Here is a 56,469-nt window from a genome sequence, read left to right as displayed (position 1 = left end):
TTAACTAGATTTATCTTAAAAATTACAAATTATAATAGAATGCTAATCATTTTTCAATAGAACTAAAATTTTCCTCTGGCACTATTAATGCCAACGGTTTAGGCTATGGAAAGTTGCGTTTTTGAAAACGTAATTTTCTGATGTTTAAATTTAAGTTTTTTTTGTTTTAGAAACATTCTATTTACTGAATTAAGCAATTTTTTATAGCCATTGTTGTATAAAGTTTATTAATACCAAGCGTCGTCATCTTCATCATCATCTTCTGTTTCAGGTTCAATTGTTATTAAATGATATTCAATATCAAAAAATTCATTATAATCAATCTCTACTTTTACTTTTGGTTGGATTTGATTTGTATTATTATAAAAAGATATATCTAAATCTTTTAGAATTTCGAAATACTCATTATTCATTATAGTTTTATCATCCTCGAAATCAAGCCAGTTTTGTTTTATTGTTTCATATATTAGTAACCAATTATCACCAAAACTACTTACTGTTTTTAGCTCTTCTTTAATTCTTTTTAATTGAGGTTTTCTTCCTTTGTATAAATTTTTATTAATTAAATCAAGACATAAAATTTTAGATATTGAATCTTTACTTTCTAAAACCAATTCTAAAACTTGCTTATCACATTCAATCTCAAATGAAATAAACAGCCATAAAGACCAAGTAACCTCAAAAGAATGGTTGAGTATTATATGTTCTTTGATTATATTAGTTAATACATTTTTTATCTTATATTTTGATTTATTATTTAAGTAGACTTGATATATTAAAATAATTTCAAATATTAAAGCAATTATACTTGTATCAATTATTAAAGTTTGTAATAAAAATGAAAGGAAAATTTCCCATTCACCTTCTTTAATTTCGACTTCTCCTTTTTTAAATCGTTTTAATGCATAATTGATAATCCAAGATGAGTTTTTCTTATTTAAATCAATTGTTCTATGAAGTAGGTTGAAGAAATTTCTTATTTCAAACTTGTCAGATTTTTCAAACTTAAATCTATCTAAATTATCTGACCATAATTCTATGTATTGAAATGGAAGATTTTTAATACTTACTTTACTTTCATTAGTTTCTAATTGAAACTCATAAAGAACCTGCTGTATTATTTTTAATGCATTTTCAGCATCATTTCTTGTGTCAAAGTATAAATAATAATCATCATAATATCTAGTTCCAGAATGATTTATTAAATTTAATCGTTTATTAATTTCAAAATCAATTCTATTACCTATAATCTCTGCTAAAATGAAAGAGGTATCAGGCCCAATACATAAACCGATACTCTGCCGGTCATTACAATTTCTCACAAGGTTATCAATAAAATCAGCCGACTTATATGCTTTAGCATCTTTGTTATTTTGTGCTAATAATTTTTCCCATTTCACTTTATCGGTAGCTGATTTTTTAAAAAGTTTTTTCGCTTTTTCTTTTCCTAAAATAGCCCAAGGAATAGAATGAGTATATATTGTTGGATAAAATTGAGAAATATCTAATCTTAATTCAATTTTTTTATCAAAAGATTTTTCGATTAATTGAAATTTAAAATTACTCCAAGAGTTACTTTTTGTTCTAACAGCTCTATTTGCGCCAGATTCGATAGGTGTACTTTGTGAATATGGGCTTAACTTATATGTGTTTCTTAACAAACTCCAGTTTTCAATGACTGCTTTTGAAAGGTCTAAATACTGTTTAGGATTTGGAATAGCAATTTTTCTTCGAGAATATACTCCTTTAGAAATACTAAATATAGCTAATTGAGAACTTGAATATTTCCCATACTTATCTTGGAACCTCTTTCTTGCTGTTGATTTACTTTCACTAGGTTTTTTCTTTTTTTCTTCCTCAATTATTTTTTTCCATCGAGCATTTATAGTCTGATGTTTGTCAGCGAAAAGTTTAGTTTCAAATGGAGGAGGAAGTTCTTTTGGGAAATATCCTTTTTCTAATAGCTTTTTTAAATTCATTAAGGTTATTTTTCTTTTTGTAGGTCTTTGTTTTAAATTTTATACAACGGTTTTTTATAAGATTTGTGCGACTGGAAAATCGGAGATTTTTCGGACGTAGCAAATTTTTTATTGAATGTTTGTCGTTTGTACTAAATCAAATTTAAGCATAAATTTTATGAGTTGTTGCCTGTAGTACTTTACGCTACTTTGAATTCTCCCTCGTTCATTTCTATACTGAATTTCACATTAGCTTTCAAAGCTTTAAAGACTTTCAAAATTGTCTCAATTGTAACATTTCTCGTATTTCTCTCAAGTTTTGATATTTGAGATTTTTGCACTCCAATTAGTTCTCCTAATTGTTCTTGAGTTAAGTGTCTTTCTTTTCGGACAGATTTTATCATATCTCCAAGAATCTCAATTTTTAAATCAAACTCATATTTATCTCTTTCAATTGTTCCAACTTCTCCAAGATGTTTATCTTTAAGTTGGTCTAAACTCATCATTTTCATTTTTTTAGTAGTTTCCATTTTCTAAAGTTTTTTTTGATTAAAATATTCCTCTCTCAATTTTTCAGCTTTTTCAATATCTCCTTTTGGAACTTTACTCACTTTTTTAATAATTCCGTGAGTTGATATCACTAGCGTTTCAGTTTTCTCTGTTTTGTCCCAAAAAGCAAAAAGTCTAATTTGAATTCCGTTATATTTTGTTCTGAACTCCCAAATTTCATCTTTTAATTTTTTAAAAAGTTTTGGATCATTTATCAATTTAGCTTTATCAATATTGTAGAATATTTTCGTTCTCGTTTTATTGTCTAAATTTTCTACAAACTCAATAGCTTGTTCTAAAAATATTACATCAAATTTAGGTTTCATTCCTTTTCTAACTATTTAGACGACAAAGTTAGTAAAAAGTTTCAATATATGGAAACTATTTTTATTTTACGATTTTCAATCGTATTACAGGCAACTTGTTATATGCAAACTAAATCAACTGTTTATCGCATTAATATTCCGGATAAACGTATGTTTTAGCTTTTTTATTGGTGTTGAATTTTGTTTGCAATTTTTAAATTTCATACTAAAATAGTAAAAAATTAAATGGATAAGTTAAAAACAAACTTAAATTGTGGCTTATTTAAATTCATTTTATATAAATACACATTTAAAGTTTAATAATTTCCAGATAATCTTAAATTATTGCTAGAGCCTTCATTGCTTTTAGCTAAACTTTTTAATGCCATATCTAACGGACTCTTTATTTGAAGTAAATCTTTCTTACTAACATGGGTATAAATCATTGTAGTTTCAGGTTTTGCATGTCCTAATAATTCTTGTATATATCTTAAATCAATGCCGTTTTCTAATAAATGTGTAGCATAACTGTGTCGTAAAGTATGTGGTGTAACTCTTTTTGTTATTTTCGCCGCACTGCACGAAAGTTTTAAAAAGCCTCTTACACTTTCAGCTGCGTATTTCTGGCCATCAATTAAGCCTTCAACAAAATATTTAGTAGGTGTATAGCTAGTTAAGTAATTGACCATAAGTGGAATAAAACTTTCTGCCAATATTATATTTCTATCTTTTCTTCCTTTACTGTTTTTTACAAGTATTTGTCTTCGGTCAATATCAATATGTTTTAATTCTAAATTTATTAATTCACTTATTCTTAATCCAGCTGAATAAATCATTGCTAATACAGCCCTGTGTTTTAAATTTTTAGTGTAACGCAATAAATCTATAACTTCTTCTTTAGATAATACAGTAGGTAATATTTTGTCTCTTCGTGGTCTTTTTAACCGTACTTCATCAATATTGCATTCCGGATAAAAAACCTTAAACAGTTTAATTGCACTTATTAATTGTCTTTGAGTGCTAACACTTAATTTTCTTGGTATAAATACGTCTTCAATAAATAACTCAACATCTTTATTACTAAGTTCAACCAATGGTTTATCTTTTATATAATCAATAAAGTCAGCGATTAATGAAAAATAGGTTTTAATTGTGCTTTCGCTATAGCGTTTTCCTCTTAAATATTTAACAAAAAGCCTTATTATTTCTTTATTTTCTTCGGAAATTACTCTTGGCTTTTTAGGTGGAATTACTTCTTTTTTAATAAAATTTGATTGATCTAATTGAAAATTTACCAATCCTTTTAATTCATTTTTTAAATTTGTAATATTTTCTTCGGAATACAATGTGTACCAACCTTTTAGGGTATAACTATACTTATAATTAGGGATGTTTTTAATTTTTTCTTTTAGTTGAAAATCAAAAGGAAAAGTAAGAAGTAATTGTACATTTTTTCTATGTATCACTTTACTTAAAAGTAAAATTGGTACATTTTTTTTATAGTTTTTCATAGCAATTTATAAATAAGAAGTTAATTCATTTTTGAATTTTTTAGTTCTTTATTTTTTTTAAAATTTGAAGGAATTAAATCGATTCCTTTTTTTTCTGCAACTTTTATAATAAACGGAATTAAAAGTGTTGAACCTGGTATAAGCATAAACGGAACGCCAATTCCTAATATTTTAAAAATATCATATACCTGCGTTTTTAAATGCTTTTCTTCCTCTTTTGAAATTTTTTGATTCGATATAAATTTTACAATTATTCTAGAGGTTTCTTTAGAACCAGAAGCTTCATTTTTTAAGCCAATTAAAAATCCGTTTAAAGCCTTGGTTGCTTTAAATTTATTTCTCCTTATAATATGTACAAATTCAATTTTACCATTTCTTTCAAAAACAGTTAAATCTAATTTAGTTGATTTTTTTTGGTTGTTCATTCAATACTAAGGTTAAATACGGGTTCGGTATAATTTAAAGGAACTATTTTATTTTCATTTTTATTAACATATTGTTTTAAAATGCGATTTACATCATTATTGTCTTTTCTGGAGGTAATTATTTCAAAATAATCATCAGCTGATTTTAATTTTAAACTTTTATTGGCATAGCCAAATCCCATATAAACACCATTTAAAATAAGAATATAGGCATTTTCATCTTTTGCTCTTCCTGATTCTTTTATTATAAAATTTGCCGCTTTAAACTTTATAGATTCAATAGCTTTTAGCACTCTTTTATTGTAATTTTCAGCAGGTTCTTCATCTTTGCAAATGCCTTTACATTGTTTTATTTGATAGTGAAAACAAGTAGTAACATTGGTTTGCAAATGACAGTATTTTGGGCATAATTCAAATGTTTTACATAATTTTTCTAAAAACATTCTACATTCGGTTACATTGTGAAATTTTTGTAACGGATTTTGAATCAATTTTAACCTGTTATAGGCTAAATGAATAATGCCATTTCTATCTTCATAACTAAATAAACCAATACTTTCCTGGGTTCTGCGTTGTGCACGGTTAAATTTAGGATATAATTTTTTAATTTCTGATGATTCTAATAATAATGCAACCAATTCGCTACCAGTTTCAACAAAAGTAACGTTTGAAGTTTCTAAACACATTGAAACTTCTTTTTTTGCCTTATCGTAAAAATGACTGATTACGCGTTGTTTAATATTGTTTGCTTTCCCTACATAAATAATTTCATTTTTTTCATTTTTAAAATAGTAAACACCTGTTTTTTCTGAAAGATTATCCACTATTTTTTTAGGAAGTAATGGAGGTAACGTTGCCTGTCTTGATCTTGGGTTTAAAAATGAATTAATAACTGTTTGGTTAGTATCTATTTTTACTAGTTTTTCAAATAAAATAGTTGTTGCTTCAGCATCTCCTTTGGCTCTGTGCCGATCTTTAATTACTATATTTTGAGAGTTGCAAAGTGCACCCAAACTATACGATTTTAACCCCGGAATTAATTTTTGAGATAAGCGAATGGTACATAGTTTTTTTCGTTTAAAATCGAAGCCAATATCTTTAAATTCTTTTTGAATTATATTGAAATCAAAATTTACATTATGGGCTACAAAAATGGTATCTGCAGTTATTTCTTGTATTTTTTTAGCTATTTCATAAAATTTTGGGGCGTTGCCAACCATAGCGTTGGTTATTCCGGTTAAATTGGTTATAAATGGCGGAATAATACATTCGGGGTTTACAAGTGTTGTAAATTCATCAACTACTTTTTTACCATCAAAAACAAAAATGGAAATTTCAGTTATTTTAGAGCTATGCCCTGTAGTTTCTATATCTATAATTGAGTACATTAATTTAGGGATTTCTCAAGTTCTTTTAATTCAACACCAAGTTGCGTAAGCATGGTTGCAATACTGCTAATTTTAAGCTCGTGTTCGTCATATTCTTGTGTATTAATACTGCAAGTATATTCCCATAATTCCAGTACTTCATCAACGGGTACAAAATAAGGATCGTATTTTTTGTTGTCTGATGCTAAAAGCAACATATTATGTTCTTCAATTTTATCAAAAACACGTTTGTAAACAATGCCATCATTTAATGTAATTACAATATATGTTTTTCCGTTTTTTACATCTCTAATATCTTCAACAAAACGTGCCACAATATAGGAGCCACTTTTTACAGGAAGCATAGAATCTCCTTTTATAGGAAATGCTCTGTGTGTTCCGGTTGGTAAAAAAGGGAGTTTAATTTTGTTTAAATGCTCAATATATTCAGGATCGGAATAACCTCTTAAATAGCCAGCGGAAGCTTCTACAGGAATAATTTCAATTAAATCTTCATTCTCATTGTCAACCGTTATTGGAAAAAGTAATCGGTTATTACCAATTTCAAGAAAATTGGCATCCGTTGCGCTTGATAAATCTTTTTTTACTAAAATATCTATTGAAATTTTAAAAAAATCAGACAATTCAATTAAAAATTCAATAGGAGGGACTGCCCTGTTTTCTTCATACGAGCTTATTCGTGAGCGCGAAACATGTAATGCTAAAGCAAATTGTTCCTGCGTTAAACCTTTTAAAGTTCTAATGTGTTTAATGTTATTTGATATAAAATTCATTTTGCTAAAATTATGAGCTTTGTTTGCTAATTTAATAAAAAAATATAAATACACGCATTTATTGCAAAAATGTTTCTTCATTTTTATAAAAAATATTTTTAGTCTTTATAAGAAACTAAGCTTCAAAAATTTAGGACAATTTTGTATGATTTTTTTGAATAAAAGTGTAAATTTGAGAGTGCATTTTGTGACTGATGCGTTTGAAACTGTGCTTTTTTAATTTCCTAAAAAGTTTTTCAATATTTAAAATTTTGATAAAATTATTAACAAGAGATAACATAAATATATAATCACATGGCAAAAAAAGTAAAAGGAACCATAGCAATATTAACCGGAGGAGGAGATGTTCCTGGTTTAAATCCTGCAATTAGAGCAATAACAATTAGAGCAATACGCGAAGGATATCGTGTTATAGGACTAAGAAGAGGATGGGCCGGAATTGTTGAAATGATTCAAGATCCAAAAGTAGATAATAGTTATAATTTTGTTGAACTTACTCAAATTATTGTAAATAGAGCTGGTAGAACCGGAGGTACTTTTTTACATAGTTCAAGAACACGACCAAGTCATTTACCAAAAGCAAGTGTTCCAGAACATTTAAAAGATGCTTATAAAGATGAGTATAATGATATGACCAAAGTAGTTTTAGATAATTTAAACTATTTAGGCGTGGATTATTTAATTCCAATTGGTGGTGATGATACGTTAAGTTATGCAGTGCGTTTGTATCAAGAAGGCGTAAAAGTGGTAGCAATTCCAAAAACAATGGATAATGATGTTCCTGGAACCGATTATTGTATTGGTTTTAGTACCTGTGTTACCAGAACTATAAATATGACAAATACACTTAGAACTTCTGCAGGTTCGCACGAGCGTTTTTTAGTATTGGAAGTATTTGGTAGGTATGCTGGTTTTACAGCAATGTTACCAACTATGGCTGGTGCTGCAAACCGTTGTGTTATACCTGAATATAAATTTAATATAGATAAATTAACAGAGCGTTTAATTGAAGATAGAGCCGAAAACCCAAGTAATTATTCGGTTGTATTGGTTTCTGAAGGTGCTATGTTTGAAGGTGGTGAAATGGTTTTTAAAGATGGTGAAAAAGACCAGTTTGGACACGCAAAACTTGGTGGAATAGGAGAGCTTGTTTCACAAAGATTGAAAGAATTGTCACCTAAATACAATAATGGCAAAAAAATTAATGTAATTAATCAAAAATTAGGATATTTAGTTAGAGGTGGAGATCCAGATGCAATAGATTCCATTGTACCAATGGCTTATGGTAATTTAGCTTTAGATTTAATTTTAAAAGGTATTCACGGTCGTTTAGTAGTTTTAAAAAATGGACGTTATGACAACGTGCCAATTGATGTAGTAACTGGTAAATCGAAATTAGTAAATATTAGTAAGTTTTATAATACAGAAAGACTTTGTCCTACTTATAATAGCTTTGAAATGAATCCATTATTTATTATGACTAGTGAATAAAATTTAAGAGATGACACTTTTTTGAAGTGCGTCAGTTCGAGTAAAATTTTGATAAAAATTTTGTGTCGAGAACAGTTTAGTACATAAAAAGTAGCGTTTTTGAAAACGGTATTTTCCGATGTTTAAAATTAATATTTTTTAGGTTTAGAAACATTCTATTTTATTAAATGAAGCTATTTTTTATGTACATTGTTGGCAACTGTAATTTTTTATAATATATTTTTCAAATCTTGTTGTCCAATTATAGCCATAATCTCAACAACTTTATCATTCTCATTTATCCTAAAATAAATCGAATCTGAACCACAAACACATTTTCTATATCTTATTTTGATATAATCAACGGACTCAAATGAATATGGACTTTTTGATATTCTATCAAAATATTCAAAAAAGGAATTAAAATATTTATCTGCTTGTCTTTCTCCAAATATCTTTACTCCATAATGATGAATTCTTATTAAATCTTCTTTAGCTGTATTACTCAGCCTATAATTAGTCATTCAACAAGGATTTTGATTGAGCTAAAATTTGTTTTTTAGAATCTGTAGTAAATCCACTTTTTTCTGCTGTTTCCAATTTAGAGCTAATCCAATCAATTTGAGCTTGTTGTTTTCTAGCTTGTCTAATCAAATCATTGACTAATTCACTTTTACTTGAATATTCTTTATTTTCAATTTGGGCTTTTAACCAATCATCATTAGGTTCTGTAAATGAAATACTCTGTCTTGTCATAATTTTCTATTTTGATGTAAATATACACCAAAAACACATCAATCACAAATTTTATTTATCTATTAGAATTGTAAATCATTATTGTTGCCAACTTATATTAGTACTTAAACTAACTGTTCTCGATACAATTTTTTTCATTTCATTATAAAAAACCTCTCGAACTGACGAAATTTAAAGTTCTTTATCTATTTTTTAAGTGTAAATATTAGGTTGTCTAAATTGTCCTTATCCTTTCTGTTTTTAATAAGAAGAAAATTATTTTTCTCTAAAAGTTTTATGGAGTTTTTGTTGTTATTTTGAGTATAAGCTTCAATTATTTCCAGTTTTAAAGTATTGAAACCATAATTTAAAACGCTTTGTATGGCTTCATTCATAATCCCTTTTTGTTGAAAATCCGGATGTAAATCGTACCCAACTTCAGCTGTTTTTTTATCTTCTGAAAAATTCCATAAGCATATAGTACCAATTAAATAAGGATTACTTTTAAATGTAATACACCAATAAATACTTTCATTTTTAGAAACAGCTTTCTTAATTTTAGTAATAAACAACAAAGCATCTTCAATACTTTCAGCTTTAGCCCTTTTTACAAATTCGTTTACCGTTTCGTTTGACCGTAAATAAAAAATAGTTTCACAATCAGAATCTTTTAATTGCCTAAGCAGTAGCCTATTTGTTTTTAAAACAGGAAAAGGAGAAAAATTCATTTATATATAAAAAGTTTTATGCTGAAAAATACAAAATTAATCGGTTGTTTTTTTAAAACTGAATTCTTTGTAGATATCCCAATATTTGCCATTATGTTTTAATAAAAAGAGGCTATTAACTAAAAAAGTGGCTTTAAATGCTCTTTTTTCAAATTTTGGCCAGGCGGCTTTAAAAGCATCTTCAGTTAAATCTTTTGTAGCAATTGTAATGTGCGGAAAAATACTGGAAGCTATTTCAGTTTTGTTGAACCCTAATTTTTTAATCAGTACTTTTTTTAGTTGTTTATACATAGTTATTATTGGTTCGTGGTTTGCTATTTTTAAAAAAATAACACGTGGTGTAAAGCAACCAAATCCTAATAAATCAATATTAAAAGGTTGTTGAATAGAGCTAAATTCTTTTAAATTGTTTAGAAGTAAAAGTTCATTTTCTTCGTTTCTTATAAAAGGTCTTTGTAAGGTAATATGAGCAGGAGATTTTAAAGCGTGTTTTGCCTTAAATTGAAGCTTCATTTCTTGTTTAAGCTGCTTTATTTGCTTTCTAAGTGCGTATTGTGGAATAAGTGCAATAAAGTATAGACTCATTATAAAATCTATTTTGTTATTAAATAAAAAATTACAAATTAAAATTACAATATTTTTAAATAGGTTATTTTGTTAACACAAAATAAAGGTGCTTATAATTTTGTAACCAATTATAATATTCGTAAATTTAAGAGGACATCTAATAACTAAATATAAAAGATACACTACTTTCTTTTTTAGTTAATGTATTGAAAGTTAAGGATTAAAATAACTTCAGAAAATTTTTAACTTTTGGCAATTATTTTTTATTAAATAAAATAGATTATCATTAAAAATATCTTTAATACACCTAATTATGAACATACCATTTTTCTTTAGTATTCTAATTGTATTGTTTTTGCTAAGTGGAATACGTGTTGTTTTTGAATATAAACGCGCTTTAAAATTTAGATTTGGTAAATATATTACCACATTGCAACCTGGTTTCAGGTGGATTATACCAATTGTTGAAACTATACAAGTTGTAGATATACGTGTAATTACTATTAATATTGTTTCACAAGAAGTAATGACAGAAGACAATGTGCCTTGTAGTATTGATGGTGTTGTGTTTTTTAAGGTAGATGATCCAGAAAAGGCTGTTTTGGAAGTGGAAGAGTACAATTTTGCAATTACCCAATTGGCACAAGCTGCTTTAAGAGATGTTTGTGGAAAAGTGGAATTAGATACTATTTTATCAAAAAGAGAGGAAATGGGTAAGAATATTAAAACGATTGTTGAACACGAAACTAAGGATTGGGGAATTGAAATTATTGATGTTAAAATTAAAGACATACAATTACCTGAAAATATGAGACGTATGATGGCCAATCAGGCAGAAGCTGAACGTTCCAGAAGAGCACGTATTATTTTAGCACTAGCTGAAGAACAAGCTGCAGGAAAATTACTGGAAGCAGGAAAATTGATAGATCAGTCTCCATCAGCCATTAAATTAAGATTGTATCAAACGTTGGCAAATATTGCTTCAGAAAAAAACTCTACAATACTTTTCCCATTTCCAGAAGAGGTATTGCCTAGAAAAAGAAAGAAAGAAAAGAGTTAAATACAAATTGATTTAATTTTTGAAGGTTTTACCTTAACCATTTTTTCATTTTAGGAAATTCATCTTTATCACATAAGGACATCCATTCTAAAAGTGGTAATCCTAAATAATTTTTATTGCTGAATTGTGCTATAAGCCATTTAGAGTCATTTTTGTAGCCATTTGGGTGAAATACAACTTCTAAATTAAGGTTTAAATGATGGGAAGCTGCGTAAGACCAAAGTATTGCAGCAATTTCATCACCATCAGTTGGCCAATTGCTTCCAATTTTATCAGTACCTATAAACGGCCTGATTTTTTCTTCTGTTACAGCTATATGACCTGCCTCATGCAATAAATCACCTGGATATTTTAATTTTTCAGGATCCATTAAAATTATATTTCCTTTAATACTTATTCCAGGAAGAAATGTATTGTTGGGCAATTTTTCCTCAACAATTTTAATGTTTATGGAGTTTAAAAAATTAACAATACAGTTTAATATATTTTGAGAATATTTCATTTATATATTTTTTTGAAATAAATTTTACTTTGTTCCCAGCCAAGTAAGTTTATGCCAAATTGCTTCAAGCGGTCCATGTTTGTGATTTTTCATCCACCAATGACAAAAATATCCCATTAATAAACTCAATACAATTCCAATTAATAATCCATATGTTGGACTGGTATATTTGTACAAACCAAAACCAAATCCGTAGTAAATACTGGAACCTACAATAGATTGAATAATATAATTAGAAAGACTCATTTTTCCTAATGGAGAAAAAAGGTTTAAAAATTTATGAGTTAATTTCAGTTGAAACAATAAGGTGAATCCTGAAACCAAAACCAGCAAAAATGCAATATTTGTCCATGAAGTTTCAATTGTTAGTAACGGACGTAATATATTTTCAAAAGCAATCCAATTAGGTAAATTATTTTTAATAAAATACAAAGGAATAAATAGAATGGATGCAATAATTAATGTTTTAATCCAAAACTGTTTGTTTTTTTCAGAAACTACAAATAAAGACTTTCTTCCAGCTAACATCCCAAACATAAATAACGCTAAAATTTGAAAAACACGACCATTTTCCCAATTCCAAAGAATAACAGCAATTTTTCCATTAGTTAAGTTTCCTATAAAAGTATCAATTAATGAATTTCCTTCAATATAAGGGTTCATTTTTCCAAAATAAGACCATGAAACAGGATCAGCAATGTCAACTATTGGGTTTTGCAGAGCAGTAAAATAACTGAACCATTCATAGGGTTGTAACATTAAAAACAAGGCGATAAAAAAAATGGTTTTATTATTAAGTTTTGCTACAGGAATTAAAAAGAAACCTATAACTGCATAAATTGTTAAAATATCACCTTGAAAAAATGCTGAATTTATAAGTCCAAACCCAAAAAGTAAAACCAACCTCCAAGCAAACCTAGCTCTAAAATCTTTTCCTCTTTTTTCTTGATTATTGGATTGTATAAAGAAAGTTAGCCCAAATAAAAAGGCAAAAATAGCATATGATTTACCACCAAACAAAAAGAATAAACTATCCCAAATTATTGTATCTATAGAGGCGATCCAAGCAGGAATATTTTCAGGAGTGTAATAAAAATCAAAATGTTCAATATTGTGAAGCAACATAATAGATACAATTGCAAAGCCACGTAAAGCATCTACAACGTGTAGGCGAGAAGTGTTAGTAATCATTTGTAATAGTGTATGAGTGTTAAAGTTTGGTTTAGGTTAATTTTTTGCACAAAATTGATTATTAAAACTTATAATAAATTGGTGCACAAGTAACAAAAATACATTTTTTATAATATAATTTTAACAGTTAATTAATTAAAACAGATTGAAATAATAATTATATTTACTTTGTTGAAAAACTTTAAATTTAACTATTATGTCAAAAAGTCAAGATGCTAAGAAAAACGTAAAAAAGGAGCCTCTTAAAACTGCAAAAGAAAAGAAGGCTGCAAAAAGGGATAAAAAACCTAAGTACGAATAATAATTATTAAAAAAAACCTTGTTTATTTAAACAAGGTTTTCTTTTTTATGATTGTTGTGCTTTTTTAATAATAGCCTTTAAGCGATTTTTATGAAGTTCTTTTTCTTGTTTTAATTTATTCTTTTTTTTAGCCATTAACTTGGAATGTTTTGCCTTGTTTTTGGTGTTTTTAGCTTGTCCTTTTTTGGCCATAATTGTTATTTTATATAGGTTGCCACAGCAATTTTAGAGTCTGCAGTACCATAATATAAAAACCATTTTTCTTTAAAATAAACTAAACCTTCAACAAAACAAACTTCATTTACTTCGCCTACTTTTTCATAATCTTTATCTGGGTGAATAAAAAACTCTTCTTTTCTGTCAATTAATTTATAAGGTGCGTTTTTATCAAAAAGAGCTTGACCGGCTGAATATGTGAATTTTGGTAAGGAGCTATCATTAAAGTTGGCAGCATTACTACCATTGTAAATTAATAAAATTCCTTCATCTTTAACCATTGCATAAGGTCCTGGTTCAACCAATCTGCTATCAAAATAACCTTTTCTTGGATGTAAAACTGAAATCCATTTTTCAGATTCTTCATCAACAGCAACTTCCCAGTTTATTAAATCAACAGATGAGGCAATAAAAATATCGGTATCTCCAAAATACATCCAATATTTATCATTAATTTTTTTTGCAATCATTTTATTGCCTTGTAATTCGCTAATTATTGCACCAGCTTTAGACCATTTGTCTTTATATTTTTCATCTTTTAAAACCAAACCGTGTTTTACCCAAGTTTTTAAATCTTTAGATGAAGCAATACTTAACCTGGCTGTTTTTCCATCATAGGAGGTATAGGTCATAATATAATCTCCATTTTCAGCTTGTATAATTCTTGGATCTTCAACACCATCAAAATAACAGAAATAGCAATCTTCTGTATTTGTTTGTTGAGACTCATCTTTTTTATAATTCCATTCATAAGTTTTCATAGTATCTTTATCTGGAAAAAATATTGGAGCAGGCATTTTTTCAAAATGAAGACCATCAGTACTAACAGCCATTCCAATTCTTGAAGTTCCATTTAAATCTTGAGCCCTATACAATAAATAAACTTTGCCATTCTTAACTACAGCAGTAGGATTTAGGACATTTCGTTCTTCCCATTTAATACTATTTCCAGTAATTGGGTCTGTAAACTCCAAATCTGCTGATGGACTTAAAATAGGGTTGAGGCTATCAATTTTTTCAAAATGTGGAAATGCCCATTCTGATTCAAGTGTAAGTGGAGTTTCTTTTAAAGTGGTTTTTTTATTACAGCTAACACATAATATTATTGATATACATACTAAAAATAATCTCATTATATTTTTATTTAAGGTTTAAATAGTTAATTTTTAACATTTTAAATCATAATATAGTAAGATGATTTAGAAGTGTAGTTATGTAAATATATAAAAATTAATTAATTGATTTGTAATTAATTATAAAGGAAACTTAGCCCATTTTCTTTTTATAAATAAATAGCAGTTTTGAAACTGGAATAAAAGACAATCCTGCAAAAACAAAAATAAAGAAAGCTGATTTTAAACCAAATGCATGCGCCAAATAGCCAATTAGCGGAGGTCCAATTAACATTCCAACAATAGCATAGGTTGTAATTATTGAAATTGCCATTCCAGGAGAATATTTATTTGATGTACCTGCCAAAATAAAGGTCATAGGAAAAATAGGAGCAGTACCAACTCCAACTAAACAAAAACCAAAAAGTGATGGCCAAAAAGTTGGAAAAAATATTGCAGTTGAAACACCTGCAGCAATAAGAACAGCACTTAAAATGTATGTTTTTGCCATTCCAACTATATCCATTAATTTATCAGAAAAGAAACGTGATAAAGCCATACAAGTCATAAAAGAAAGATAGCCATATGTAAAAACATCTTCATTTACTACTTCTTTAAAATAAACACCACTCCAATCAAACATTCCCCCTTCACAAACTGCAGCTAAAAATACGAGTATTCCTAAATAAAAAATAAAAGGATCAGGTTTTCCAAAAATTAATTTATTTCCAGTAGTAGATTTATCACCTTTAATTAAATATAGAAAGGCTATTAAGGCAATTATTAATGATAAAACAGCAATTAATAATAGGTGGTTTGCAATAGATACATCCATCTTTACCATAAGTGTTGAAAACCCAACACCAATTAATCCGCCAGTACTCCAAAGTCCGTGAAAAGAACTTACAATTTTCTTTTTAAATTGTTTTTGAAGGGTTATAGATTGCGTATTCATTGCAATATTTAAAATTCTCATACAAAATGAGAACACACAAATAGCAGTAATTAATAAAAAAGAAGATGTTGCATATCCAATTAAAATTAAGGAAATTGAAAAGAATAAAAAGGAGATAATTATTGGAATTCTACTGTTGAATTTTGAAATAATCCATCCAGAAATTGGAAGACCAATCATTGAACTTATTGGCATTGCTAAAAGTATGGTACCAAGTTCGGCTTCATTAAAATTAAAAAATGTTTTAATTGTTGGAATTCTGGAAGCCCAAGTGGCAAAACAGAGTCCAGTTAAAAAAAAATAAGTGCTTAATGCAGCACGCTGTTTAATTTTTAATTCCATATTAATTATATCCTTTCAGGATTTATCTTATAATTTGCGCAAATATAGTAGATTTTGTTTTTAGAAAAGACATCTTATATTTAAATTTCGGGTTGTAAATAAGTATTAGACCTTAAATATTATTACTAATATATTAAGCTGGAAATTGGAATTCTAGTTAGCTCCACATCTTCCTTATTTGTGGCATAAGAAACATATAAATAATTATTCCAAATTACACTTTTAGGGTAGCTGTAGCCAATTCGTTTATATTTACCGTTGTATCTCATTGGTTGAAGATCCTTTCCGCCACTTCGTAATAAATAAGCTTTGTTGAATACAAAACCATCTCTACTAAGCGTTATTACAAGTGGATACCTGGTTTTGTTTCCTGAAGGATTGTTAACCATAAATGCAGTTCCATCAGGTAAATTACCAGCACTTTGTTTTGCTCTAGAGTCTGGAGTATCAATAATTTGAGGTGTTGTCCAATTTAAACCGTTATCCTTACTTACTGCAGCTAATTTTTTAAAAGTACTATTTTGATCTCGAAAAATCATTACTATGGCACTGTCTTTTCTATAAAACCAACTTGGCTCAATTTCTCTACTTATTCCTTTTCTAGATGGTAAGTTTTTCATTTTTCCAGCTTTCCAACCAGATATTCCCAAAGGATCATCTGAATAAAATGGGGTTGCAATTAATCCGGGTTGCATATGAAAAGCAGTAATAAGTCTGCCATTAGGCAATGCATGAATATCCTGTTCAATAATTCCAAGTATAGGTTTGTTTTTTTTAGTTAAAAGAGGCTTTGGAGTTTCCCAATTGATGCCATTAGTAGATTTAACATACTCAGTATATCCTTGTTTTAGGGTATTTTTTTGATTTGGCCATACACAAATATATGCCACTAAAAATTCACCATCGCTCCACCAGCCTCCGCTAGTTTTAATTCCATATTTATATTTGTTTGTTAAAGCTTTGGGTTTACTCCATTGTTTACCATCTGTACTTCTTGAGTAAAAAACTTGTGTATCAGCACCATCTTCATCTTTAGAAGAACTTTGCCATTGGGCATAAAGCATTCCTTTAAATGGAAATAAAACAACTCCGTGATTGTATTTATTTTCATTGTTTTGTGGTGAAAATATGGTAATATTTTCTTTCTTTTCAGCATTAGTAAGTCCTAATGTTTCAATATTAGTCAAATCAAAAAGAGCATTTACTTTAAAAGGGATTGTATTTTTTTGTGCATAAAATGCTATAGTTATAAAAAGAAAATATAGAATATTAATTTTTTTAATCATTTATTTTTAATTTTTTCTGATTTTAGAAAACGAAGAACAATAAATGTTCTTTACCAACATTTTCAATAAGTTTAATATAAAATAAATATCACTAACTATTTGTTTTCTGATACAAAAATTAGCAAAAATAGTACCCAATAAATCTTCTATAGTAGCTTTTCTGGTAATTTTACCTAAATAAACGAGTATCTGTCCTATAAAAAAAGTGTTATTTTTAATTTTGTTGAATTTTTAAAATATTGATAAATAAAGTTTTAAGTGCGTTTAATAGATTTTTCTTGTTGAATATTAAGAAATTGTAATTAGTTGTAAAATTTTTAATGAAAATCAGCTCGAAAATTTCACACCCTAAATCTCATAAGTTTTAATTGAAAAGATTGAGACGGGAATTAAAAGAGTGGGGGATTATCACATCTCAATTGCACCATATTCAACACATCCTCTTTCAACAATTTGGTTTATCTGCTCTTTAATATTAAAATTTCCGTTATTTTCATCTGAATGACAAAATGGACAGGCATTTAAATTTCCATCTGTATTAATGTATAAACCTGTATGCCCAGCATTAAAACACCCTATTCTACGTTGATGATATCCATGATACATAATAATCGGATATTTTTTATAGTCTTTATCCGTGTTATATAACTGGTAAACATCTTCTAATAATTCAATTTGTGTATCATTTAACAATACATCTTTTCCTTTAAAATGGCCAACCGCTTTGGGCTCTAGAAACTGAACAAAAGCGACACCCAATTTTTTTGCAAGTGACATATAATTCATTAAATCTTTTTTGTTAGCCATTTCTTTAGTAATACAAACAGAAAGACAGACTAATAGGCCAGCTTGGTTAGCATTATTAACACCATTTATCACCCAATTATAAGATTTTTCATTTCCTCTAAATTCATTGTGAATTTCCTTTTCATAATGATCTAGACTAATAAAAACTCCTTTAAGTCCTTCATTTTTTAATTTAATAGCATTTTCTCTGTTTAAGTTGTATCCTGATGTAAAAATCCAGCAATTTACGTTGTTTTTCAGATGAGATAGTATTTTATAAACCCATTTTAGTCGGGTCATTGGTTCACCTCCAGAAAGTATTAATTGGTTAAATCCAAATTCTTCTAAATTTTTCAAAATTTCAAAAATCTTGTCAAGCTCCAAAACTTCTTTTTTATTCAATTCATCCCATTCAAAACAATGAGCACATTGCAAGGGGCATTTTTTTGTGATGGCAAAAAAGATATTGTTAAACCTGTTAGACTTTAAATTGGTTGGTTTGAACTTATTTAATTTGTCGATCACAAAATGCTTGAAGAGTTTGCTATTCCAAGGAGGAACATAAGCTCCAAAGTAATATGCTCCTTCATGATAGACGAGTTTTTTAATTACTTTCTTTCCTTTCACATTTTTTCTAATTTTAATCAAATACATTAACCCTTTTATAGCAGTTATTGGATTTTTATAAGAGGACAATGCAAGGATGAAAATATACCATCTCATTTTTACGCGAAAAGCGAAAACCTGCCTTCCAAACAAAATTTTTATTGCCATATTTATATAAAATTTAGACCGTGTTTCCTTTTATTTTGCTATATCAAAAATTGCGAGTTCTTCTAAAGCTTGTTCTCCGGAGATGAAGTCATAGTACATTTTTTCTGAAAATTTCGTGAAAGTTCCTGGATTTCTGAAGGTCATTAATTCTAACTTATTAGAGGTTCCAGAAAAATTTCTTATATATTCATAATAACCTCTATTTTCAAGGAAAATAGTTTTTTTCCCATCTTTTAAATCCTCGGAATTATTTTTAAAACTAACGTAAACTTGATCTCCAATATTTGGTTGTACAAGATATTGATCATCTTTTTCAGTTAGGAACTTTAAAACATCATTCCCATCTTGATCAATAGCTCTAAAAGGCTTCAAATTGTTTACAATAACAGGTAAATTTTCAGAAAAATCAGCAGCAACTTTATCTACTTCCCAAAACATAAATCCACATCTCAGCATAATTTCAAGAGGCTTAAATGAGTTGCTTTTTAGGTCTATAGGAACTACGATATCTCTAAATGCAAGTGGACCTACCATATTTAAGGATTCTACCAACGTCCATTCCTCATTATTTCTTATAAGGATTTCCAATGGTATACCTTGTTCTTTCATCCATTTTAAAGATTTTTCATAGGGTTGGTTTCTGTTTTTCTTCTGAAACTCATTAAATGAGCTTCCAAATTTTTTATAAAATTTTCCAAATGTGTAATCCAGCCAATAGGAGTTTTTGAGTCGTAAAACGAGCTTTACCTTATCTTTTTCTTGAGGGCGATTGAATTTTAATTTCAATGTTTGAAATTCAAAACTGTCTGTAATAGCATTAAAATGGAAAGAATTATTATCTGAATCTTCAACAATTTCAGGATTAGAAGGTTGGTTTCCAACAATCATTTCAAAAGGAGAAATAGGGTTTTTAATTGTATGAATTTTTCCGTTCTGGTCAATCATAGCCTCACTATTTTCAGGGTGTAAAACTTCAATTAAGTTTAAACTGTTTGTATATTGAATTTCCTTGAGTTCATTAGATACTTTAATACGATAGCTATTTTCTTTTCCTTTAATATGTTTCAATTGAAAATAGTCGTTTCGTTCCATTGAGGGTCTAATGGCGCCTGGGTAAAGTTCACCCTCAAAAGTGAACAATGTTCCGTCATTTGAATAAACAAAAGGACAAGAACTTTTTAAAGCTGCAACTAAAGCTGTTACTACTACTAAAGTTCCAGCTGTTATACCAACCACTTTTAATACTTCATGACCGGTATCACTTTCATGAACAATAATACTGTCTATTTTATCAAGTGGAATATCAACAATATTTTTTGCGTCAGTATAAATTGGGGAGCTCGAGTACAAATGGATTTCTGATTTAGGATCGCCTAACTTTTTTTTGTACGAATGTGATTTTTCTCCAGCTACTGGTTTATAAAATGTATGTAAATCATCAATTTCAGATGTTTGCGCCTTAATTTTTTTATTAAATTCATCCAATATTACGTTGTAAAGGTGAGTGTCTGATTGTTGATCGTGTAGGATAAAATACTTTTTAGCCTTATATTTTTGGAGAACAGTTATTTTATCATTTTTTTCTAAATCTATTTTTTTATTCATATACCTATTCCCACAAGAAAACAGGAAAAGAGTTATGATTGGGAGTATTAAAAATAGATATGAATTTAATTTTTTTAATTGCTTTTGGCAATAGTATAAACGGAAATAAGAAAAAAAGCTTTTCATAATTACATGTTTTAGTTTAAAATAATTATGGGATGAAGCTATGACATAGGCCAAATTCAGTTAATGGCATGAAATGGATGCATTTCACTCAAAAAATGCGTACTTAAATATACAAAAAAAATAATTAATTTATTGATTACAACTATAATGTTTTAAAAATCATTATTTTATGTGATTTTATAACTTGTTAAGTTTTAGTTGGACACCTATTACGTTTTTATTTGGCCAACCATGAGAATCTAGTATCTATAATACTTTTTTCTCGTTAATTTCGTGGTTTTTATGATAAATGTCGTTTTGTTTTTTAAACGCATCAGATTCAAAACCCAATGCTGTTCCAATAGAATCTCTTAGTCGTGTGGGTTCTTGCTCGGTTTTCCAAATAGTATCAAGTATGGCTACTAAATTTTCGGTATTAATACTTGGTTCTATTTTATGAGGATGATTATTGTTTTTACAAGATAATATCAAGTAAATTATAGACAGAAAAATACGTCGTTTCATAAGTCAAATATATTTAGTTGTTTTTGTTTGATATTCCAACAACTATAAAATTAATATCGTTACTATCAAGAACTGTACTTTTACTTTCATTTTTTAAAATGGTTAAATGTTAGTCTAATCTTTTTAATATTATATTTTCTATTAGTTTAAAATCTTTATTGTTAGGTACATGTTTAGCGTTTTTTAGCAATACCGTTTCCTTTAATGAAGGAAAAATTCTTTTAGCTCTTTTTATCATTTTAATACCTGGAAACATGATATCTTTTTTTGCCGCAAAAATGGTAATTGGTGTTTTTATACTATTTGCCCTCTGCTTTAATATTATAGGTAAAGGAGAGAAATCTATATGGCAATGCTGAAATGTACTTGCTAAAAATTGCAATGTAAAGGCATCATATTCTGAAAAAAGCGCGTCCATGGCTCGTTTTATCTTTTTATTGTCATGTGTTTTTATAAACTTTTTTAAAGGGATGAACAGCTTCCATAAATTAACCAACGGATTACCGTTTACAATATATACAGGTGCTATTAGGAACACTTCTTTAATTGAGGTTTCGTTAAGCTCCAGCACTTTTAAACTTATGAAGCCTCCAAAAGAAAACCCTACTAAAGTGACGTTTTTTAGTCTTAATTTTATGATGACTTCTATAAGCCATTTTCCGTAATCCAGCGTTTTCATATCCAACCTGTTTTCAGCACTTTTGTTTGGCTGTGCCAGTACATCTATAGCATAAATGCAATATTTTGAAGATAAGTTTGAAAATGATTCTAGCATTAAAGGTGCACAACCTCCTGTGCCATGTATTAGCATAAGTGGCGGTAAATGAACCTCTCCGACGATTATTACATGGGTCTTACCAAATTTTGTTTCCAGTAATTTTTCAGAATAATCTACAGAAAGTTCTTTTAGCTTTTGATTATAAAGCTCAAGGATTGTTTCCTTCCCTTCTTTTGATTTAAAAAACATTGATCTGTACGTTTTTTGATTGATGATAAATGGTTAATTAACGATTGCTAAATTTCCTACTTTATGATCACTTTCAAGGTATTTATGTGCCTCTATAATATTTTCTAATTTGTATGTTTTATCTATAACAGTATTAAGTTTCCCTTGGCTAAAAAACGTCACTAATTCAGCTAGCAACATTTTTAAATCCCTTTGTTTTCTAATTCCTGTTGCTGAAAATTTAACTCTTTTTGGTGAAATAATTGAATACCATAAAACATTACTGCCCAAGACAGGTGTCATAAAAATTCCATTTGCTTTCAAAGTTTTTTTGGATTTACTGTAATTTGTTTTGCCCACAGAATCATAAACGATATCGAAATAATCTCTCATTTTGGTAAAATCATTTTTTGTATAGTCAATCACATAATCTGCTCCTATTGATTTTACTAAATCTACATTTTTAGTACTGCATACACCGGTTACAGTAGCTCCCATGTTTTTTGCCAATTGAACGGCTGCAGTGCCTAGACTTCCTGAAGCCCCGTTCACCAAAATATGCTGTCCCTGCTTTAGCTTACCTATATCCCTTAGAAAACTATAAGATGTTAAAAAACCATCACAGATAGGTGCTGCCTGCTTATGCGAAATATTATGTGGCTTTAAGGTTATTATCGAATCTTCAGAAATACATAGATATTCAGCATTTGTACCATTGCTGAAAAGTTTTTCACCAAAAACCTCATCATCTATTTTAAATTTGGTAACCTTATTACCTAGTGATTCCACAACACCTGAAAACCCAGTACCCAAAGCAGTGTTTTTGGGTTTAAAAAGCCCTATGATTAATCTGCCAAATTTTGGTGTTCCTTGACGCATCATGGTGTCTGCTCTTGTAATTGAAGAAGCCTTAATTTTAACTAAAACTTCGTGAGGATTTGGTATTGGTTTTTCAATATCAATAATTTGAATAACTTCTGGTGAGCCATAAGATGTGTAAACTGCTTTTTTCATAATGAATTAATTTACGGCAAAGTTGCAGATGTTTAGAAGATTAAATGTTCTACTTTAAAAATCAGTACAAATTTGGTCATACCTTCAATCATAATATCGGTTACTAGCTGTAAGGTATAACCTTTTCCTTTATTTTGAAATAACAGAATTTTTATCTGAGTTTTTGGATTAAAGTAGAAATGTGTTTTTATTCGGATGGCTCATCAATTACCTCATGTGCTGAATAATCCAATTTGAGATTTCTTTGAGCGCTAAAGGAGAAAACGTCTGTTCTATAGCACTATACTCATCCATTTTACCAGTGTTACTTTCTTGAAAAAAGTGATTTAAACCTTCCAATTGTAATATTTTATAGTCCTTGTTTTTTCCTTTAATCAATGCATCCTTAATGCCTTTTTGATTTATTTCTGCTGATACTTGTGTATCATTTGTCCCGTTTAGAGATAATACAGGGATGCTTAATTTTTCAATTTCATTAGCAGGGTTATAGTTGTAAAAATAGCGTATCCATGGTGTGGTTCTCGTTTCAATCAATCCGTTAATGATCTGAGAAACCTTCGTATCATCTCCAACTAAAGGCTTTAATATGGGAGCTATCGTGGCGTTGTAATGAGTAGAAAGTTCGCTCTTTATTACCGATAACTCTTTATATGATGCTGCAATTGTAATCGCTTTTCTGATGGCCTGCTCGTAAGCTGCTTCATCTGGCACAGGAAAAGGTCTCATGGTTGTTGCTTGTATCAGTGATATTTCACTTCCGGGAATTCCTGTTGATGCAAGTAATACTATAAAAGAAACATCTTTTGTTTGGTTGGCAACCAATGGTGCAATAATACCACCTTCACTATGACCTATTAAACCAATATTATTTACATCGATATCCCTTCTTGATTTTAAATAATCAACAGCACTAAGTACATCAGTAGAAAAATCTTTTGTTGTAGCATTGCTAAAGCTTCCTGTTGAACTTCCCACACCTCGATCATCATAGCGCAACACAGCAATGCCTTGACGTGTTAAATAATCTGCAAGTACCCAAAAAGGTTTATGATTGGCTACTGTTTCATCCCTATCCTGAGGACCACTGCCACTAATTAAAATAACGACTGGAAATTTTCCTTTTTTCTTTGGCAATGTCAAGGTACCAGAAAGTGACACAGAAGCTTCTGTATTTTCAAAAACTACGTCTTCCTCTAGGTAAGGATAAGGTTTTACAGGTTCTTGAGGTCTTTTAGTCGTTTTTTCAGGTTTGATATCTCCTTTTTTCAAATTTAAAGGAAGCACATTAACTCCTTCTGTAAAATTTCCTTCAAACTGTTGAAGGTCTTTATTAAACGTTCCTTGATATTTTATTCCCAAGTTTGCTCCATCAATAAATAGAACACCATTTTCTAAAAATGTTTTTTGAGGTTTTAAACCAGATACTCTTTGAGATGGAATATCAATAATAGTTACATAGTCTGTTCCTATATATGCTATGTTGAAAATAAAGTTAATGGATTTGTCCTCGCTGATGTTTACTGTTCCATTCCATAACCCAGAAATGTCTTGAGCATAGCTTGCTACTGAGAGAAAAAGTATGGTTAGTAATGTATATATTTTTTTCATGTTATAAGTTTTAATTTTGTTAGAATTTGAACGTAATCTCCCTGTCTGAATAAAATTCAGAATAGAAATCATTACGATATTGTTTGTGATTAAATTATGTTGATAGGATTATTCTTCTAATTCCTTTAGTATGTCATTTGCCGAATCAGCTGCTTTTTTATATTTTTTTAAGACCCATTGTGTGAATATAAATAAGACACCAATTCCTGAAGGAACTAACCAATTCAGTTTTTCTGTTGTTGTAAATAAATCAATACCTTTCATGATTTTGCCAAAAGAAATAACAGCTAGTATCAATACTATAAAACTAGTATAAAAACTCGTTTTTTGTAGTTGCATAAACGTTGCTTTTTCTTTAGCATAATTAGCTAATGAATCTTTATACGTGCTTTTAGAAATATTTATACCCTTCATTCTTTTAATTGATTTTAATGAAAGAACAGGTAATAGTATACAAGCAACTATTGTAAGAACTCCCGATAGTTCCAGGTACCACACATCTAGTAAACTAAAATTACTAACGAGGTAAATGACAGCAGCAAAACAGATTAAAGCGCCTACGGTCTCTGGAACCGAGATACTACGTATTCTACTGTCATAACGTTCTTTAGTCATATCAAGAATTAACTTATCGGTTAATATTTTTTGTTGGTCAACTTTCTGACTCATATCTTCCCAAAGGGATTTCATATTTTCAATTTCCATTGTTAATTTGAGATTTTAATTTTTGTTTAATTCTGGCTAATCGCGTACCAACATTGGTATTTGTAAAACCTGTAATTGCAGCTATGTCATCATAATTTTTTCCTTCTAAATAAAGAAGTATAATACCTCTTTCTACCATACTGAGTTTTTTTATATGCGCATATAAAAGAGCAATTCGTTCTTCTGTTTCAGTATTTATATCATCGGGGTGGTTTAAAAGAAAATGATCTATAGTTACTCGAGTTGCTTTTCTTTTTTCCTTTTTTAAATGACTAATAGCAGTATTTAATGCAATACGATACATCCAGGTGCTTACCATAGATTCTTTTTTAAATGAACCATATGATTTCCAAAGTTGATATACTATTTCTTGAAATAAATCTTTCTGGTCTTCAACAGTATTGGTATAAAGTCTTGAGACTTTATAGATAATACCTTCGTTCACTTTTATATCTTTAATAAATTCCTTTTTTGTACGCATCAAAATATAAATTACACGCTATTAGTATTTGAAGTACTTAAAAAATCACAAAAAAAATTAATTTTTTTTATTTATCCCCTAAAACCTTAGAATTAGAATTGTTGATTTATGTTTTTTGTAATGCTTAATACTTTATTACCGGTATGTTTTGTAGTTTTACTTTCAATCAGAATAATTTTACACTCTTTAACTGAAGAAAATCTATGGTTTACTCCTTTTGGAACTACAAATAAGTCTCCTTTTTTCATTGTAAAACTTGGTTTATTTTCTAATTTCATTAGAAGTACTCCCTCAAGGATATAAAATAACTCGTCTTCATTACCATGAATGTGCCAAGGGATTTCTTCTCCTTTTATTTTAACCAATTTTACGTATTCTGCATTTACCTCTCCAACAACTTTCACTTTTTTACCATTACTTTTTATATATATTTTAACATTTCTTAAAAACTCCTTTTTATACTCTTTTGTTATATTATCAACAGCCTTAAGAGCATCTTTTTTCAGATTTAGCAATAGATTCGACTTCTCTTTCAAGTAAAACATAATGCTCGCCATTGTTTATGTTTCTGTTACTTATTCCAGTTAAATCTCCAATTCTAACATAGCTACTAAAAGAAGTTATTGTTGCTAATATAATACACTTAAAAGTAAAATTATTTTTTAAATTTTAATTACTGAGTTCAAATCCACAACTAATTAGCAGGATTACCAAGGTTATTCGTTAGGTCCTTTACAAATGATATTTTTGATTAACATCTATTTATAGTTTTTCTTTAATTCCTTTTTTCCAATACATAAGACCAAATACAAGTGTTACCACAGCAAACATAATTCCATTTTCTCCTAACCAATACTCACTACCTTCAACTTGTTCAGTTAATGGTGGAAATATTTTTTGTACATACACATTACTAACAGCATGGAAAATAGCTGCTGGCCATAAACTATTAGACTTAAACGTATAATACGTCATAATAAATGACATAGATATAATCACTACAAAAAAGCATGCTAATTCCAGAACTACATTATTACCATAATACACAATAATCGGCCAGTGCCACAATGCCCATATAAAACCACTAAATAATGATACGCCTTTAAATGACATTACTTTTCGTAGTTCATAAATAAAGAATCCCCGCCAGCCAATCTCTTCCCCTAAGGTGGTAGCCATCGCTCTTGCAACGCCTACTGAGCCCATTAAAACTATAGCTATGATGGTTGCTGCAAAAGGAGATAAAGAGCCTATGCCTACCAAACCTAATTCTTTTGCCCATTCCACAACAGTTTCTGAACTTGCCATGTTGCCAAATTCAAATACCCAAATAAGGATATAGGTCCCCAATACATATAAAAAAGGAACGAGATAGGACAACTTAATGTATTTCCAATCACCCCATTGCCATGGTAACGAACGTACTGACCTCCCTTTTACTTTTAAAGTTAAAAAAGCCGCCAAAGCTGGACACCACATTAGACCTCCTATATATGTACTTGAAGGATATAGATTTACTATGGCATAATGAAAGATGCTGCTTAAAACCGTCACTATTCCTAAAAATATAAAAATAGTGTTCCAGGCATCTTTCTTATTTGGTATTGAATTGATCATAAGATGTTATTTTAATTAATATTATGTATGTCGTATGTTTCTGTGTACCAAAAATACTTAAAAGCCAAAAAGTAAACGTTCTATTTTAAAAATCAGAACAAATTCTAATTGATATTTTTAAGGTAAGTATTTGGTGTTGTGCCTTCCATTTTTTTAAAAAAGGTGTTAAACACTGTTTTAGAGTTAAAACCACTATCGTAAGCTACGGCCATAATGGTCAACGCTTTGTTTTCTTCTAAAAGAACACGCTCTTTAAACTCATTTAGTCTAAAGGTATTTACATATTCTGAGAAGTTTTTATCAAAACCTTGGTTTAATAATTGAGAGACGTAATTTGCGGGAAGTTCTAAGTAAGACGATAGATCCTTTAAAGAAAGATCTGGATTTAAATATAGTTTATAATCCATCATAATCTGCTCTAAGTCTTTTGTGTACTTCTCAATTTCATCACTATTCAGTAATGCTTGTTTATACTTTTTTTTCTGCTTATAGTTTACATTATCAGGAATTGCTTTTAGCATAATGTTTTTAAAACGTTCGAGGTTTTTTATTGGCTTTACAATAGGTTCAGTATTTAACAATAAAACTAAAGGCAAATGGTTTTGAAAAGCTTGTTCTACAAAATCTATTGCCTTATCGTAATTACCTAATAATACATTTACTAAAATTAAGAAGTTAAAAGCCTTATCCATCTTTTCAGATGCTAAATAGTTTTCCAATGTTTTTATCTTTTCATTACATTTTTCAAGATCGTTCATTATAGCATAGCACATTGCCAAACCACCCAGTTGAGTAAGGTCAGTTACTGGAACTCCTTCTAAATTTTTGTAATAGGTTAACGCATCCTGATGTTTACCAGTTAAAAACAAGCATTCCCCTATATATAATGGTGGAAAAGGTAAAGAGCTGTTTAACTCTAAAGCTTTTTGTAAATAAGGTATTGCATTCTTATATTCTTCTTGAAGATAAAGTAAGAATCCTTTATAATGATGATTCATTGCAGAAAAAGGATCTAATTGTAATGCTTTATCTAAATAGTTTTGTGCTGAATCTAATTTACCTTCAACAGTTAAATAGTTAGAAATGGTAAGGTAAATATCATCTGCTGGTTGAAAATCTAAAGCGTTATTTGCATGTTCATAAGCTTTCTGTAAATCCCACTTTTGCCAGCATTCTATATATGATAAGTTTAATTGCGTTCTGGCTGAATTAGGGTCAAGATATATAGCTTTTTGTAAATATGGTTGCGCTTTCTGAAAGGCTTCGTAAGCAGGTAGCAAGCCTAAAGTACCCATATAAGCATATCCTAAATTGACATCTAAGTATGGATTAGGAAAATTAGGCTCCTTTCTGATAATATTATCAAATATTGAGAAGGATTTAACTATATTTTCATAATCAAATTTCATTAAATAATATCTTCCTTTCAAATATTCTCTATAAATTTCTACTGGTACATCTATAGGTGCTACTAATTTTTCTTCAATTTCAAGATGACCTATATGTTCGCGCAATTTTTCTGCAATAAATAAGCTAACTTCATCTTGTATCTGAAAAATATCTTCTGGATTTTTATCAAAGGTTTCTGACCAAAAATGAAAATCTTCAACAGTATCTATCATCTGTACAGTTATGCGCATATTATTTTTAGACAATCTAACACTACCTTCAATAAATGTAGCCACATTAAGCTTCTCTTTTATTTCCTTTGCTGTCACTTTTTTGCCTTTAAAATAAAATGAAGATGTACGAGATGTTACTGATAGTTCTTTAATTTTTGCTAATGCATTTATTATTTCCTCCGTTAAACCATCGCAAAAATATTCGTTTTCTTTATTGGAGCTCATATTTTGAAATGGTAGTACAGCTATTGATTTTTTGTTATTTATTATCATAATTCTAATAATATTTCTTTAGGAACCTAATTTATCTTTAGCATATTCAGAGATGCCGGTATTAAAAAGCGGCACTATTTGTACAATCATTTCGGGATACTTTATAGTGATAGGTACGTTTTGCTGCCGTAGGGATTTCCAATACATTCTACTGAATTGATATACTTGTGTTAATAATTCTTCAGTGACCTCAACATCTTCAAATGCATCTTCATCTAGACTGCTCATTTTTATTTTTATTGGAAATGGATAGCTATCGGTAGGTGTGCTACTTGGCCATTTAAAATTTAGTATGTTTATTTTGAGGTGTTCTTGCATAAGCAGTTAGGTGTTTTAAACTATTGCCATAATGGTTCTTTATCACAATCAGGCTTTATTTCTAATACATTAGGTTCAACATTGGGATATTTAATAAATAACTCATTTAAACGCGTTGTAAACTGATTGTTAGGTTGAATAGTATTCAATAGATATTTCATTAAACACATAATATGCACATAGAGCTTATTAAACTCGTGCTTTTTAGATACATTTTCAATATTGTTAATCCCAGGTTTGGGTGATTTTGGTAACAGATATAGAACAAATATATAGTATAATAGGTAAATAAGCAATAAATAAGAGTAGTTAAATTCACTTAAAGTATAGATTAATAAGCAGTTAACATATTAGTGGTTAACATATTAAAGGAGAGAGTTACTTCCCGATACAGAAATTAGGATCCCTTTATTTACAAGGCCTTGATGAAATTGAGGTACAAAAAGTGTCAGAAATTAGTACAAAACTTAGTAATTGTTGATAAATTTTATCTATGGAAGTAACTTCTCCGGTTATTTCACCGAAATGAACTAGCTCTTGTCCTATAAAAATAGTGTTTTTTTAGTTAAAAACGTCAAATTTGTCTAACATCACCAAAAAAGTTGTAATTTTTTTAATGAACTTTTTAGAATTTTAAAATTCGTCAAAAATTAGCAATCCAGTAAAAATAGGGGTTTATCATTTTTCACGAGGTACAGTTTTTGGTGAAAAGTGGTGTTTTTTAAGATTTTGTTGATTCTTTATAATTTTTAAATTATTGGTAAAGAGAGTTTTAAGGGGTTTAAATAGATTTTCTCTATTGAATTCTGGGAAATTCTAATTAGATATAAAATTTTTAATGAAAATAAATACTAAAATTTCACCCCTAAATCTCATAAATTTTATTTGAAAAGATTGAGATGGAAATTAAAAGAGTGGGGGACTATCACATTTCAATTACACCATATTCAATGCATCCTCTTTCTACAATCTGGTTTATCTGCTCTTTAATATTAGAATTTCCGTTATTTTTATCTGAATGACAAAAAGGACAGGCATTTAAATTTCCATCTGTATTAATATATAGACCCATATGGCCAGCATTGAAACACCCTATTCTACGTTGATGGTATCCATGATACATAATTATTGGATATTTTTTATAGTCTTTATCGGTGTTGTATAGCTGATAAATATGCTCTAATAATTCAATTTGTGTATCATTTAGCAGCACATCTTTTCCTTTAAAGTGCCCAACCGCTTTAGGTTCTAGAAACTGAACAAAACCGACACCCAATTTTTTTGCAAATGACATATAGTTTATCAAATCATTTTTATTAGCCATTTCTTTAGTAACACATAGAGAAAGACAGACTAATAGACCTGCTTTATTTGCGTTATTAACACCATTTATCGCCCATTTATAAGATTTTTCATTTCCTCTAAATTCATTGTGAAATTCCTTCTCATAATGATCTAAACTGATAAAAACTCCTTTAAGTCCGTCATTTTTTAATTTAATTGCATTCTCTCTGTTCAGGTTATATCCAGATGTAAAAATCCAACAATTTACACTGTTTTTTAGATAAGATAGAATTTTATAAATCCATTCTAGTTGGGTCATCGGTTCGCCTCCAGAAAGTATTAATTGGTTATATCCAAATTCTTCTAAATTTTTCAAAATTTCAAGAATTTTGTCAAGCTCCAAAACTTCTTTTTTATTCAATTCATCCCATTCAAAACAATGAGTACATTGCAAGGGGCATTTTTTTGTAATGGCAAAAAAGATGTTGTTAAATCTGTTAGACTTTACATTGGATGGTTTGAACTTATTTAATTTGTCGATTACAAAATGCTTAAAGAGTTTGCTGTTCCTAGGAGGTACATAAGCACCCAAGTAATAATCTCCGTTATGATAAACGAGTTTTTTAATTACTTTATTCCCTTTGACATTTTTTCTAATTTTAATCAAATATCGCAACCCTTTTATTGCTGTTATTGGATTTTTATAAGAGGACAATGCAAGGATAAAAATATACCATCGCATTTTTACACGAAAAGTAAAAACCTGCCATCCATACAAAATTTTTATTGCCATATTTTTATAAATGTTAGTACCTTGTTTCCTTTTATTTTGCTACATCAAAAATTGCGAGTTCTTCTAGAGCTTGTTCTCCAGACGTAAACTCATAGTACATTTTTTCTGAAAATTTAGCGAAAGTTCCAGGATTTCTGAAAGTCATTAATTCTGACTTATTAGGATTACCAGAAAAATTCCTGATATATTCATAATACCCTCTGTTTTCTAGGAAAACGGTTACTTTTCCTTCTTTTATTTCTTCTGAATTACTTTTAAAACTAACATAAACTTGATCTCCAATATTTGGTTGTACAAGATATTGATCATCTTTTTCAGTTAGGAACTTTAATACGTCATTCCCATCTTGATCAATTGCTCTAAAAGGTTGTAAATTATTTACAATAACAGGTAAATTTTCAGAAAAATCTGCAGCAACTTTATCTACTTCCCAAAACATAAATCCACATCTCAGCATAATTTCAAAAGGTTTGGATGAGTTGCCTTTTAGGTTTATAGGTACAACAATATCTCTAAATGCAAGCGGACCTACCATATTTAACGTTTCTATCAACGTCCATTCTTCATTATTCTTTATAAGAATTTCCAATGGTATTCCTTGTTCTTTCATCCATTTCAAGGATTTTTCATACGGTTGATTTCTGTTTTTCTTCTGAAACTCATTAAATGACCTTCCAAATTTTTTGTAAAATTTTCCAAATGTGTAATCTAACCAATAGGAGTTTTTAAGTCGTAAAATGAGCTTAACTTGATTTTTATCTTGAGGACGATTGAATTTTAATTTCAATGTTTGAAATTCCAAACCGTCTGAAATAGCGTTAAAATGGATAGCGTTATTATCTGAATTTTCAACAATTTTAGGATCAGAAGGTTGATTTTCAATCATTATTTCAAATGGAGAAATAGGGTTTTGAATTGTATGAATTTTTCCGTTCTGGTCAATCATAGCCTCACTATTTTCAGAGTGTAAAACTTCAATTAAGTTTAAACTGTTTGTATATTGAATTTCCTTCAGTTCATTTGATATTTTAATACGATAAATATTTTCTTTTTCTTTAAGATGCTTCAATTGAAAATAGTCGTTTCGTTCCATTGAGGGTCTTATTGCCCCGGGGTAAAGTTCACCTTCAAAAGTGAACAACGTTCCATCATTTGAATACACAAAAGGACATGAACTTTTAGTTAATGCAATTATAGCCGTTACTACGACTAATGTTCCAGCTGTTATACCAACAACTTTAATTACTTCATGACCAGTATCATTTTGGTGGACAATAATACTGTCTATTTTGTCAAGTGGAATTTGAACAGAATTTTTTGCATCGGTATAAATAGGGGAGCTTGTGTACAAATGGATTTCTGATTTTGGATCCCCTAATTTTTTTTTGTACAAGTGAGAATTTTGTCCGGCTACCGGTTTATAAAATGTATGTAAATCATCAATTTCTGATGTCTGTGCCTTAATTTTTTTATCAAATTCATCCAATATTACATTGTATAGATGCATGTCTGATTGTTGATCGTGTAGGATAAAATACTTCTTAGCCTTATATTTTTGCAGAACAGTTATTTTATCATTTTTTTCTAAATCAATTTTTTTATCCATATACCTATTCCCGCAAGAAAATAGGAAAAGTGTTATGATTGGGAGTGCTAAAAATAGAGATAAATTTAATTTTTTTAATTGCCATTGGCAATAGTATAAACGGAAATAAAAAAGAAAGCTTTTCATAATACTTACAGGTTTTAGTTGAAAATAATATGGGGTGAAGCTATGACATAGGCCAAATTCAGTTAATGGCAAGAAATGGTTGCATTTTACTCAAAAAATACTTATTTAAAGATACAAAAAAATATAATTATTCCCTTAAAAGTAATAATAATGTTGATAAAATCTTTGTTTTATGATATTTTATTAATTGTTAAGTGGTGGTTTTACAATGTTTCTAGTTTAGTGATGTTGAGGTTGTTTATAGAGAGTTTTTATCGATTATTATTTTCTAAAAAACTCGAATTTTGTATTTGTTAAATCTGAAAAACCTCTTTTGTATGCCATAATAAACCTTCTGGAGAAGGATACCATTTAACTTTCTCAGGTAAACTAATTTGTTTACCATTAAACTGAGAAATTGAGTAAACCGAATTGTTTTCAATAACTGTAGGTGAAATTCGAACAATGTAATCTTTATTTATAGTGATTAAACCTCTATCATATGCTCTATGTAAATTTGGAGATAAACTTATACCATTAGGAATGGTATCATCCTTAGAAATACTAAAAGGAACTATATGGCAAGCATCGACCATTTGCGCATTTACAGTGGTTTCAATTTTCATCTCAGATATGCAGCATTGGTAGTTGTAAATTTTAGGTATTGCTTTTTTGAATAAGCCACCTCTAACAAAAATTTCTTCTTGAAATTCATCTTCATTAAGCTGCTCTTGAAGTTCTCTAATTCTTGTTTGATAAGAAGTTTTGTCTTCATTAAGAATTTCATTCTCGATTTCATTTTCAAAATTAAAACCTTCAAAATCTATAAGCTGAGATTGTTTTATACTAAAATATTCATTCAAAATAAATTCTTCCAAAAATAAACTGGTTTCTGGGTCATTCATCAAAAGAAAAAGCTGTTTATCAATTTCTGCAAAAGAAATAGTATCATTTAAACTCTTAAAGCTTTTTATGCTTTTTGAACTGGAAACTGATAATTGCAATCCAGGTTTAGTACTTAAATACCAAAATGGTTCACTCCTTAAATGAAAAAATGGTAAAGCAAAATTTGGTATATGCTTTGATTGGACCATATTTTTCCAGTTTGATTTAAATGATAAAATTAATTCTGGTGTAATGTAAATTCTATTTGAAGTTATTACTTTTTTCCTAACTAATTGAATTATTGAAATTAGTAAAATAGGTTTATGTGGGGCTTTTCCAAGACCTTTATTAAAACCTCGTTTTAAACTTTTAAACTGTTTAATATAATTATGTAAAATTTCTTCCATAACAGAGGTAAATTTAGGTAGTTTCCGTATTTCTAATTTTTCTCAACCATTTCAAAAAATAAGGTCGGTCATTATTGTTTGGTTGTTCATACCATTCAGAACATATAAAATAATCTATTTTATTAATATTTATAACCCCTTTCCAATACCTTAAAATCTTATCTGGGTCTGTCGATAGTTTTTTTCTTAATAGAGGATATTGAATATGAAAGGTATCTCTAGAATAATCCTCGTTTTGCATCCTAATGATTTCAGCTGTATCAATTAGATTTTGATTAAAAAGGTTTAACAATGTTGTTTTAACAAATTTTCCGATTTTAACTTTATTTGGCGGGATTTCCGCACTATTCTTATTTTCTAATTTTTGCGAAAATAATTTAGTTTGATTAGGAGAACTCTTTGATGAAACAATTTTAAGTTTTGGATTAAACTTCTTTTTAGGCTTAACTGGCACAAAATTATCCTTCGTTAATTCTTTAATTCCAAGATCTTTCAAATATTTAAAAGTAGCATCATAAAACTCACTTGGACGTGTATGATCAATATCAGATCCTCTAGGAATAAAAAGGACCATACCTTGTCTAGCTCTTGTCAACAAAACACGATATGTATTTATTAAATACTGTTTTGTGATTTCTTGATTGATATTTTGCCATTTTGTACCACTAAATTTCTGAAAATTCCATTCATTTTCGGTATCTAAAAAAAAATTAGCTCCCCAAGCCAAACAAACCCAATCTATTTCTAAGCCTTGAATATCAAATTCGGTTGCAATTACTTCTAAAAAATAGGAGGAACGTATATCATTTTCATCATTTAAAAACCATTCAGCTGGAGATATTTCATTTTTTACATCTATACTATGTGGACGAAGCCTTCTTGCACCCGAAGAACTAACAATTCCCATTCTTTCAGTTCCTTTTGCATTATTTCTTAACCAACCTTTAGCTATTTCTAAATCTCTAGTTAGAACAATTGGATAATCATCTTTTATTTCTTGATATAAACTTTTAACCGAATTTGTATTCAGTTCTAATAATTCGTGAACAAAATTGGAAAGTTGTTCAGATCTAAATGACCTCACAGAAACAGCCAAATGCAAATCTTTCTCACTTTCTCCATTTTCTTTAATCCAAGATCTTAATTCTGCAGATTTTATATAATTTTTATTTTCACTAATTAGATCTGAATAATGAATATCCCATTCTGAGTAATGTTCTTTTAGAGCTAAAATCCATTCCTCTAGTCCAGCCTCACCAGTGTTAATTTCTTGCCCACCTCCAATTAAACAAATAATAACACACCAATCTTGATGTCTATTCATTACATCAATTAAAAATTCAGGTTCAGACATATTAAAATCTTCTACACCTTTTTTTACCTTCATAAAAGAACTGGCTTTTGCTCTAGTCCAGGCTCTTTGTGCTTCATCAAAAACTACTACTTTTTCAATTGGTGCTTTTAACGATATTAGATTGTCATCTCTAAAATGATGTATGTTTTGGATAAATGAATTTGCCTTTATTGCAGCTTGTTTTTTAGTTAGTGGGGTTCCATTTTCTTTAGATGTTTTTACTTCATCCCTTGTCAATGCTTCTCTTAACACATCAACTAAAGGTCCATTTCCAGATAGAAAGACAGCATGTTCATCCTCATCCGATTTCATTCGCTCATTAGCAATATTCAATCCAGCCAAAGTTTTACCAGCTCCAGGAACACCAGTAACAAAACATATCGATTTTTTAAGATATAACTTGGAATTTTCTACTATTCTATTCAAACAAGTCGCTGTTCTTGATAAATTTATTGCTCCAGCATCAGATCTTGAAATTTCTTGAACATTATGACCTTTATATAAAGCTTGTGCTGCTTCTACAATGGTTGGAGTTGGTTTGTAAATAGAAGTTTCCCAATCAAAATGATTTATATTATCGCCATTTGAATTTTTCAGAACCTCTTTTAAATATTCACCAAGATTATTTTTATTGGTTCTTGCAGCTGTATATAAATCTTCAATTTGATCTTGATCATTATCAAAATCCGAAGCATTTGTGGATATTAGTACAGGAATTAATTTTGTGTGATGACTACCTTCGTGAAAATTTTTTAAATCTAGTGTATAATCAATAACTTGTTCAATAGCGTGATTACCATACTCAAAATCTCCTACTTTAAATTCTAAAACAAAAACAATATCATTTATAACTACAATATTATCTACTCTTTTTCCCATTCTCGGAATAGCAAACTCAAAATAAACTTGTCCATTAGGAAAATCTTGCAATTGATCTTTTAAAATATTGATCTCTCCAATCCATGCATTCTTTTGCAATTCTTCTAAGGCATGTGTATGGTATAAACTTAACTCTCCTAAAATTTTAGAGTTATCATCTTTAAGAAATCCTAAAATTGAATTAGAATAATATGCTCTTTTCATAATTAATAATACTCTTTAATATAACTATATGCTCTATCAAATAATACTTGATCTTTATGCAATTTATATTTTAGAAGTGCCTTTCGTAACGATTTTTGAACCTCCCTTTCTCCTGAATTGGTGTTTTGCCAGCCTGGAAAACGGACAACTCTAACAATAGCGTCAATGTCTGTAACTATACGTTCAACAACTGCTGGTGTTTCGTCATTCTTTAATTCTAAAAATAAATCTGTTAACGCTGCTTTTGGAGATTTAGCCTGAGTTTCTTGCTCCAATTCTTTTTCTGCTTGTACTGTTTCTTTAGCTATTTTGCATAGCTCTTTTATAAATTCAATAGAAGTAATCAATCCTAATTCCGCTTTATCCCTAAGTGCTTCAAGGCGATCACTGAGTGATTTAAATTTAGGATCTCCACTATGTTTTTTGAAACGTTTAATAAGTATCTTCGTTAACTTTTTAATGTTTTTCGGATCTGGGTTGTTAAAGATATTTTCAATGACATCGGCATCCAATATAAATTCATCTAAATGATGAACTTCTCCTACGTGAACGTTGTCATGTATCAATTTTGTAGTCTGAGCGCCTAATGAGAACCATAGCAACTTCCCAATGTCTCTTGACGCAGGTCTTACAGATTCAAACACTTGGGATAACCATTTATAATCTTCATTATATATATCCAAAATAGCATCTGGTGATAACGATTCCCATAACCTTGATAAATATTTATAATCTTTTGCAAAAGCATCTTTCTTTTCATTTGACTTAATGGCATTTTGGGCTGCTTCTAACCCTTCAAAACCTTCAATAGATCTATCAACACCTTCAAAGTGTTCCAACGCTTCTTTAAGAGCTTCTGGTAATTTACTCCTTAATTCAGATAAGTTTGTAATGATTGTATTTACACTTTCCTCATCAAATTGCAAGGCTTTAGCGGCATCATCAAACACACCAAAATAATCAACAATTCTTCCAAATGATTTATGTGGATACAACCTGTTTGTTCTACAAATAGCCTGTAATAAGGTATGATCCTTCATCGACTTGTCCAAATACATCGTTTGTAATATTGGCGCATCAAAACCTGTTAACAGCTTAGCAGTAACAATGATAAATTTTAATTCTGAAGTTGAATCGTTAAATTCATCAACTATTTTTTCTTGTTTACTTTTATCTACTCCCCATTTTTGTTTAAACTCAAAATCATCATTAGCGGAAGTTGAAATAACCACTTTACTAGCTTCTTCAGGAAAAAATTTATCTAACTCTTCTTTATACTGTACACACGCAAACCTGTCTGGTGTTACAATCATTGCCTTAAACCCGTGAGGCTCGACTTTCTCTTTAAAATGAACAGATATATCCTTTACTATTTTGGAAACTCTTTCTGGAGATTTTAAAAACGCAGCCATTTTAGCTGATTTTTTATTTAAGGCATCTGCCTCTTCATCGGACAGAGCTGCCGATTCTTTAAATTCCTTAAAAGCCCTATCTATTGTTTCTTTGTCCACATGAACGTCAACCAGTCGGGGTTCAAAATGCAATGGTAAAGTAGCATCATCTCTTATAGAATCGTGAAAAGTATAACGCGACATATATCCTCCTTGGTCTTCAATAGCTCCAAAGGCCCAAAACGTATTTTTATCTGCTTTATTTATCGGCGTTCCTGTGAGACCAAACAAAAAAGCATTCGGTAATGCAGCTCTCATCTGTCTTCCTAAATCACCTTCATGTGTTCTGTGTGCTTCATCAACCAGCACTATAATATTATCTCGGGTATTCATATTGGGTTTCGCATCTCGAAACTTAAATATCATTGAAATAATTATTTTACGAGTATCTCTTTCTAAAAGGGTTTGTAATTCTGTAATGCTTTCTGTTGTCTCTACATTTGGAATATCAGCACCATTAAAAGTTCCTGTAATTTGTGTATCTAAATCTGTTCTATCAACCAATACAACTACAGTCGGACTTTTCAATTCAGCTGATTTTCGCAATTTTTGCGCAGCAAAAACCATTAATAACGATTTTCCAGAACCTTGAAAATGCCAAATCAATCCTTTTTTTATCTTTCCTTCCTTTACACGTTCAACAATTTTATTAGCTCCTTCGTACTGTTGAAAACGACAAATAATTTTGTTTCGTTGCTTCTTTTTGTTGGAAGCAAATAACGAAAAGTTTTGTAAAATATCTAAAAGTCTATATGGGTTTAGTAAATCTGAAAGTTCTTTTCCTATTTCAGCTAATCCCAATTGTTTTGCTAATTTATCTTCATCATCTTCCAATCTCCATGGCGCCCAATATTCAAGAGGGCTTCTTATTGCTCCGTAAAATAATTCTTTCCCTTCTGTAGCAAATGATAAAATGTTTGGAACAAATAACTGTGGTACCGAATTTTCATAAACATCATGAACTTCATGAGCTCCATCTAACCAACTAACTGATGGACGAATAGGTGTTTTAGCTTCTCCAACAACTACTGGTATTCCGTTTATAAATAAAACAACATCTGGTATTTTTGTTTCTCTATGATGAATACGGTATTGATTTGTAATGATGTACCTATTATTTTTTAGTTCCTCAAAATCTAAAAGACGCACTGGAACATGACGGTTATTATCTCCAAATGGCATTGTTTTATCTCCAGTTAACCATTTAAAAAATTCTTCATTTGCACGAACCAAACCAACTTGGTTCACTGAAATTAAGATAGCTCTGAGTTTATAAATAACTTCATCAGCCAAATCATGTTGTTGAGCAATTTCTGGATTTAAACGAATTAAAGCATTTTTAAGTTCAACTTCGTCTAATACTTCATTGACGTTTCGTTGTAATTCGTTAGCCGATTTATACTTCCAAAAAGAACCGTAGCCTTCCGAAGGTTCGGCAACATTTTTACTGTTTAAATTGTTTCCACTTAACTGGTGAATAATATAATGTTCAACACTGTTTAATTCGTTAAAAGACATAATTATATAGCAATTATTTGTTCAATTTTTTCAATAACTAAAGGTAATCTTTCTTCCACTAAAATAGGATGGATTTGAGATGAAATTATTTCCAGGAATGACACATGTTTGTACAATATTTCAAACTCCTGTTTAAGAAAAGTTGTGATTTCTTTATTATCAGACTTTATTTCATCAATAATTGTAGTTCTATTATCCAAGACATAAATAATATCCTCAAAATCATGACTAGTTCTATAGTCTTTTCCTCTACCCCTAAATGCTTCAAATTTTGTAGCTAAAAAACAAGGTGCTGATAGTATTTGTATTTCTTCATTTTCTACTTTGGTGGTCCATAAATTATCAAAACCAACTATGTACCATTTATTTGATTGTCCCATTGGACCATCTTCAGATGGCATAATATCAACAGAAATTCCTTTATATAAATAACTACATATTGCATGTCCATTTGGATCTGGACTAAACCCAAGGTCAGCCAAACGTTCTTGCATTTTGGTCCATTCTGCAAAATTTAATAGATTTATAGTCATATCAATATCTCCAGTTGGCCTAATTTCGTCTGCTGCTGGATCATCGGTATACAAACTTATTACTGCTCCTCCCACAAAAATCATTTGATCTTTTAACTCTTTAAGTGCTTCTGCAACTTGGGCAACTAGTGAAATATTAATAATCTTATTTTCCATACAATTTTATTTTTTATAATATCATTTCAGCATCATTTGAATTATTATTTTCATTCATAATTCGTCTTTTTATCTCATTTAGTGCAATTTCTTTTTCTCGTGCACGTCCAACCCTAACTGCATCAACCAAGGCTAATAATTCATATAGCTTTTGGTCGTTTATTATTGCATTAGGAACTGACTTGTATAAAGGAATTATACTTTGCCCTCGTGTGTTACCTTTGGCTGATGGCCAAACATATTTTTCTTCACTTTGAATAATGTTGTTTAATGGAGGTGCAGAATGTGCTGTTGGTATTCCTCTAACAATTTGTCCTGGTCTTTGAGGAAATACATACGAAATACCAAATTTTAAAAACTCTAAAAAAGCCAATTTCATTACTTTTTTTCCTGAATAATCTAATAGTCCTGCATACTTAGATCTATTTACTGATTCACTAATTTCAGATTGGCTCATAAATAACTCTTTAGCAATACTTCTTTGCTGCCAAGATTTATCTTCTAAACAACTAATTTTTAATAGGATGAAAACATCTTGAGGTTTCATTACTTGCTGCTGTGACTTCATAGTGCATGATTTTAATATCGCTGATCGCGATATGCAATATTATAACATATAAACCTTAAAAACAAATAATTATATATTTATATTGCTGATCGCGATCAGCGATATTTACTTCAAAGTATAAATTAAATCAATCCCTCCAAAAATAGATAAGCCTAAATTTTTAGTATCTTCTTGAACGATTAACTCGTGACTTTCTTTATTTCTGATATCTCTCAATAGAATAGCATTTTCATATTGACGTGTGGAAATCCAATTGTTCTTTATAGCGAAATTTAAAAGGTTATTTAGCATTGGCTTTCCTTTAAACGATTCTTCTTTTTTAACTTTTTCTTTTAATTTATTCTCTACAACTTTAGCTAAAACCCTTACTGCTTCGGTTGTTTTACCTTCATTTAAATTAGTTATTACAGTCTCTAATTCTATATGTACATAAAAATCTAACTTGTCTACAGATCTTCTCAATTTATGCAATTCATCTATTATACCTACATCAACATTTTGTTGTGTATTTAAGTATTTTTCAAACAAATCTAAATAAGCTGATTTCACCTCGTGATTATCTTTTCTCAACCTCCTAATAATACGGTCCATTTTAATGGCTCGCTCTTGTTTGTCATAGTAAAACCATAATACTACAATAACTAATGCACCTATTATTAAATAAAGAATGTTAATTAATTTCATAGCTTTTCGATTTAAAAATTAATCTTTTCCTTAACAAACTCAGTAAAATTAAAACCAGTACCACCAGATTTTACATCACGTAAATACATGTAATTTTTATCAGCTGAAATTTCTAAATCTACAGCGTTTTTATCTTCTCTAATTTTAAAAGGAAAACCTTTAGCAAATCCTTTTGGCAAAACAATCCAAAGTGCATACTGTTGCGTGTTAAGTAGAAGGTGCACATCATCTGTAAATTTAGATACTGGTACATTATACCACCAAACATCTTTAGAACTATTAATTTTTGAGAAGCTAGTATTTCTAGAATCTAAACTAGCTTGATAATTTTTATTGATGTAGTCAATTAGTTCTTTCTTTTTCATATTAATTTACCCCAATTTTATTTGTAATACATGGCACTGATAAACCTAAAAGATAAAACCCAACATAATCATCTAAAGGAACTTTATCTTTTAAATTTAATAGTTTATTGTGTTGGTTTTCTTTATCTCGAATTGGATAAATAATAAGACAATCAATAACTTCGTTCGTTGGCTTATTATTCAATTCCGTATAAACTTTATCCATACGTGCATAACCACTTAGTTGCCTTATGTCTTCTTTGTTGTTTTTTCCTCTACCGTATTTTGTTTTATACTTTGTATCAATTACCATTTGTAGACCTTCAGTATTCAATAAGAAATCTAGTTCTTGATAATTCGATTTGTATTGATAATGAATATCACCTCCATACGTTTTTCGCAAAAAAGTAAATGCATACAATTCAAATAATAGCGGCATGTTAATCCAAAAAGGTTGCGTCAGTATTTTATTTGCTTCAACTGTTCTTATATTGTGTCCAAAACGCTTTAAGATAAGTTGGGCCAGACTTATTGCTTCTTTATAACTACTAAAAAAAGGAGAGGTTTTAAAATGTTGTAAACTTGATATATTTTTAGGCATAGTAACTTCTTCAAAAGCAGGTAAACAATATTGTAACGAATTTGATGCTAAAGCAGCGTATTCTGGAAATGAACTCAAATATTTTTGCACAAATAAAAGGCCTGCTTTTAATATCTTGTTTTCTGGATGATTTAAACCAAAAGTATCAAAAGCACATATTGTTTTTAAAGGCTGATTTCTATATGTATAGTGTTTTAGTGTTTGCGAAACTAATAACTTCCCTTTAACACGAGCGTTTAAATGTTTTTCTTCGCGATAATAAGATTTTTTCAATCCTTTTTTTACTAATTGCTTAACTAAATTAAGATACTGAATTACTAACAAAGGCGATAATAAGTCTAAAGACTGATCGATTTCTATAGGTGACTCTTCACTTTTAATTTCGTAAATATTATTAATATGTTTTGATGCCTCAGCGTCATTTAAACAGGTCAATAACATTTTTAAATAATCGGTTTCAAAACCGTCTTCATTTAATTTTGGAGAAATATAAACAGCACGATTACTTGCTTCACACAACCAATCAATACCTATATAATAATGAGAAGATAGAACCCCATTATCAATTGAAAAACAAGGTTTGTTTTTAGATTTATATTTTCCGAACTTCTGATTTTTGAAATAATACGTATTAAGAGACTCGCTATCAATAATAGCTCGCTTGTCTTTATGCTCTCCAATTCTTATTATTTCAGTTTTGTTCGACATTTAAAGTTTATTTATTTCTTCAGTAGCTTTTTCGTTTAATACACCATCTTTTACATATTCTTTTAAAATAGGAACTACTTCAAACTTAATTTTTATCTCTAATTCTTCTTTGTTATCTGCCATGAAATAACTGTGACCTATTTGTACATCTTGCTTTTTAAAATCTGAAGCCAGAAAATCTTTAGAAAATAAATCGCTTACGCTCTGGAATTTTTCTTTAGCAAAATCAGGGACATGCATTTCATTTGGTAATACGTCTACAAAAGAAAAACGACGCCTTATGGCATAATCGATATGACCTACAGAACGATCTGCTGTATTCATAGTACCTATAATGAATAAATTATTAGGTAATTTTATACTGCGCTCTCCTTCCAATTCATAAAGTGAATTAACTGGTTTATCTCTATATTCTAATGCATAAATTAATTCACCCAAAACAGCAGGTAAATTAGCTCTGTTTATTTCATCTATTATTAATACAAAATTTGCTTTTGGGTTATCAATAGCTCGTTCTGCAAATTCGATAAGTGTTTTATTTTTAACACTAAATGTTGGGGTTCCATCAATCACTTCTGCTTCAATCCCTCTTACAAAATCTTCGTAGGAATAAGCTGGATGAAACTGAACTAATTCATAAGCTCCTTTTGCAACTACTTGATTTTCATTTATCTTTTCACCTTCTTTTAAGTTGAAATTATCAACCAAGAATCTCATAAATTCATGTGGCTCTACCTCTGTATTAAATTCTTTATTTTTTTGCTGGTGAAATGACATCAACGTCTTATTTAGATCAATAAAATCTAAATTCTCAGTTTTAATACTAAACAATGATAATGCATTTTTCATATAATTAATAGCATTAACTGGTACATATTCGTCAGGATAATACGTGTTTAATAATTTTAGAATAAAACTAGGCCCAAAAAATTCTTCTCCAGATTTATAATCTTTTTCAACAATTACCTTATCCAAGAATTTAGCAACTACTTTCATTGCTTCTGCATCATTTAATTCTTTTAAAGAACCATTTTTACTATAAGTTTCATTCTTTTTGGACCAATAAATACGATAGGATCTAGCACTACCAGGAAAATAATAACCCAATGGTTTTAAACCAAGTTCTATCCACCAACAAAAATTATCTCTTTCGCCCGTTCCAATACAATAATTTTCAAGCGATAAGTTTTTTATTTCATCCTTAGGAAATTTTGATAAAAAACGCGCTCTTAACTCACTACGTTCTTGTCTATCTTTTAAAACCTCCTTATCAGTAGGATTAAAATTTTTATAAAAATCGTTAAGTAGTTGTGTAGGATTGCTAACAGTTTCAAAATCTGTCATCTCTTTAGCAACTGACTTAGCTGTGTATGTTTTTCCTGTACCTGGAGGACCTTGTAATATAATTTGTTTTTTATACTTAAGAACTTTAATAAGTTCTTCATTATTTAACTCACTCATAAGGCTATTTACATATTTATTGATATTATCATTTCTTAATGGTTCAATCGTTTTTCTATATGATACATAATCAAAATCTTTAGGGAATTCTTCATTCTTATACCACAGCATTTCAAATTTATGGTCCGCAATTTTATTAATTATTTTACCTATTCCTTTAACTTTAGTAAAGGTTATGGAATGTTTTGGCCCTTTTGTAGAGCTAGATTTCATTACTAAAATATCACCAATATTAATTTCTTTTAAGGTATTTACATACTTAAAGTCACCATGTTCTGCATAACCATCATACCAAACATTGTTTTTTAAAAAGAAATTAGTAACATCTTCACCATCATGACTTGAACCAACCGCCCAATATTTATTATTATTTCCCATACCCTAAAACACCTGATTAATTAAACTCTTTTGTAAGGCTTTGGAACTTGATATTTTGGATTCAATTTGGTTAGTTGTTTTAAATAATAAATCTAATTCACTAGCAATCTTTTCTTGAATTTCAAGTTTAGGCTTAGGCACCTTAATTACTTCTAAACTTTTTCTAGCTATTCTTTGCCTAGTTGTTCCAGAAGCTAATAAATTAGCTTTATGTAAAAACTCTCTAGTATTTACAAGGTGAAGTAAATATCTATTGTTTGAATGTTCTTTATCAACTCTTGCGACACAGCAATCCACGGCAGTTATCATTTTATCGTCTATTTCTTCTACAATACAAGCCCGTCCAATTGGATCAGGCATTCTTGCTATCAAAACATCTTCTGGTAAAACTTCAAAACACCTAAGTCTTTTAAATGTTTCCTCATTTATGTATCGTCTTGATTTGTTAATAAATTTTCTGACTCCAATATCTGCTAATTGTAATAATCTAATACCTTCATTAGATTGATCTTTTGATTCAATCCAATCACCATCAATAAATTTACCACTATCTGAAAAACTAACAATATTCTCAATTGGGTGGTTCTGTTTCCAAATTAAATTGGATGCAGATACTTCCAATAATAATTTCACCCTTTCCAAAACCTCCAACTCCTTTTCAATCACGGCATCCATAGCCCAAAGTAGTTTTGCTAATTGCGCTTGTTGGTCTTTTGGTGGGAGGAGAAATTCGTAATTGGCAACATCTCTCCATCTACAATGTGGGTTTGTAGAGCCAATTATAGCTCCAGTAGTATGTGCGTAAAAGGACTCACTATGAAAAAGAAAGGGAATAAATTCAGGAACTAAATGCTCTTCATTCGGTTCGAGAGTTAATGTTTTTTCTCCTGTAATACCATCAAATGAAGCCAAGGCTGTTCTTCTTAAATGTGGGTTTCTAGTTGGAAACAAGATTTGTCCTTTTCTAAAAATCTTATAAAAATAAGGATTCAATTCATCGCCACTTTCTTGACTAGACCATCTTTTAATATGTAAAGATTCTGCATCCATATGGCTTACCTTTAAAAAACGATCAAATCTATTTCTAGCATTTTCTTTATCGTTTTCTTCCTTTTTAGTAAAAACATCTATTAACTTAACAGGTACCCATTTATTTTTATCTATTATAAATTCCATTAAGACAACGATTTAAATAATTCATTCATACTTGACTTTAATTTTCCTCCAACAGCACTCCAATTTTCATATGATTCATTTAAAGGGAGCGTTAAACCTTGTGAAATTCTAGATGAAGCTACATAATTAGTTACAAGTAGTGAGGCATCATTTTTCAAGACATCTTCTACACTTACGACCTTTGCAAACCCTTCTTCATCTTCAAATTTATTGTAAGCATTAAAAATTTTGTCAATATGATGATCTAATAAATAAGATATTGTCTTTTCATCCTTTACCTCCTTAAAAGCATTTATAAATAATATTTTACCTTTTTTATGTTCCTCCTTATTTGTTCTTCTGATTAATAAAGCAGACTCCATCGATGAATTGTAAAATAGATTTTTACCTAGTGCAATAACGCAATCAACAGTATTTGTTTCAATCATATTTTTTCTCATTTTCTTTTCATTGTCTCTAAAAAGTATCCCGTGGGGCCATAATTGAACACATCTACCATTTATATCATCCAGGCTTTTATCAATATGCTGTTCAAAAGCATAATCGGCACAACCCTGCGGTGGTGTTCCCCATATATTACGTCCGTAAGGGTCGTTTGTAAAACTTTTTTGGTCCCAACTTTTAATGGAGTAGGGTGGGTTTGCTAATATTACATTGAATTTTTTTAGTTCATCGTTTTCTAAAAAGGCAGGGTTGGCCAAGGTATCTCCACGTACAATGCTAAACTCTTCTATACCGTGCATAAACATATTCATACGTGCAATGGCCGAAGTAATTAGGTTAATTTCTTGTCCGTATAATTTTAACGTACGGTATTCTTTTCCTTCTTCTTTTAAATGCAAGGCACAGTTTAATAACAAACCACCGGAACCACAGGTTGGATCGTATACACTTTCACCTGGTTGTGGATCCATAATCATCGTCATTAATTTTACAACAGTTCTATTGGTGTAAAACTCGGCTGCTGTATGACCGCTATCATCAGCAAATTCTTTAATTAGGTATTCGTAAGCGTTTCCTAATTTATCATCCGGTATGTTACTTAAACTTAGTTTATGTTGTGAGTAATGCTCTATAAGATTGGTTAAGGTTTCATCACTCAGTCGGTTTTTGTTGGTCCAACTGGCATCACCAAAAATACCATACAAAGTATCTGGGTTTGCTTTTTCAATAGCACGCATGGCATCTTGTAAAGCCACACCAACATTTACAGTCGTTTCTCTAACAGTATTCCAATGTGCGCCTTCTGGCACTTGAAAATGATGATTTTCTGCAAAAGAGGCATATTCTATGTCTCCATCACTTTCTTTTAGTGCGTTTTCATATTCTTCGTCATATACATCGCATATACGTTTGTAAAACAACAACGGAAAAATGTATTGTTTATAATCTCCGGCATCTATGGTTCCGCGTAATTGGGTTGCTGCTCCCCAAAGGTATTTTTCTAGTTCTTTTTGGGTCATTTAGCAATTTTTATTTTATTCAAAAAAATTGTTTTAATTTTTAAAAAATCATCATTTCTATCTCTCATCTCTTGTAAAATATCAAATAATTCACTCCAAACATCTATCATCTCACTAGCTGTTTCATCGAAAGCATCATCAAATGACTGACCACTTATTGAAACAATAGTTTGCTGATCATGTTCAATGTTTTTTAACTTATAAATTAATTCTGTAAGCTTCTTTGGAAGACTATCGGATATATACAAGTGCGAATAGTCTTCTAGAAATTTATTACAAAAACTTAATATTTTATCTATGGAATTATTTACTTCTAATGCTACATGAAAATAATATTCACTATCATCTTCAAAAAAATGTCCAGAGGGGAGTTTACGATCAAGATCTAATGTGAATTTATGAAATTCTTTAAGCGCTTTTAACAATTCTTGATTTGACTTACTATCTCCAATATTATCAAAAACAGCTGTCATTTGTTCCGTCATTAAACGTTGAGTATCAATCTCTGTTCTTTTTTTTTGTTCTTTTAAAAGCTCTACTTGCATTTTTAAATCTGCAAGTTTAGAGTCCTTATCATTTATCAATTTCTTATTTGCTATTTGTAGTATATTTTTAACTGCCCTAACCCTAAAAAAAAGTATAATTAGACCAAGTAAAAAACCTATACTACCAGAAATAATTGAAGCAAGAATAGTATTATTCATAATTATATAAACTCTTTCAATATTTTTTTAAACTTTTTTTCCGCTTTTAAGCTCTCATTCCAAGAAAGTTTTAAATCAGATAATGCATCTTCAACAGAAGGTAGATTGTCTTCAATGATTTTTTCAATGTATAATGGAATGTTTAAGTTAAAGTCATTTTCTTCAATATCACTCATTGAGGCTACTTTTACATAATTCTCAACATCTTTGTTTTGTGAATACCAATCAAAAATTTGATTTACATGTGCTGGTTCCAAGAAGTTTTGAGCTCTACCTACACGAATTTGATCTGATGCATCAATAAACAGTACTTGCTCTTTTTTTGAACTATCTTTATTTTGTTTAAACACCAATACACAAGCGGCTAATTGTGTACCATAGAATATATTTGCCCCTAAACCAATTACGGCTTCTAGCAAATCATCTTCTAATAATTTTTTTCTAATTTTTCCTTCAGCACCTTTTCTGAACAATGCACCATGTGGAAGTACAACCGTCATTCTACCAGTACTATTCATAGATTTAATCATATGTTGTACCCAGGCCATATCTCCATTTCCTTTGGGTGGCACACCTGCAATGTTTCTTCCAAAAGGATCGTTTGCCCAATTCTCGGCTCCCCATTCTTTTAAAGAGAACGGAGGGTTGGCTATTACGCAATCAAACGTTTTTAAACCATCCGCTTCAAAGAATGCCGGGTTGCGTAGCGTATCTCCTCTAAATATTTGAAAATCTTCAATTCCATGTAAGAACATATTCATTCGGGCAATAGAACTGGAAGTAAGATTCTTTTCTTGACCAAAGAGTTTTAATGTTCTGTAATCTTCTTTATTATGTTTTAAATGATCTACACATTCTAATAACATACCACCAGTACCACAAGCGGGATCGTAAATACTTTGCCCTTCATGGGGATCTAATATTAGTCCTAATAAATGAACAACAGAACGCGGTGTGTAAAATTCACCTGCTTTTTTATTTGTTAAATCAGCAAAATGCTTGATTAAATACTCGTATGCATTCCCTAACATGTCTGGATTTACGTTTTCGTTTCCAAGATTATATTGAGAAAAATGCTCAATTAAATCAATGAGCAACTTATCCGAAAGTTTGTTCTTATTACTCCACTGGGCATCACCGAAAATTCCATATAAAAATTCTTGGTTTACTTGCTCAATACCTCTTAAGGCTTTTTCAATAGCCAAACCAACATTTGTTGTAGTTTCTCTTACATTTTTCCAGTGACAATCTTCTGGCACTTCAAATCTGTGAAATTCTGGTAAAGAAGCATATTCAATATCTCCATCACTTTCTGAAAGTGCTAGGTTATATTCTTCATCATAAACATCTGAAATGCGCTTAAAAAATAAAAGAGGAAATATATAAACTTTAAAATCGGAAGCATCAACTGGTCCTTTAAGAATCCAAGCTGCTTTCGATAAATATTGCTCTAATTGGGATAGGGTTAGTTTGTTTTTATTCATAGATAAGATTTACATTCAAAAATAGTGATTTTGAAAGGATAAAAAGGTGATTTTACAGAACGTTTTTTATTTCAAAATCAATAATCAAAGATTTATCAAATTTTTATTCCATAAAGCTAAAACTACATCCATTTGAGAATTATATTTTTTATCTTGATTTTGAGCTAAATTCCATAAATCCACAGCTCCTATATTATCTGGATTTTTATTTCTGTTCTTTAATATCTCCAAAGCATTTAAAGCATAAACCTTATTTTCTTTTACTCTTGGGGCATAATTCCCTTTTGGAATACCTTTTACAGCTCCTACTTCACAAAGTGAAAAGAAGGTTGATCTTGGACATCCTTTATCTTGACTTGATTTTGATGTAAACACATCTTTTACTGCTGCTTTCCAAGCTAAAATTGGATCTTTTTTAGTTTCGTAATAATTTACAGCCTTAAGAGCCGCTAATCCATATTTATTCATAGAGGATAGTTTTAATTAACAATTAAATTGTTTTTAACTCAGTACTTTGTTGCCAACAGTTTTTTATTTCGTCATCACGTCCTTAAACTTATCAATTAGTAATTCCATTGGAAATTTGATAATTTGAGTTTTTATTTTGTTTCGAACATCTCGTGTGTCTGAATTAACAAACTTTCAGGCTCTTCATTTCTTTGATTGAGATTTTTCAAATCATAACGTTTCTTAACTTCTTTTGCAATTTCACTATTCACATAAGCTAATGAATTACTTTTTTCAATAATTGCCAAATAATCTCTCATTAATTCTCTATCATTTTGAATCATAAGAAATACTTTGTCTGTTAATTTTTCGCTAAATAAATCAATTACTTTTTCCTTAAAATCTTTTAAATCTTTCATAATAATACTTTTTATTAATTATTTTACTGATATTTTCTAACTTAATTTTTAGTATTGTTTTATTCCTTAATAGAAAATTATACCATATGTTAGAACACTTTACATCCGCAATATTTAAGCTGTTTGTAACTTTAGATGTCGAGATAAGCCTTATCTTTAATTGCTATTAACAATTTTTATCAACCTAAAGTAATTGCATTAAAAAAGATGCTAAAATTTAGCACACCTTTATTTTTAAGAAAAACTCATTAATGTTTAGCAATTATTAAATATTGAGGTTAACACTCAAATTTAAGAAGTAAAATTGAATTTGTTAATGATAATTATCAGACTTGAAAAATTATAAGAAAATAGGAGAGGGCTTTAACACTTCTAATTACTATAAACTTAGTTAATATTTTTTTAGGAGTTTTTATTAAAAACTAAATAAGCTATAAACAATAGTAAATATATTGTAAGGTAAAACAGGTAAAAGTTTCTGAATTTTTTGTACTCGAGATTATCGGGATAAATATTTCCAAAAAGCCCTTTTATTTCTTTAAAAAAAACCGGTTTAATATTAATTACCCAACTATCTGTTTGATAAACCATTTTACGGAATTTACTTCTGTAGTAGCTTAATGGCAATCCCCAGATGACAAAAAGTATAAACCAAATATTTTTAAGTATAAAATCCATTGTTGCTTATTTTTTTGGGAACCATGGAAAAAATGAATTGGTATTTTCAATGTATTCCTTGTATTGTGGTTTTGACTTGTTTAAGGTTTTTTCCAGCAATGCCACACCCGAAACCTTTATAATTAGTAAAGTCATAATTATTGAGCCAATAATTTGCCAATAACTTCCGGCTGCAATACTAAGTAAGGCATAGGCCCACCAAACTGCCGAATCGCCAAAATAATTAGGATGTCGTGTATATTTCCAAAAGCCTGTATTCAATACTTTTCCTTTGTTTTTGGCATCTCGCTTAAATCGAGACAACTGAAAATCACCTCCCGCTTCAAACATAAAACCAACCAGCCAAATTAAAATTCCGGCATAATCTAGCAGATTAAGACTTCCTGAATAGTTACTCATACTTATTCCTAATAAGGGCAAAGAAACAATCATAATAAGAACGCCTTGTAACAAAAAGGTTTGAAAATAACTGAACCACCAATAACGCTCCGATCCATAATTACGTCTAAATTCCTGATACCTGAAATCTTCTCCTTTGCCAATGTTTCTAGAGGCAAGATAAATGGCAAGTCTTATGCCCCAGATGGTAACCAATACCAATATCAGTATTTTTCTGGTATTTAATTCGCCAGACATAAAAACATAAAAAGCATTAACAACTACAAAACCAGCACCCCAAAAAATGTCAACGATACTCACGTTTTTTATAAATATGCTCCAAACCCATAAAAGAGTTACTAAAATCCAAATTAGCAAGGAAGCCTTTAAAAAAAGGGTCATCATAAGTTTCTATTTGATATTAAGTTAATATAAGATGTTTTTATGTTATCAATTTCTTGTTAAGTTAACAATTTCACAATATAAAAGCCAGAAAAACTAACGAAAGCAGAAAGAACTGAACCCCAAATAATATCAATAAAAACGATTGAAAGCGGCCAACTCTTTAGAGTGGCTAAATTGGTTAGATCATAAGTAGCGTAGGTAAAGAAACCAAATAAAGCACCCATCAAAATTGCATTATTAATAGAGTTTTTATTTACCGATGGGTAAATTGCGAAAATTGAAATTCCTAGTACAAAAATAAAGTAAAAGATGAATGCTGCGGTCCAATTAACTTTATCCGATAAAAAGCCACCTAAGTATTTTTGATAGATACCTTTAGCGATTACACCTAACCACAACAAATCTACAATTAAAAAAACCAAAAAAGTGAGCAAGTAACTAAAAATTATACTTTCTATATTCATCTTAACTTCTTGTTTAAATATTAGTATTCCTTCTGTTCTACTTTAATGAGTTTAGAAATATTGTAACAACGTTTTTGTATTTTATTGAGTAACTCATTATAAAGTTTTTCTTCCATTTGTGGCTTGCGATTTAAAATCCAAAGATACTTATCTGAACTGCTTCCAATAACTGCCCATTGATAATTTTTATCCAATTCCATAACATAATAATCGCCATAAAAAAACAAGAAAAAGGATACTTTTAATTTTGCAGGGTAGTTATTAAGGTCAGGTATTTTTGCTTTACCAACTGATTGTGAAAATTCACCTTTTAAACTATTTTTATAGCCGCTATTTATTACTTTAATTTTACCATCTTCTCGCATGGAATAATTTGCAGTAACGCCTACTAGTCCGCGTTCAAAACTATGGTCGTAACGCGCAATTTCATACCAAGTACCCAAATATTTTTGGATATCCAATTCTTTTACTACGGTATTATCAATCATGGTTTTACTGGGTTTACAACTAACAAAAGAATTAGCAATAAAAATAAAAGTAATTAAGGTTAAGTAAATATTTAAACTTTTCATCATTCCATTATTATTTAAAGTTAAGTATTAATTAACGAAACGATAAGAACTAACTTGTATATTTTACAATGCAACTTTTAACGCCTCTATTAACTGATCAATTTCCTCCATACTGGTGTAATGCAAAAAAGAAATTCTCAATACGCCAGGTTTTCTTGGGATATCCATATCTATAAGAGGACGAACCGCATAAAAATCGCCCTTCCCTAACATTATTTTGTGTTTTACTAAAGTTGCATAAACCTGATCAATAGTTCTATTGTTAGGAATAATTGAAACAGTTGCCGCTCTTACTTCTACATCATCAGGACCTATTATTTGAACATCATCACGAGATTTTAAAAAATCAAGTAAGCGCTCCAAAAGTGTTTTTTCGTGCTCATTAAATAATTTATTTAACGCTCTGTTTTTTTGTGCAGGTTCTGCTTTCTCATCAAAATGGTGCTTATAAACCGCATCAAAATAATCCAAAACTCCACTAACAGCTGCAATTTGAGCGTGATCAGGTCCTGCTGGCGTTAACATAGCTCTGGTTATACCTTCTTTGAAAAAGTGAGATTGGTTTTCCATCTTTCCTATCAGCTCTTTATTCACATACATCATTCCCAAATGAGGACCATATGTTTTGTACAATGAAAAAAGATAAATATCTGCACCCAAATCTTTTAAATCAGGAAAAGCATGAGGGGCGTAAGCAACTCCATCCACCACAGATAAAGCTCCATGGTTATGAGCTTTTTGGCTAATTTCTTTAACTGGGTTAATGTGACCTATTACATTCGAGCAATGCGGAAAAACCAACATTTTTGTTCGGTCAGAAAATAAGCCTTCCAATTCATCTAAAATCAATAATCCTGTTTCCGCATCGACATGCCATTCTACAATTTTAATTCCTTTATCGGCTAATTTTCTCCATGCACCTGCATTTGCTTCATGATCTTGACAAGACACAATGATTTCGTCACCGTTCTTTAATATTGGACTCATAGCGTTTGCCAAAACATAAATATTTTGTGTAGTGGATGGACCGAAATGAATTTCTGAGCCTTCAACATTCAAGTAATCAGCCATTCTTTTATAAGAAACCTCCATTAATTCTCCAGCTAACATTGAAGCAGGATAAGGATAGTTGACCTGCACCTTGTTTTTCATATAAAAATCGGTTAATCGATTAATAAATTGAATACAAGGATAGGATCCTCCAGCATTTTCAAAAAAAGCCCATCCCTCTAAAGAAGGCTCAGAAAAAGCTGGAAATTGTGCGCGAACAAATTCTAAATCAAGTTTCATAGTTAAATAGTAAATCGTTTGTTAAATGTTTGTCGGTTTGTTTATATTTTAATAGGATTGTTCTAATCATTAGTATTTAGCAATTTTTTATATACTATGTTAGGCACTGGCATTTAAGGATATATAATTGTAAATACATAAGTTACGAAAAGGATAATTAGAATAACTCCATACAGAATATTTGTCCTTCCTTTTGACAATGATAGCATTACCGTGAATATTGTTAGTCCTAATAATACCATAGAAATATTATTAAGACCGAGAACAATGTCAATTTTAAAGATGGTACTTACTACTGCAACGGAAGGTATTGTTAATCCTATAGCTGCCAATGCTGACCCTAAAGATAAATTTAGACTGGATTGAATATCGTCTTTATAAGCTGCTTTTGTTGCAGCTATGCCTTCAGGCAATAAAATTACTAAAGCGATAATAATACCAAGTAGCGAATGAGGTAAATTAGCCTCAATAATATAATTTTCTATTGTTGGTGAAATAGTTTTGGCCAGTAGTACCGTAATTATCAGACTTATGATTAAGAATATTATATTTAAGATTAAGGAAGAATTTTCTTTAGTGTATTCTTCGGATTTTTTTTCTGTCAAAAAATAGTTGCGGTGTCTAATTGTTTGGATATATATAAAAGCAATATAAATTACCAAACAAGAAAGTGATACAAGGATTAGTTGAGGCTTGCTGAAACTTATATAATTTCCACCTTCTGAAAAATTAGGTAATACCAAAGTAAGTACAAGGATTGCAACCAGACTTACTAAAGTTGTATTAACTGATTTTTGATCAAATTTCTGTTCAAAATGTCTAAAACCACCAATTACAATACATATTCCAATTACAATAGTAAGCAGTATCATTACTGCCGAAAAAACCGTATCACGTGCTAAAAACATTGCTTTTTCTCCGCCTGCAAGCATTAGTGAGATTATAAGAGCAACTTCTATGATCGTAATGGATACTGCTAAAATAATTGTACCAAATGGTTCTCCTACCTTGTGAGCGATTAATTCGGAATGATGAACGGCAGACAGTATAGAGCCTATTAATAAAGCAACTACAAGGAATTGACCAAATATATTAAAGTCAAATATTCCACTTGCATATACAATTATTGATAAAATTGGTATTATTCTGTCCCAGTATGATAAATATTTCATAGTTTTTGTATTATACTGATATAGGTTGACCATTTTTTTATTAAAATTCGTTTTATTAAATAGTCAAATACTGTAAATTTTGTTTATTTCTTCGATAGCTTTTATAATTTACATTTTGATTTATATGTACGTGTTTTGGCGTTAA

At 29.7% G+C, this 56,469-nt stretch carries 54 protein-coding genes; 2 read left to right on the top strand and 52 right to left on the bottom strand.

The annotated features are described in order from the left end of the window. Positions 1-227 precede the first annotated feature (227 nt). The 7 genes from BX611_RS14815 to BX611_RS14785 form a co-directional block, all read right to left on the bottom strand. On the bottom strand, positions 228-1,979 hold the full coding sequence (locus BX611_RS14815; protein ID WP_115882782.1) for an RNA-directed DNA polymerase: 1,752 nt from the start codon (positions 1,977-1,979) through the stop codon (positions 228-230). Between the two features lie 179 nt (positions 1,980-2,158). Further along, complete coding sequence (locus BX611_RS14810; RefSeq protein WP_115882780.1) at positions 2,159-2,488, bottom strand: helix-turn-helix domain-containing protein; 330 nt, start codon at positions 2,486-2,488, stop codon at positions 2,159-2,161. Positions 2,489-2,491: 3 nt separating this feature from the next. Then, positions 2,492-2,833, bottom strand: coding sequence for a type II toxin-antitoxin system RelE/ParE family toxin (locus BX611_RS14805; protein ID WP_115882778.1), 342 nt, complete (start codon positions 2,831-2,833; stop codon positions 2,492-2,494). Positions 2,834-3,129: 296 nt separating this feature from the next. After that, positions 3,130-4,323 carry a tyrosine-type recombinase/integrase gene (locus tag BX611_RS14800; protein ID WP_115882776.1) on the bottom strand — a complete coding sequence of 398 codons (1,194 nt, stop codon included), beginning with the start codon at positions 4,321-4,323 and terminating at the stop codon, positions 3,130-3,132. A gap of 20 nt (positions 4,324-4,343) precedes the next feature. Continuing rightward, positions 4,344-4,748, bottom strand: coding sequence for an LETM1 domain-containing protein (locus BX611_RS14795; RefSeq protein ID WP_115882774.1), 405 nt, complete (start codon positions 4,746-4,748; stop codon positions 4,344-4,346). Then, positions 4,745-6,136 (bottom strand): exonuclease domain-containing protein, encoded by a 1,392-nt coding sequence (locus BX611_RS14790; RefSeq protein ID WP_115882772.1) that lies wholly within the window; start codon positions 6,134-6,136, stop codon positions 4,745-4,747. The genes BX611_RS14795 and BX611_RS14790 overlap by 4 nt, the downstream gene beginning before the upstream one ends. After that, entirely contained in the window at positions 6,136-6,909 is a 774-nt protein-coding gene (locus tag BX611_RS14785) for an XRE family transcriptional regulator (protein ID WP_115882793.1), read from the bottom strand. Before BX611_RS14785 ends, BX611_RS14790 begins: the two co-directional genes overlap by 1 nt. Before the next feature lie 294 nt (positions 6,910-7,203). On the opposite strand from BX611_RS14785, the gene BX611_RS14780 reads away from it, so the two are divergent. Beyond that, positions 7,204-8,400, top strand: coding sequence for a 6-phosphofructokinase (locus tag BX611_RS14780; RefSeq protein WP_115882770.1), 1,197 nt, complete (start codon positions 7,204-7,206; stop codon positions 8,398-8,400). Between the two features lie 209 nt (positions 8,401-8,609). Here BX611_RS14780 and BX611_RS14775 read toward each other — a convergent pair whose 3' ends face one another. The 4 genes from BX611_RS14775 to BX611_RS14760 all read right to left on the bottom strand — a co-directional run bounded on the left by BX611_RS14775 (position 8,610) and on the right by BX611_RS14760 (position 10,427). Further along, positions 8,610-8,903, bottom strand: coding sequence for a type II toxin-antitoxin system RelE/ParE family toxin (locus BX611_RS14775; RefSeq protein ID WP_115882768.1), 294 nt, complete (start codon positions 8,901-8,903; stop codon positions 8,610-8,612). Next, entirely contained in the window at positions 8,896-9,135 is a 240-nt protein-coding gene (locus BX611_RS14770; protein WP_115882766.1) for a ribbon-helix-helix domain-containing protein, read from the bottom strand. The genes BX611_RS14775 and BX611_RS14770 overlap by 8 nt, the downstream gene beginning before the upstream one ends. 185 nt (positions 9,136-9,320) lie before the next feature. Further along, positions 9,321-9,842 (bottom strand): GNAT family N-acetyltransferase, encoded by a 522-nt coding sequence (locus tag BX611_RS14765; RefSeq protein WP_115882764.1) that lies wholly within the window; start codon positions 9,840-9,842, stop codon positions 9,321-9,323. Positions 9,843-9,878: 36 nt separating this feature from the next. Beyond that, positions 9,879-10,427 carry a 2'-5' RNA ligase family protein gene (locus tag BX611_RS14760; RefSeq protein WP_115882762.1) on the bottom strand — a complete coding sequence of 183 codons (549 nt, stop codon included), beginning with the start codon at positions 10,425-10,427 and terminating at the stop codon, positions 9,879-9,881. A 295-nt stretch (positions 10,428-10,722) separates the two neighbouring features. Here BX611_RS14760 and BX611_RS14755 point away from each other — a divergent pair, with 295 nt between their 5' ends. After that, positions 10,723-11,469 (top strand): slipin family protein, encoded by a 747-nt coding sequence (locus BX611_RS14755; protein ID WP_115882760.1) that lies wholly within the window; start codon positions 10,723-10,725, stop codon positions 11,467-11,469. A gap of 28 nt (positions 11,470-11,497) precedes the next feature. Here the strand turns inward: BX611_RS14755 and BX611_RS14750 are convergent, their stop codons facing one another. The 41 genes from BX611_RS14750 to BX611_RS14550 form a co-directional block, all read right to left on the bottom strand. Continuing rightward, positions 11,498-11,971 carry a hypothetical protein gene (locus BX611_RS14750; protein WP_115882758.1) on the bottom strand — a complete coding sequence of 158 codons (474 nt, stop codon included), beginning with the start codon at positions 11,969-11,971 and terminating at the stop codon, positions 11,498-11,500. Between the two features lie 24 nt (positions 11,972-11,995). Then, complete coding sequence (locus BX611_RS14745; RefSeq protein WP_115882756.1) at positions 11,996-13,162, bottom strand: DUF418 domain-containing protein; 1,167 nt, start codon at positions 13,160-13,162, stop codon at positions 11,996-11,998. A 346-nt stretch (positions 13,163-13,508) separates the two neighbouring features. Continuing rightward, the gene (locus BX611_RS15095) at positions 13,509-13,655 is read right to left on the bottom strand and encodes a hypothetical protein (protein ID WP_162880055.1); all 147 of its coding nucleotides are present in this window, start codon (positions 13,653-13,655) and stop codon (positions 13,509-13,511) included. A 5-nt stretch (positions 13,656-13,660) separates the two neighbouring features. Continuing rightward, a complete protein-coding gene (locus BX611_RS14735; protein ID WP_115882752.1) occupies positions 13,661-14,812 on the bottom strand; it encodes a glycoside hydrolase family 130 protein in 1,152 nt (383 codons plus the stop codon). Between the two features lie 133 nt (positions 14,813-14,945). Further along, the gene (locus tag BX611_RS14730; RefSeq protein WP_115882750.1) at positions 14,946-16,088 is read right to left on the bottom strand and encodes an MFS transporter; all 1,143 of its coding nucleotides are present in this window, start codon (positions 16,086-16,088) and stop codon (positions 14,946-14,948) included. 125 nt (positions 16,089-16,213) lie between these two features. Further along, positions 16,214-17,374: a sialidase family protein gene (locus BX611_RS14725; protein WP_115882748.1), complete on the bottom strand. Its 1,161-nt coding sequence runs from the start codon at positions 17,372-17,374 to the stop codon at positions 16,214-16,216. A gap of 408 nt (positions 17,375-17,782) precedes the next feature. Continuing rightward, the gene (locus tag BX611_RS14720) at positions 17,783-18,934 is read right to left on the bottom strand and encodes a radical SAM protein (RefSeq protein ID WP_115882746.1); all 1,152 of its coding nucleotides are present in this window, start codon (positions 18,932-18,934) and stop codon (positions 17,783-17,785) included. A gap of 30 nt (positions 18,935-18,964) precedes the next feature. After that, positions 18,965-20,539, bottom strand: coding sequence for a hypothetical protein (locus BX611_RS14715; protein WP_115882744.1), 1,575 nt, complete (start codon positions 20,537-20,539; stop codon positions 18,965-18,967). Positions 20,540-20,911: 372 nt separating this feature from the next. Then, positions 20,912-21,169, bottom strand: a complete 258-nt coding sequence (locus BX611_RS14710) for a hypothetical protein (RefSeq protein ID WP_115882742.1) — start codon at positions 21,167-21,169, stop codon at positions 20,912-20,914. Positions 21,170-21,278: 109 nt separating this feature from the next. Beyond that, positions 21,279-22,136 (bottom strand): alpha/beta fold hydrolase, encoded by an 858-nt coding sequence (locus BX611_RS14705; protein ID WP_115882740.1) that lies wholly within the window; start codon positions 22,134-22,136, stop codon positions 21,279-21,281. A gap of 33 nt (positions 22,137-22,169) precedes the next feature. Then, on the bottom strand, positions 22,170-23,129 hold the full coding sequence (locus BX611_RS14700) for an NAD(P)-dependent alcohol dehydrogenase (RefSeq protein WP_115882738.1): 960 nt from the start codon (positions 23,127-23,129) through the stop codon (positions 22,170-22,172). Between the two features lie 207 nt (positions 23,130-23,336). Next, the gene (locus tag BX611_RS14695; RefSeq protein WP_162880056.1) at positions 23,337-24,737 is read right to left on the bottom strand and encodes an alpha/beta hydrolase family protein; all 1,401 of its coding nucleotides are present in this window, start codon (positions 24,735-24,737) and stop codon (positions 23,337-23,339) included. 108 nt (positions 24,738-24,845) lie between these two features. Further along, positions 24,846-25,442, bottom strand: coding sequence for a hypothetical protein (locus BX611_RS14690; protein ID WP_115882734.1), 597 nt, complete (start codon positions 25,440-25,442; stop codon positions 24,846-24,848). Further along, positions 25,432-25,923 (bottom strand): RNA polymerase sigma factor, encoded by a 492-nt coding sequence (locus tag BX611_RS14685; protein ID WP_115882732.1) that lies wholly within the window; start codon positions 25,921-25,923, stop codon positions 25,432-25,434. Before BX611_RS14685 ends, BX611_RS14690 begins: the two co-directional genes overlap by 11 nt. Before the next feature lie 92 nt (positions 25,924-26,015). Then, positions 26,016-26,480, bottom strand: coding sequence for a cupin domain-containing protein (locus tag BX611_RS14680; RefSeq protein WP_240325005.1), 465 nt, complete (start codon positions 26,478-26,480; stop codon positions 26,016-26,018). Between the two features lie 205 nt (positions 26,481-26,685). Further along, positions 26,686-27,540 (bottom strand): CPBP family intramembrane glutamic endopeptidase, encoded by an 855-nt coding sequence (locus tag BX611_RS14675; protein ID WP_115882730.1) that lies wholly within the window; start codon positions 27,538-27,540, stop codon positions 26,686-26,688. Between the two features lie 104 nt (positions 27,541-27,644). Beyond that, positions 27,645-29,435 carry a helix-turn-helix domain-containing protein gene (locus BX611_RS14670; RefSeq protein ID WP_115882728.1) on the bottom strand — a complete coding sequence of 597 codons (1,791 nt, stop codon included), beginning with the start codon at positions 29,433-29,435 and terminating at the stop codon, positions 27,645-27,647. A gap of 18 nt (positions 29,436-29,453) precedes the next feature. Then, positions 29,454-29,753 (bottom strand): hypothetical protein, encoded by a 300-nt coding sequence (locus BX611_RS14665; RefSeq protein WP_115882726.1) that lies wholly within the window; start codon positions 29,751-29,753, stop codon positions 29,454-29,456. A 20-nt stretch (positions 29,754-29,773) separates the two neighbouring features. Beyond that, positions 29,774-29,902: a hypothetical protein gene (locus BX611_RS15265; RefSeq protein WP_262510569.1), complete on the bottom strand. Its 129-nt coding sequence runs from the start codon at positions 29,900-29,902 to the stop codon at positions 29,774-29,776. A gap of 776 nt (positions 29,903-30,678) precedes the next feature. Beyond that, the gene (locus BX611_RS14660; RefSeq protein WP_115882724.1) at positions 30,679-31,830 is read right to left on the bottom strand and encodes a radical SAM protein; all 1,152 of its coding nucleotides are present in this window, start codon (positions 31,828-31,830) and stop codon (positions 30,679-30,681) included. Between the two features lie 31 nt (positions 31,831-31,861). Further along, complete coding sequence (locus BX611_RS14655) at positions 31,862-33,436, bottom strand: hypothetical protein (RefSeq protein WP_115882722.1); 1,575 nt, start codon at positions 33,434-33,436, stop codon at positions 31,862-31,864. Between the two features lie 419 nt (positions 33,437-33,855). Further along, positions 33,856-34,833, bottom strand: coding sequence for an HNH endonuclease (locus BX611_RS14650; RefSeq protein ID WP_115882720.1), 978 nt, complete (start codon positions 34,831-34,833; stop codon positions 33,856-33,858). Between the two features lie 13 nt (positions 34,834-34,846). After that, the gene (locus tag BX611_RS14645; RefSeq protein ID WP_115882718.1) at positions 34,847-37,270 is read right to left on the bottom strand and encodes a DUF2075 domain-containing protein; all 2,424 of its coding nucleotides are present in this window, start codon (positions 37,268-37,270) and stop codon (positions 34,847-34,849) included. A 2-nt stretch (positions 37,271-37,272) separates the two neighbouring features. Continuing rightward, on the bottom strand, positions 37,273-40,239 hold the full coding sequence (locus tag BX611_RS14640) for a type I restriction endonuclease subunit R (protein ID WP_115882716.1): 2,967 nt from the start codon (positions 40,237-40,239) through the stop codon (positions 37,273-37,275). Between the two features lie 2 nt (positions 40,240-40,241). Further along, positions 40,242-40,928 (bottom strand): nucleotidyl transferase AbiEii/AbiGii toxin family protein, encoded by a 687-nt coding sequence (locus BX611_RS14635; RefSeq protein WP_115882714.1) that lies wholly within the window; start codon positions 40,926-40,928, stop codon positions 40,242-40,244. Between the two features lie 13 nt (positions 40,929-40,941). Further along, a complete protein-coding gene (locus BX611_RS14630; protein WP_205417128.1) occupies positions 40,942-41,496 on the bottom strand; it encodes a hypothetical protein in 555 nt (184 codons plus the stop codon). A 105-nt stretch (positions 41,497-41,601) separates the two neighbouring features. Beyond that, complete coding sequence (locus BX611_RS14625; protein WP_115882712.1) at positions 41,602-42,180, bottom strand: hypothetical protein; 579 nt, start codon at positions 42,178-42,180, stop codon at positions 41,602-41,604. Positions 42,181-42,191: 11 nt separating this feature from the next. Next, on the bottom strand, positions 42,192-42,545 hold the full coding sequence (locus BX611_RS14620; RefSeq protein ID WP_115882710.1) for a hypothetical protein: 354 nt from the start codon (positions 42,543-42,545) through the stop codon (positions 42,192-42,194). A gap of 1 nt (position 42,546) precedes the next feature. Next, positions 42,547-43,833, bottom strand: a complete 1,287-nt coding sequence (locus BX611_RS14615; protein WP_115882708.1) for a 5-methylcytosine restriction system specificity protein McrC — start codon at positions 43,831-43,833, stop codon at positions 42,547-42,549. Beyond that, a complete protein-coding gene (locus tag BX611_RS14610) occupies positions 43,834-45,672 on the bottom strand; it encodes an AAA family ATPase (protein WP_117171960.1) in 1,839 nt (612 codons plus the stop codon). It abuts the gene before it with no gap. 3 nt (positions 45,673-45,675) lie between these two features. After that, entirely contained in the window at positions 45,676-46,848 is a 1,173-nt protein-coding gene (locus tag BX611_RS14600) for a restriction endonuclease subunit S (RefSeq protein WP_115882706.1), read from the bottom strand. Continuing rightward, positions 46,848-48,311: a type I restriction-modification system subunit M gene (locus BX611_RS14595; protein ID WP_115882704.1), complete on the bottom strand. Its 1,464-nt coding sequence runs from the start codon at positions 48,309-48,311 to the stop codon at positions 46,848-46,850. The genes BX611_RS14600 and BX611_RS14595 overlap by 1 nt, the downstream gene beginning before the upstream one ends. Further along, positions 48,308-48,856 carry a hypothetical protein gene (locus BX611_RS14590; RefSeq protein WP_147296432.1) on the bottom strand — a complete coding sequence of 183 codons (549 nt, stop codon included), beginning with the start codon at positions 48,854-48,856 and terminating at the stop codon, positions 48,308-48,310. The genes BX611_RS14595 and BX611_RS14590 overlap by 4 nt, the downstream gene beginning before the upstream one ends. Positions 48,857-49,017: 161 nt before the next feature. Continuing rightward, positions 49,018-50,499 carry a type I restriction-modification system subunit M gene (locus tag BX611_RS14585; RefSeq protein ID WP_115882700.1) on the bottom strand — a complete coding sequence of 494 codons (1,482 nt, stop codon included), beginning with the start codon at positions 50,497-50,499 and terminating at the stop codon, positions 49,018-49,020. Positions 50,500-50,583: 84 nt separating this feature from the next. Continuing rightward, a complete protein-coding gene (locus tag BX611_RS14580) occupies positions 50,584-50,967 on the bottom strand; it encodes a DUF6979 family protein (protein ID WP_115882698.1) in 384 nt (127 codons plus the stop codon). Between the two features lie 131 nt (positions 50,968-51,098). Further along, positions 51,099-51,365, bottom strand: coding sequence for a hypothetical protein (locus tag BX611_RS14575; RefSeq protein ID WP_115882696.1), 267 nt, complete (start codon positions 51,363-51,365; stop codon positions 51,099-51,101). A 684-nt stretch (positions 51,366-52,049) separates the two neighbouring features. Beyond that, positions 52,050-52,826, bottom strand: coding sequence for a DUF1295 domain-containing protein (locus BX611_RS14570; protein WP_115882694.1), 777 nt, complete (start codon positions 52,824-52,826; stop codon positions 52,050-52,052). Positions 52,827-52,882: 56 nt separating this feature from the next. Then, a complete protein-coding gene (locus BX611_RS14565) occupies positions 52,883-53,290 on the bottom strand; it encodes a DUF2177 family protein (RefSeq protein ID WP_115882691.1) in 408 nt (135 codons plus the stop codon). Between the two features lie 20 nt (positions 53,291-53,310). Next, positions 53,311-53,778 (bottom strand): lipocalin family protein, encoded by a 468-nt coding sequence (locus BX611_RS14560; protein WP_115882786.1) that lies wholly within the window; start codon positions 53,776-53,778, stop codon positions 53,311-53,313. Between the two features lie 147 nt (positions 53,779-53,925). After that, positions 53,926-55,152 carry an aminotransferase class V-fold PLP-dependent enzyme gene (locus BX611_RS14555; protein ID WP_115882689.1) on the bottom strand — a complete coding sequence of 409 codons (1,227 nt, stop codon included), beginning with the start codon at positions 55,150-55,152 and terminating at the stop codon, positions 53,926-53,928. A gap of 113 nt (positions 55,153-55,265) precedes the next feature. Then, positions 55,266-56,324, bottom strand: a complete 1,059-nt coding sequence (locus BX611_RS14550; RefSeq protein ID WP_115882784.1) for a calcium:proton antiporter — start codon at positions 56,322-56,324, stop codon at positions 55,266-55,268. Positions 56,325-56,469 lie beyond the last annotated feature (145 nt).

Source organism: Lutibacter oceani, from assembly GCF_003384935.1.
Lineage (GTDB): Bacteria > Bacteroidota > Bacteroidia > Flavobacteriales > Flavobacteriaceae > Lutibacter > Lutibacter oceani.
The sequence above is the reverse complement of the archived record's forward strand: the minus strand, read 5'-3'. Positions and strand labels throughout refer to the sequence as shown.

Excerpts from the sequence above, each read along its gene's own strand:
- BX611_RS14815 (WP_115882782.1), bottom strand. The coding sequence starts at position 1,979 with ATGAATTTAAAAAAGCTATTAGAAAAAGGATATTTCCCAAAAGAACTT.
- BX611_RS14810 (WP_115882780.1), bottom strand. The coding sequence starts at position 2,488 with ATGGAAACTACTAAAAAAATGAAAATGATGAGTTTAGACCAACTTAAA.
- BX611_RS14805 (WP_115882778.1), bottom strand. The coding sequence starts at position 2,833 with ATGAAACCTAAATTTGATGTAATATTTTTAGAACAAGCTATTGAGTTT.
- BX611_RS14800 (WP_115882776.1), bottom strand. The coding sequence starts at position 4,323 with ATGAAAAACTATAAAAAAAATGTACCAATTTTACTTTTAAGTAAAGTG.
- BX611_RS14795 (WP_115882774.1), bottom strand. The coding sequence starts at position 4,748 with ATGAACAACCAAAAAAAATCAACTAAATTAGATTTAACTGTTTTTGAA.
- BX611_RS14790 (WP_115882772.1), bottom strand. The coding sequence starts at position 6,136 with ATGTACTCAATTATAGATATAGAAACTACAGGGCATAGCTCTAAAATA.
- BX611_RS14785 (WP_115882793.1), bottom strand. The coding sequence starts at position 6,909 with ATGAATTTTATATCAAATAACATTAAACACATTAGAACTTTAAAAGGT.
- BX611_RS14780 (WP_115882770.1), top strand. The coding sequence starts at position 7,204 with ATGGCAAAAAAAGTAAAAGGAACCATAGCAATATTAACCGGAGGAGGA.
- BX611_RS14775 (WP_115882768.1), bottom strand. The coding sequence starts at position 8,903 with ATGACTAATTATAGGCTGAGTAATACAGCTAAAGAAGATTTAATAAGA.
- BX611_RS14770 (WP_115882766.1), bottom strand. The coding sequence starts at position 9,135 with ATGACAAGACAGAGTATTTCATTTACAGAACCTAATGATGATTGGTTA.
- BX611_RS14765 (WP_115882764.1), bottom strand. The coding sequence starts at position 9,842 with ATGAATTTTTCTCCTTTTCCTGTTTTAAAAACAAATAGGCTACTGCTT.
- BX611_RS14760 (WP_115882762.1), bottom strand. The coding sequence starts at position 10,427 with ATGAGTCTATACTTTATTGCACTTATTCCACAATACGCACTTAGAAAG.
- BX611_RS14755 (WP_115882760.1), top strand. The coding sequence starts at position 10,723 with ATGAACATACCATTTTTCTTTAGTATTCTAATTGTATTGTTTTTGCTA.
- BX611_RS14750 (WP_115882758.1), bottom strand. The coding sequence starts at position 11,971 with ATGAAATATTCTCAAAATATATTAAACTGTATTGTTAATTTTTTAAAC.
- BX611_RS14745 (WP_115882756.1), bottom strand. The coding sequence starts at position 13,162 with ATGATTACTAACACTTCTCGCCTACACGTTGTAGATGCTTTACGTGGC.
- BX611_RS15095 (WP_162880055.1), bottom strand. The coding sequence starts at position 13,655 with ATGGCCAAAAAAGGACAAGCTAAAAACACCAAAAACAAGGCAAAACAT.
- BX611_RS14735 (WP_115882752.1), bottom strand. The coding sequence starts at position 14,812 with ATGAGATTATTTTTAGTATGTATATCAATAATATTATGTGTTAGCTGT.
- BX611_RS14730 (WP_115882750.1), bottom strand. The coding sequence starts at position 16,088 with ATGGAATTAAAAATTAAACAGCGTGCTGCATTAAGCACTTATTTTTTT.
- BX611_RS14725 (WP_115882748.1), bottom strand. The coding sequence starts at position 17,374 with ATGATTAAAAAAATTAATATTCTATATTTTCTTTTTATAACTATAGCA.
- BX611_RS14720 (WP_115882746.1), bottom strand. The coding sequence starts at position 18,934 with ATGGCAATAAAAATTTTGTTTGGAAGGCAGGTTTTCGCTTTTCGCGTA.
- BX611_RS14715 (WP_115882744.1), bottom strand. The coding sequence starts at position 20,539 with ATGAATAAAAAAATAGATTTAGAAAAAAATGATAAAATAACTGTTCTC.
- BX611_RS14710 (WP_115882742.1), bottom strand. The coding sequence starts at position 21,169 with ATGAAACGACGTATTTTTCTGTCTATAATTTACTTGATATTATCTTGT.
- BX611_RS14705 (WP_115882740.1), bottom strand. The coding sequence starts at position 22,136 with ATGTTTTTTAAATCAAAAGAAGGGAAGGAAACAATCCTTGAGCTTTAT.
- BX611_RS14700 (WP_115882738.1), bottom strand. The coding sequence starts at position 23,129 with ATGAAAAAAGCAGTTTACACATCTTATGGCTCACCAGAAGTTATTCAA.
- BX611_RS14695 (WP_162880056.1), bottom strand. The coding sequence starts at position 24,737 with ATGAAAAAAATATATACATTACTAACCATACTTTTTCTCTCAGTAGCA.
- BX611_RS14690 (WP_115882734.1), bottom strand. The coding sequence starts at position 25,442 with ATGGAAATTGAAAATATGAAATCCCTTTGGGAAGATATGAGTCAGAAA.
- BX611_RS14685 (WP_115882732.1), bottom strand. The coding sequence starts at position 25,923 with ATGCGTACAAAAAAGGAATTTATTAAAGATATAAAAGTGAACGAAGGT.
- BX611_RS14680 (WP_240325005.1), bottom strand. The coding sequence starts at position 26,480 with ATGGCGAGCATTATGTTTTACTTGAAAGAGAAGTCGAATCTATTGCTA.
- BX611_RS14675 (WP_115882730.1), bottom strand. The coding sequence starts at position 27,540 with ATGATCAATTCAATACCAAATAAGAAAGATGCCTGGAACACTATTTTT.
- BX611_RS14670 (WP_115882728.1), bottom strand. The coding sequence starts at position 29,435 with ATGATAATAAATAACAAAAAATCAATAGCTGTACTACCATTTCAAAAT.
- BX611_RS14665 (WP_115882726.1), bottom strand. The coding sequence starts at position 29,753 with ATGCAAGAACACCTCAAAATAAACATACTAAATTTTAAATGGCCAAGT.
- BX611_RS14660 (WP_115882724.1), bottom strand. The coding sequence starts at position 31,830 with ATGGCAATAAAAATTTTGTATGGATGGCAGGTTTTTACTTTTCGTGTA.
- BX611_RS14655 (WP_115882722.1), bottom strand. The coding sequence starts at position 33,436 with ATGGATAAAAAAATTGATTTAGAAAAAAATGATAAAATAACTGTTCTG.
- BX611_RS14650 (WP_115882720.1), bottom strand. The coding sequence starts at position 34,833 with ATGGAAGAAATTTTACATAATTATATTAAACAGTTTAAAAGTTTAAAA.
- BX611_RS14645 (WP_115882718.1), bottom strand. The coding sequence starts at position 37,270 with ATGAAAAGAGCATATTATTCTAATTCAATTTTAGGATTTCTTAAAGAT.
- BX611_RS14640 (WP_115882716.1), bottom strand. The coding sequence starts at position 40,239 with ATGTCTTTTAACGAATTAAACAGTGTTGAACATTATATTATTCACCAG.
- BX611_RS14635 (WP_115882714.1), bottom strand. The coding sequence starts at position 40,928 with ATGGAAAATAAGATTATTAATATTTCACTAGTTGCCCAAGTTGCAGAA.
- BX611_RS14630 (WP_205417128.1), bottom strand. The coding sequence starts at position 41,496 with ATGAAGTCACAGCAGCAAGTAATGAAACCTCAAGATGTTTTCATCCTA.
- BX611_RS14625 (WP_115882712.1), bottom strand. The coding sequence starts at position 42,180 with ATGAAATTAATTAACATTCTTTATTTAATAATAGGTGCATTAGTTATT.
- BX611_RS14620 (WP_115882710.1), bottom strand. The coding sequence starts at position 42,545 with ATGAAAAAGAAAGAACTAATTGACTACATCAATAAAAATTATCAAGCT.
- BX611_RS14615 (WP_115882708.1), bottom strand. The coding sequence starts at position 43,833 with ATGTCGAACAAAACTGAAATAATAAGAATTGGAGAGCATAAAGACAAG.
- BX611_RS14610 (WP_117171960.1), bottom strand. The coding sequence starts at position 45,672 with ATGGGAAATAATAATAAATATTGGGCGGTTGGTTCAAGTCATGATGGT.
- BX611_RS14600 (WP_115882706.1), bottom strand. The coding sequence starts at position 46,848 with ATGGAATTTATAATAGATAAAAATAAATGGGTACCTGTTAAGTTAATA.
- BX611_RS14595 (WP_115882704.1), bottom strand. The coding sequence starts at position 48,311 with ATGACCCAAAAAGAACTAGAAAAATACCTTTGGGGAGCAGCAACCCAA.
- BX611_RS14590 (WP_147296432.1), bottom strand. The coding sequence starts at position 48,856 with ATGCAAGTAGAGCTTTTAAAAGAACAAAAAAAAAGAACAGAGATTGAT.
- BX611_RS14585 (WP_115882700.1), bottom strand. The coding sequence starts at position 50,499 with ATGAATAAAAACAAACTAACCCTATCCCAATTAGAGCAATATTTATCG.
- BX611_RS14580 (WP_115882698.1), bottom strand. The coding sequence starts at position 50,967 with ATGAATAAATATGGATTAGCGGCTCTTAAGGCTGTAAATTATTACGAA.
- BX611_RS14575 (WP_115882696.1), bottom strand. The coding sequence starts at position 51,365 with ATGAAAGATTTAAAAGATTTTAAGGAAAAAGTAATTGATTTATTTAGC.
- BX611_RS14570 (WP_115882694.1), bottom strand. The coding sequence starts at position 52,826 with ATGATGACCCTTTTTTTAAAGGCTTCCTTGCTAATTTGGATTTTAGTA.
- BX611_RS14565 (WP_115882691.1), bottom strand. The coding sequence starts at position 53,290 with ATGAATATAGAAAGTATAATTTTTAGTTACTTGCTCACTTTTTTGGTT.
- BX611_RS14560 (WP_115882786.1), bottom strand. The coding sequence starts at position 53,778 with ATGATTGATAATACCGTAGTAAAAGAATTGGATATCCAAAAATATTTG.
- BX611_RS14555 (WP_115882689.1), bottom strand. The coding sequence starts at position 55,152 with ATGAAACTTGATTTAGAATTTGTTCGCGCACAATTTCCAGCTTTTTCT.
- BX611_RS14550 (WP_115882784.1), bottom strand. The coding sequence starts at position 56,324 with ATGAAATATTTATCATACTGGGACAGAATAATACCAATTTTATCAATA.